This is a genomic window from Mycobacterium sp. E2238 (assembly GCF_001672665.1).
GTDB lineage: Bacteria > Actinomycetota > Actinomycetes > Mycobacteriales > Mycobacteriaceae > Mycobacterium.
In genome coordinates this window covers 1-53,031 of record NZ_LZKF01000120.1, presented here as the reverse complement: position 1 = coordinate 53,031, position 53,031 = coordinate 1, and the positions used below count along the sequence as shown (strand labels likewise).

Here is a 53,031-nt window from a genome sequence, read left to right as displayed (position 1 = left end):
CGCTCGGGTTCCTCGTACAGGTGCACATGCGCGCCGAGCAGCGGATGGACGGCATGCACCGACGCCCCGTGCGCCTGCTCTTTGCCCTCGCGACTGAGCATGAGCCTGCGGTGCGTCCACGTCGGGAGCGGGGCGTCCACCAGGCGCCCGGTCGGGTACTGCACCGAGAAATCCACCGCGGCACCGGCGCTGTGCACGTCGGCGACGAAGCCCCGCAAGCCAATTGGCAGCTCTTGGTCGCGGCGCATCGCCGCGAGCGCGGCGATGGGCATGTCCAGGCTGGCGGCGTTCTGCTCGACCGCGTGGGTGAGCAGCGGGTGGGGTGCGAGTTCGCCGAACACGCGGAAGCCGTCCTTGAGGGCGGCCTGCACGGCCGCCGCGAATCGCACCGTGTAGCGCAGGTTTTCGACCCAGTACTCGCCGGTGAACGACGGCCGTTCGCGGGGGTTCCACAGCGTCGCCGAATAGTAGGGAACTTCCGGCTCCCGCGGGTCGAGGCCGGCGAGGGCCTCGAGGAGTTCGTCGAGGATCGGCTCCACCTGCGGCGAATGCGAGGCCACGTCCACCGCCACCTCGCGCGCCATCACGTCCTGCTCCTGCCAGGCCGCGACCAGATCGCGGATCGTCTGCGTATCGCCGCCGATCACCGTCGACGTCGGCGAGGCGACCACCGAGAGGACGACGTCAGAGGTCCCCCGGATGGACAGTTCCGACAACACTTGTTGGCCGGGCAGTTCCACCGCGGCCATGGCGCCGCTGCCGGCGATCCCCGCCATCAGCCTCGAGCGGCGGCAGATGACGCGCACCCCGTCCGCCGGCGAAAGCCCGCCGGAGACGACCGCCGCGGCGGATTCACCGAGCGAATGCCCGATGACGGCGCCGGGACGCACGCCGTAGGACCTCATCGTCTCGGCCAGCGCGACCTGCATCGCGAAGATCGTCGGCTGCACCCGGTCGATGCCGGTCAACAGTTCGGGCGTCGACAGGGCCTCGGTGACCGAGAACCCCGATTCCTCGGCGATCAGCGGCTCCAGCTCGGCGATCGTCGCCGCGAACACCGGCTCCTTCGCCAGCAGCTCGGCGCCCATCTTCGGCCACTGCGACCCTTGCCCCGAGAACACCCATACCGGCCCGAGGTCGTCCTGCCCGACGGCCGGCTCGTACGGGATGTCGCTGCCGGCGACCCCGCGCAGGGCCGCGCTCAGCTCGCCGAAGTTGCTCGCCGACAGCACCGTTCGCACCGGCCGGTGCGCGCGTCGTCGGGCCAGGGTGTAACCGAGATCCCACACGCCCGAGCCGCCGGCGTGCTCGTCGACCCAGGCCGCGAGCCGGGCCGCCGTGTCGCGCAGTTGCTCCGCGGACGTGGCCGACACCGGAAACAACAACGCCCCGTTGGTGGTCGGTGTGCCCGTCGGCTCTTCGGGCGTCGCGACCGGAGCCTGCTCCAGCACCGCGTGCACGTTGGTACCCGACATTCCATAGGACGACACGGCGGCGCGCCGCGGCTGCCGGCCGGCGGTGGGCCAGGGTGTGTTGGCCTGCGGCACGAACAGTTCCGTCTTGACCGTGGCCAGCTCGCCCGGCAGGCGGGTGAAGTGCAGATTCTGCGGCACCGTGCCGTGCTGCAGCGCGAGGACCGTCTTCATCAACCCCAACGGTCCGGAGGCCGACTGCAGGTGGCCGAAATTCGTTTTCACCGAGCCCAGCGCGCACGGTCCCGCGGTTCCGTACACCGCGGCCAGGCTCGAGTATTCGATCGGGTCCCCCACGGGGGTGCCCGTGCCGTGCGCCTCGACGAAGCCGACCGTTGCGGCGTCGACGCCGGCGACTTGGAGGGCCTTTTGGTAGACGGCCACCTGGGCGGTTTCCGAAGGGGCCGCGATGTTGACGGTGCGGCCGTCCTGATTGGCCGCGGTTCCGCGCAGCACCGCCAAGATGCGGTCGCCGTCGCGTTGCGCGTCGCCCAGCCGTTTGAGCAAGAGCATGACGCAGCCCTCGCCGGACACGAAGCCGTCGGCCTTCTCGTCGAAGGCGTGGCAGCGGCCGGTCGGCGACAGCATGCCCTGCAGCGACCCCGAGACGGACTTCCGCGGTTCCAGCGTCACGACGACACCGCCGGCAAGCGCCAAGTCGCTTTCACCGCTGTTCAGGCTGCCGCAGGCCTGGTGGACGGCCATCAGGCCCGACGAGCACGCCGTGTCCACGGTGACCGCCGGGCCGTGCAGGCCCAGGGTGTAGGCGACCCGCCCCGACGCGAAGCTGTTGCTGGTGCCGGTGAACCCGTACGGCCCCTCGGCGGCGCCGCAGTCGGCGGACAACAGTTCGTAGTCGCCGTGGGTCAGTCCGACGAAGACCCCGGTCTGCGAGCGGGACAACCGGGCGGGATCGAGGCCGGCGTGCTCGATGGCATCCCAGGACGTTTCCAGCAGCAAGCGGTGCTGCGGGTCGATCGCGGTGGCCTCGCGCTCGGTCATGCCGAAGAAGTCGCAGTCGAAACCGCCGACGTCGTCCAGGAAGGCCCCCCACCTGGTTACCGAGCGGCCGGGCACGCCCGGTTCGGGGTCGTAGTACAGGTCCGCGTCCCACCGATCGGCGGGAATCTCGCCTACCAAGTCGTCGCCGCGCAGCAATGCCTCCCACAACTGTTGCGGAGAATCGATCCCGCCGGGAAGCCGGCAGGCCATACCGATGACAGCAACGGGTGTGGCGGTTGCGGCACGCAAAGTGCAGTCCCCTGTTCTCCCCCAACGGCGTTGGGCAGTCATGCGGGTGTCAGCTTACCGTCACGGCTCGACTCATCGCCTCCGAAGCCGTGTCCGGCTCCATCAGCCGTCCGGGACGTCGGTAGCGGCCCATTGGAGAACGACGAATAGTCTTGCTTGGCAAAGAGTTCCGCACATCAGCGTTTGCCCATGCGGGACAATCCCGCGATCGCCCGGACGTTACGCTTTGCTGGTTTCGCCGGATTCGCCGGATTCGACGGCCTTCGCGGGGTCTTCGATCACGCAATACGTCGGATCGATCATCGAGATGGGCCGGTTGCCGGTCTGGCGCGCCTTCCCGGTGATCCGCAACAGCTGGCCGGGCTGAATGTCGGCGCCGCCATGGCTTGGCCGGAACGTGATTGTCATTTCCCCGCTGTTGTCCCCGACGACCACCTGCCGGAAGGTACGCCCGCGGTCGGTGACGTCCTCGACCTGGTTGACCCGCCCTTCGACGGTGGCCCGTTGCCCCGAGATGAGCCCGGCCACCAGGATGACGGAGGCCGGCCGCTCGGGGTGCTCGTAGGCGTCCACCTTCTCGTCCTCGCCCTTGGACACCCAGGCCTCGAGCTTGTCGATCTCCTGGGCGATGCGTTGCTCGAAGGTGTCGGGGTAGGCCTCTTTGATGCGCGATTCCACGTCGTAGGGCACGATCGTCGCCGCCGCGTCGGGGATCAGGCTCACCGCGCGGGAGATCTTGTCCGCGGTGCGGTCGTGCAGCAGCCTCCCCAACAGCCGCGCGAACGTTCGCCGGGGCAGCAGCACCGTCACGTTGGTGTGCGGTTGTTCTTCGCGCGCCTTGGCGACCAGCAGCTGCGCGGCCCGGCTGATCCGGCGGTCCGGGCAGTCCACCACGCGCAGCGGAGTGTCGAGATCGAAGTGATCCCAGCGCTTTCGCAGTTGCGCGGCGTGCGCCGGGTCGACCATGAAGTGCACCGCGGTCAGCTCGTCGGCCCGTAACCCCCTGCCGTAGCGCAGCGCTTCGATCACCGCCAAATCCACCGAGTCGACCAGAACGAACACCCGGTGCCGCGCATACTTCACCAACTCCGGGCGGTCGGTGCGGAACATCTCGAGAATGGCCGCCTCGGCGCGGTATTCGCGGTTGAGCCGCATCAGCATGAACACCAGCAGCGGGAAGACGACGACCACCAACCATGCGCCCTCGGTGAATTTCGCCACCGCGAAGATGCCCACCACGATCGTCGACAGGACCGCCGCGGATAGGTTGATCGCCAGGCGACGTCGCCACCCCGGTTCCCGGTGCGTCAGATGGTGTTTGGTCATCCCGTAGCCGGCCATCGAGAACCCGGTGAACACGCCGATCGCATAGAACGGGACGAGCGCGTTGACCGACCCGCCGGTCACCACCAGCAACACCACCGACAACGCCGTCAGGGTGATGATGCCGTTCGAAAAGACCAGCCGGTGACCGCGTTTGGTCAGTTGGCGCGGCAGGAAGCGGTCCTCGGCGACGAAACTGGCCAGCGCCGGGAAACCGTTGAAACTGGTATTCGCACCGGTGAACAAGATGGCCGCGGTCGCGGCCTGGACCAGAATGTAGAAGATGTCGCCGATCACGCCGTTGCCGAAGACGGCACGGCCGATCTGGGACAGCACCGATGGGTATTCCGTGAGATACGGCGTGGCGTGGGTAACATGCGCCAGGTAGGCGACACCGGCCAGCAGGAGGCCGAGGATGGTGGCCATCGCGGTGAGTACGCGGCGCGCGTTGCGGCCCTGCGGCTTTCGAAAATAGTCGACCGTGTTGGAGATGGCCTCGACCCCGGTCAGCGACGAGCCTCCGTTGGCGAACGCGCGCAGCAAGACCAAAATCGTTGCGCCCAGCACCAACCCGTTGCCCTGGTGGACCGGCACGGTTCCGGTCATGTGCGCGGGATCGTAAGTCGGTAGGTTCCCGGCGAATGCGCGGATCACGCCCACGACGATCGTCAGGCCGACCATGACGATGAACGAATAGGTCGCCACCGCGAACGGCAGCCCCGCTTCCTTGAGCCCACGCAGGTTCGCGTAGCAGATGGCAAGCACCACACCGACCGTGAGTTCGAGGCTGTACGGGCCCAGCGCGGGGACCGCCGACACCACCGCAACCGTCCCGGCCGCCGATTGCACCGCAACGGTCACGACGTAGTCGATCAGCAGCGCCGCGGCGGCGATTTGGGCCACCCGCGGACCGAAGTTGTCCCGCGCGACGATGTAGGAGCCGCCGGCCCGGGTGTAAGCCATCACCACCTGCCGGTACGAGGCGGCCACCAGCACCAGGATGAGCAGGATGACGCCGGTGATGGGAAGCAACAGCAGGAAGGCGGCCAGCCCGGCATGCGGCAGCAGTTCGATCAGGATCTGCTCCGGGCCATACGCGACGGACGACACCGCGTCCGGCGAAAGCGCGCCCAGGGCAACCGGATTCGACAACTTCTCGGAGGCGATGTCCTCGGTGATCAGGGGCTTTCCCAGGAACACCCGCTTGACGATGTCCCCGACCGAAAGGGGGATGCGCAGCTTGTCGGCCGAAGTCGTCACGACCACCGTCCTTAACCTGAGCGGGCGAAACACCTTCGATGCATTGTGCACGCTGGCGGCCGCCGTGGTGGCAGCTGGTCGGATTCGGCTTGAAGTTCGGCTAGGCGAGCCGCCGCACGGCGGCGGAGATCCGCTCGTCGGTCGCCGTCAGCGCGACGCGCACGTGCTGCGCACCGCGCGGGCCGTAGAAGTGGCCGGGCGCCACCAAAATGCCGCGTTCGGCCAGCCAGGTGACGCTGTCCGCGCACGGCTCGCCGCGGGTAGCCCACAGATACAGGCCCGCCTCGGAATGGTCCACGGCGAACCCGGCCGAGCGCAGCGCCGGCAGCAACGCTTCCCGCCGCCGTTCGTACCGTTCCCGCTGCGCCAGCTCGTGGGCGTCGTCGTCCAGGGCGGCGACCATGGCCGCCTGCACCGGCGTCGGCACCATCATCCCGGCGTGCTTGCGCACCGCCAGCAGCTCGGCCACCAAATCGGGATCCCCGGCGACGAACCCGGCCCGGTAACCGGCCAGCGACGAGCTCTTCGACAGCGAGTGGATCGCGAGCAGCCCCTTGTGGTCGCCGTCGCACACCGACGGATGCAGGATCGACAGCGGTTGCGCCTCCCAGCCCAGCCCCAGGTAACACTCGTCGGAAGCCACCACGCTGCCCCGCTCGCGGGCCCAGCCGACCACCTTGCGCAGGTGGTCGACGCCCAGCACGCGTCCGGTCGGGTTGCTCGGGGAGTTGAGGTAGACCAGCGCCGGCGACTGCGGGCCCAACTGGGTCAACGAATCCGCCCGCAGCACCGTCGCTCCGGCCAGCCGCGCCCCGACGTCATAGGTCGGATACGCCAGCTCGGGCACCACGATCAGGTCCGCGGACCCCAGCCCCAGCAGGGTCGGCAGCCAGGCGATGAGCTCCTTGCTGCCGATCACCGGCAGCACAGCCGCCTCGGTGAGGCCGGTGATGCCGAAGCGGCGGGCCAGCGCGGCGACCGCCGAGTCCCGCAATCGCGGGGTGCCGGCGGTGGCGGGGTATCCGGACGCGGAACCGGCGGCGGCCAGCGCGTCGGAGATGATCGGCGCGACGGGGTCGACCGGGGTGCCGACGGACAGGTCGACGATGCCGTCGGGATGGGAACCGGCCAGCGCTTTCGCGTCAGCCAGCGTGTCCCAGGGAAATTCCGGCAGGGAAGCCGAGACTCGCCCGCGTGCGGCGCGTTGCCTCACCCCAGGCCTATCCAGCACCGGCCCGCTCAGTCGCCCTCGCCCTGGGGCGGCAGGTCCTTGACGACCTGCGGGTCGTTCTCGGTCATGCCGACCTTGGCGGCGCCGCCCGGCGATCCGAGCTCGGTGAAGAAGTCGGCGTTGATCTGCGTGTACTGGCTCCACTGCTCGGGCACGTCGTCTTCGTAGTAAATCGCTTCGACGGGGCAGACGGGCTCACACGCCCCGCAGTCGACGCACTCGTCGGGGTGGATGTACAGCATCCGCGCGCCCTCGTAGATGCAGTCGACCGGGCATTCCTCGATACATGCCTTGTCTTTGATGTCGACACAGGGCTCGGCGATCGTGTAGGTCACAGACGTCTCCTCCATGTACTGCTTCGGTGTGGGCTGCTCTTCGGCTCGCGCCCGGTGCTTCCGGCCGCTCCAGGACAAAGCTTTCGGTTACTGATACTAGACGTTGCACATACACGTCAACCACTTGGCGCGCCCGTTAAGTTGACGATTTAAGACTGTCAGTCTCGGACGCCGCGACCGGGGTCGGTTTCGCCGAGGGCGAACAGGCCGCCCAGCCTGCTGACCTGCGAAGAGTCGCACTCCAGCGGGTCTCTGCGATAACCATCGATATGGAAGCACGGTCGTGGTGCCTGGTAGCCTCGACCGGAAGACGGCAACCGCTGGGCAGATGTCGTCGCCTTGATAGCGGTGCATAAACGGGGAAGGTGTCCACACATGAGGCTGTCGTTGACCAAATTGACCGTTGCGCTCGGTGGCGCGGCCGTGGCGTTGACCGCCGGGGCCGGAATCGCGTCCGCGGACCCGACGGACGCGATCATCAACACCACTTGCAACTACGGGCAGGTGATCGCCGCGCTCAACGCCACCGATCCGGCGGCCGCGACGCAGCTGAACAGCTCGCCGATCGCGCAGTCCTACATCCGCAACTTCTTGGCCGCGCCGCCGCCGAAGCGCCAGCAGATGGCTCAGCAGATCCAGGCGATGCCGTCGGCGATGAAGTACTACGACGACATCAACCAGGTCGCGGTCACCTGTAACAACTTCTGAGCCCAGCACGCGGTTCAGTAACCGCTGAGCAGGCCGCGGACGCGGCCCAGGGTTTCCGGTCCGACGCGGCTGCATATTCGCGATGGGTCTGCGGGCTTACGCCCCCAGAGCAGCAGCACACGCGCGGCGGGGTCGGTTTCCAGGGTGGCCGGGCCTTCGGGTTCGGTGAGTCCGATGGTGCTGCGGTCGGCTTCCGCGCTGATCACGACATCGTCGGTGCCGGCGGCTCGCAGCCTGGCCTCGACGCGTTCGCCGGGCCGTAATTGCTTGGCCCCCTTGGCCAGCAACGGTTTTCCGACCGCGATGACGCTGTGGGTGGTCATCCAGGGATCGGCCAGCCCGGTTTTCAGCGCGGCCGGCATGTCGGCGTCCCCGGTGATGTCCCAACCGTGCAGCACGAGCTCTTCGCGCATGTGTTCGGCGAACCAGGGCACCTTCATGGTGCGGCCCGTCCACGCGACGTCGGTGTCCTGGGGCACGTCGTCGGCCGCCTCCGCGATCCGGTTGAGGGTGGCCATCCGGTCGAACAGCGCGTCCCACAGGTCCGCGTCGTTCAGCGCGCGCAGTGGTCCCTCACGTTCCTCGAAGCCGCGCGTGCCAACCGGTTCGCCGTCCAGATGGGCGGCCAGCACCCGGGCGATCTCCTCGGCGTTTCCGGCCTGATGGACGACGATGTCGCGCACCGTCCAGGCCTCGCACCAGGTGCCGGCGTCCGGCCGGCGCCGCTGTACCGCGTCTACGAACGGCCGCCACTCGGGGAACCGGTCGTCGTCGATCTGTCGGTTCACGGCGTCGGGTATACCCGCCGCCGCAGCCTGCTAAGCGGCCCGCGGGGCGTAGGTTGTGGTGCGTTGGCGGGCGGGGCGCCCGATCCCCTCGGCGATCGCGGTCAGCTCTTCGACGCTCTTGGCCGACCCGTGCTCCGAACCGGCCATCCGCGAGATGGTCTCCTCCATCAGCGTGCCGCCCAAATCGTTGGCACCGCCGTTGAGCATCACCTGTGTCCGCTCGATCCCGAGCTTGACCCAGCTGGTCTGGATCTGGGATATGCGGCCGTGCAACATGATTCGTGCCAAGGCGTGAACGGCGCGGTTGTCGCGGTGAGTGGGCCCGGGCCGGGCGGCGCCGGCCAGGTACAACGGCGAGCTCTGGTGTACGAACGGCAACGGGACGAACTCGGTGAAGCCGCCGGTGCGGTCCTGGATCCCGCGCAGCACGTTGAGGTGACCCACCCAGTGCCGCGGGCTGTCGACGTGCCCGTACATCATCGTCGACGACGACCGAAGGCCCACCTCGTGCGCGGTGGTCACGATGTCGATCCATTCCGAAGTCGGCAGTTTGCCCTTGGTCAGCACCCAGCGCACCTCGTCGTCCAGGATCTCGGCCGCCGTGCCCGGGATCGTGTCCAGCCCGGCCTCGCGCAGGCTGATCAGCCACTCGCGGACGCTCAGCCCGCTCTTGGTCACGCCGTTGGCGATCTCCATCGGCGAGAAGGCATGCACGTGCATCGACGGCACCCGCGCCTTGACGGCGCGGACCAGGTCGGCGTAGCCGGTGACCGGCAACTCGGGGTCGATCCCGCCCTGCATGCACACCTCGGTGGCGCCTTCGACGTGCGCCTCCCACGCACGGTCGGCCACCTCTTCGGTGGACAGCGAATACGCATCGGCGTCGCCCTTGCGCTGCGCGAAGGCGCAGAACCGGCAACCGGTGTAGCAGATATTGGTGAAGTTGATGTTGCGGTTCACCACGAATGTCACGTCGTCACCCACCGTGTCGCGCCGTAGCGAATTGGCGAGGGCGGCAACGGCTTCCAGTGCGGGTCCGTCGGCGGTCGCCAGCGCCAGGTACTCGCTGTCGGTGCAGCCGGCGGGGTCGCGCTCCGCGGCGCGGAGCGCGGCGAGCACATCGGTGTCGATGCGTTCGGGTGCCCGGGCGGCCAGCTCGTGCACCTGCGCGCGAATCGATTCCCAGTCGCCGAAGGCGCTGTCCAGATCGCTGCGCGCTTCGGTGGCGCGGCCCTCGGTGTCGATCGCCGCGTTGAGGTCGACCCGCCCGGCCGAGGCGACGTCGTCGGGCTCCTGCCAGGGCAGCCCCACCGGATTGACGTCGCGGGCCAGGCCGGTCGCCGGGTCGGCCAGCGCCACCACGTGGCCGCGCACCCGCGGGTCGATCCACGCCGCCCCGGCCTGCACGTACTTGGGCTGAGCGGTAAGTCGCTGAACCAGTTCGTATCCGGCCTCGGCGGTGATGTCGGCCAGCTCGTCGAGAGCCGGCCACGGCCGCTCGGGGTTGACGTGATCGGGTGTCAGCGGTGACACGCCGCCCCAGTCGTCGACCCCGGCGCCCACCAGCGCCAGGCACTCGTCGCGCGACACCAGGTTGGGCGGCGCCTGGATGCGCATGCCGGGGCCGAGCACCAGCCGGGCGACCGCGACCGTCGCCAGGTAATCGTCGATCCCCGCGTCGGGGACGGCGGCCATCGCGGTGTGTTCCTTGGCCCGGAAGTTCTGCACGATCACTTCTTGTACGTGCCCGAACTCCTTGTGCGACTTGCGAATCGCGTGCAGAGTTTCGGCACGTTCGGTCAGCGTCTCGCCGATGCCGACCAGCAGGCCGGTGGTGAACGGAATGGACAGCCGGCCCGCATCGGTGAGCGTGCGCAACCGGACCACGGGATCTTTGTCCGGGCTGCCGTAGTGGGCAAGCCCTTTCGTCTCGAACAGCCGTCGCGACGTGGTCTCGAGCATCATGCCCATCGACGGCGCCACGGGCTTCAGCCGCGCCATCTCCGACCAACTCATCACACCGGGGTTCAGGTGCGGCAGCAGGCCGGTCTCTTCGAGCACCCGGATCGCCATGGCCCGCACGTAGGACAGCGTGGAGTCATAACCGCGTTCGCTGAGCCACTGCCCCGCCTCCGGCCACCGGTCCTCGGGCCTGTCACCAAGGGTGAAAAGGGCTTCTTTGCAACCCAATTCGGCTCCGCGGGCAGCGATGTCGAGGATCTCGTCGGGCTCGAGATACATGCCGGCGCCCTGCGCGCGCAGCTTGCCCGGCACGGTGACGAAGGTGCAGTAATGGCAGGTGTCGCGGCACAGATGGGTGATCGGAATGAACACCTTGCGCGAATAGGTGACGGGTAACCCGCCGCCGGGGCCGCGCCGGCCGGCGGATGCCAGGCCCGCGTGGCGCACCCGCGCCGCGCTGGCGCACAGGTCCGCGAGGTCTTCACCGCGCGCGGTCATCGCGACGGCGGCCTCATCGACGTTGAGCGCGACACCGTCTCGGGCGCGACGTAACACCCGTCGCAACGCCGAGGCGCTGGTCTTTGGCAAAACCACAGGATTAGGAAGAGCGATAGGCTCTTCGCCCGGAGTCAGCGGCACCTTCGTGTAACTTCCCCACGATCGAATTTCATCCGCGTGTCCCAACATGTGAAATTTTCTTCCGACCCGTGCGGGCCCGTCTGCGCAACAGTCAACAGTAGCGGCAGTGCCACACGCGCAAGCGGGGACATCCCGCCCCGCGCGACGGCACAAACGTCAGGCCCGGCGCCCGCGCCGCCACAGCATCCAGAACGGCGGCACCACCCCCAGCACGATCAGCAGCAAGGCCCCGTAGGCCATCACGCCGCGACCGCCCAGGATCACGTCGTCGGCCGGGCCGCCCATGCTGATCACCGCCACGGTGAGCAGCCACGTCCACAACGGCAGCGCGGCCAGCCGCGACGACGCGGTCCACCGTCCGGCGGCCCACACGAGTGCGGCGTTGACCAGTCCAGAAATCAAGCCGCTGATGGGAAACGGGATCGACCCGATATAGGAAGGCAGCAACAGGGCCCCGGCCAGTGCGGAGAGGACCCCGTCGACGGCCAACAGCGCCAAGACAACGAAACGTATCGCGGGGTCTGTCGCGCCGATGTCTTCGAGAGATGCGGCGCGCGGCTTGGTTTCGGTCAGGTCGGGACGCTGTCGATGTTGGAGAGTATCGAGCCGATAACCCACTGCAGGCTGTCGAGCCGGTCCTGCCAATGCTGCTGATTAGGGTCCAGGTCGGGGTCCATGCGAAATCCTTCCGTGGCTGCCTGATTGGCAAGCCTACCCCGTGCCGGCCGCGGTGAAATCAAGCCCGGCAAGCAGATCTGTTTCCCACCCGCGCTCGTCGCGCTCCCCCGCCGTGCCGGCCGCCAGCACGTAGTGCTCCTCGGCGAGGATCGGTAGCGCCATGTTGTTCGACAGGGCGCAGGCCCGGCCGGTCGGTCCGATGACAACCTGGGTGGCGTGCGCGGCGAGCGCCGCCCGCTTTGCCGCCCAGGCCTGAAGGTCGGGCTCGACGACGGCGTCGATGTCGGAGTCCGCATACCCGAAGCCGAACTCTTCCTCCGGGGGGATCGCCCACTCGGGCAGCAGGTCCTCGCCATCGAGGGCACGCAGGCCCGCCAGGAAGGCGCGGGTGGCGAACACCGACCAGTAGAACTTCGGCACGGTCCACGGTTCGCCGGGAAAGTCGCCGGAGCCGGCAGCCGCCACGGCGGCCGTTGTGACGGTGTGGGTGTGGACGTGGTCGGGGTGGCCGTAGCCGCCGCCCGGGTCGTAGGTCACCACGACGTGCGGACGGTGCTCGCGAATGACGGCAACCAACTCGTCGACGGCCTCTTGCTCGTCGGCGTCGATGAACCGCTGCCGCGCCCGCCCCGGTGTTCCCCGCATGCCCGAGTCGCGCCAGCGTCCGGCCCCGCCGAGATAGTGCGGGCCGCCGACGCCGAGCGCACGCAGCGCCGCGGTGAGCTCGCCGATCCGGTAGCCCCCCAACTGATCCGCGTGATCGACGGCCAGCCCGGCCCAGCGGTCACCGATGACCTCGCCCTCTTCGCCAAGCGTGCAAGTGACGACGCGCACGTCGGCCCCGCGGGCGGTGTAGTGGGCGATGGTGGCGCCGTTGCTGAGGCTCTCGTCGTCGGGATGCGCGTGGACGAACAGCAGCCGTGGCGTCTCGGGCATGGACGCACCCTACCCGCACCGCAGGTCCGGTGGCGGTCTCGTCGCCACCGATAGGAACGCATACGGCTACTATCGAGGGATGCCGCAGCTCACCCAGACCGCCCCGACCGGTGGCCGGAGCCGCCGACGGGGCGAGGTCCTCGAGCGGGCGCTCTACGAGGCCACCCTGGCCGAATTGGCCGAGGTCGGCTACGGCGGGCTGACGATGGAGGGGATCGCGGCGCGCGCCCACACCGGCAAGGCGGCCCTGTACCGGCGCTGGACCACCAAGTGCGAGCTCGTGCACGCCGCACTGGTCCATACCTTGCCGCCGTTGCCCGAGGCGCGGCCCGGCCGGTCGGCGCGGGAGAACCTGCTGACGGTGTTCAGCGCCCACCGCGACGTCTGCGCCGGAAAGACCGCCTTCCCCGGCATGGCCACCGTCAACCAGCTCCTGCACGAACCCGAGATGCGCGCCATCTTCGCCGACGCCGTGGTGGCGCCGCGCCTGCAGATCGTCGAATCGATCCTGCAGGCCGCCGTCGCGGAGGGCGAGCTCGATGCGGAGCTGATCACCCCGCTGACCGCCCGCATCGGCCCGGCCCTGATCAATCAGCACTTCCTGCTGACCGGATCGCCGCCGAACCGCCGGGAGCTGGCGCTCATCGTCGACACCGTGATCCCGCCGCGACGGCCGCGGGCGGCCGACTGACGACGCGGGCTATGGCCCGGTCTTGATCCATTGGCCGGCGTCGCCGACGATGCCGACCGGCACCGCGCCCGACAGGCTGACGTTCTGCACGCTCGGTCCGGCGGCGACGATCGTGGTGTCCTGCAGGATCGGCAACACGGTCGACATGTTCCACAGCCTCGGCTCGACCGCCGTGATCACGTCGTTGATGCTCTTGGTGCCGTTCAGCGCGGCGTCGATGTTCGACTGAACGCTGCGATCGCAGATGCCGGTGAGGTTCGACGGCGCCTGCACCAAGGCGTTGGGGTCAGCCGGGCGGCTGGGCGGCGGTGTCGACGTCGGTGTGGTGGCGGAGGTGCCGGGCCCGGTGGTCGTCGGCCCGCCGGTCGCCGCAGGACTGGTGGTCAGCCCCGTCGATGCCGGTACCTGCGTCGCCTGCAGGGCCGGGCAGCCGTACCGCGACGCCAACCGCGTCGCCAGGTTTCCGCCCGCCTGGTGCCAGCCGACGATCGCGTCCACCTGGTTGTTGTTCAGCGCGTCGCGATACAGCGTCACCGGGTCCAGCGCCAGCACGCTGGCGGCGATGCCGACGTTGCGCAACTGGTCGGCCGCAGTGTTGGCCACCGCGACGGACGTCGGGTCGTTGACCGCGACGCCGATGACCAGCGCCAGCTGCTGACCGTCCTTGCTGATCCGGCCGCGGATGACCTCGGGCGGCGCGGTGTTCGTCGGCGTCGGCGCCGGAGACCCCGACGAGTTGCCCTCGACCTTGTATCCGGATCCCTCCAGCAACGCCAGCGCCGCCGGCGTCGTCATCGCGGGGGGTGCGGTCGGTTCGTAGCCGGGGTCGCTGGGGGCCCGGATCTGGGCCTGATCCAGCGTCACGGTGTTGTCGCTGCCCGCGCCCACCGCTGCCAGCAGGTCGACGTCGAGCAGGCCGAGGATCGCCCTGCGCACCTGCGCGTCGGACAACTTCGGCTCGTTGGCGCGCAGGGTCAGCTGCATGACCCGTGGCGTCACGATCCGGGCGGTGCGCACGTCGGGGATGGCGGACAGCTGCGCGAAGGCCGCCGATCCACCGTGCACCTGGGCCACCTGGGTGTCACCATTGCGCACGGAATCGGCCAGCGCGGCCGGCGCCCCGGCACGGCGGAACAGGATGAGCGCGGGTTTGGCCGGTGATCCCCAGTAGCGATCGTTGCGGGCCACCAGGATCTCGTCGCGCTGCGGATCGATGCTCTCCACCCGGAACTGGCCGCCGGTCACCGGGAGCGCCCGGGCGAGCCCGGCCGCGAAACCGCCCGGCACGTCCTTGACGATGTGCGCCGGAAGGATGTTGCTGAACAGCTCCTTCCACGACGGATAGGGCTGGGCGAAGGTGACCACCGCCTGCTTGCCGCCTTCGAGCGACTGCACGCCGGTGATGAGGTCGTATCCGGCGGGATCGACGACGCCGGGCTGGCTGACCATCTGCCGCCACAGGTACCAGAAGTCGTCGGCGGCGATCGGGGCGTTGTCGGTCCACTGCGCCTCGGGCCGGATCTTGTAGGTCACGGTGAACGGGTTCTGGCTGGTGACTTCGGCCGACTCCAGCAGGGTCGGGTCCATCTCCCAGCGTGAGCCCGTCGGACTGCCGGGGTCGGGCACCGGCCGGAACGCGCTGGGCAGCACCAGCGCGCTGATCGCCGCGTTCACCGGGGACAGGTCGGACAGCAGGTGTGGGTTGAACCCGGCGCCGATCGAGTCGATGCCCATGATGATCTGGGTCGGCCGCGGCGGCGGCGGTGGCGAGTTGTGCGGGGTATCGGTGCTCTGCGGCGCCGGCGGGGGGTTGACCGTGCACGCCGCGAGCGCCAATCCGGCCAGCGAGACGACCACACCCACCGTCACGAAGAAACGGCGGACTCGTCTCGGCATGCCGATCAGGGTATCGAGCAGCTGCCCAGCAGCCCGCCCACGCACGCGCGATTAACCCCGGGCCTTGGCCCGCGCCCGGCTGCGGCCCCGGGTCGTGGCGTCCAGCTCCACCTTGCGGACGCGGACGATCTCCGGAGTCACCTCGACACATTCGTCTTGCGCACAGAACTCCATCGCCTGTTCCAGGTCGAGCTCGAGCGGCTTGGCCAGCGTCTCGATGACGTCCGCCGTCGACGACCGCATGTTGGTGAGCTTCTTCTCCCGGGTGACGTTGATGTCGAGATCCTCTGCGCGCGGGTTGATTCCGACGACCATGCCCTCGTAGGTGTCCTGACCGGGTTCGACGAAGAACTGGCCCCGGTCGGCGAGCTGAATCAGCGCGAACGGCGTGATGGTGCCGCTGCGGTCGGAGACCAGGGACCCGGTGTGGCGGGCCCGGATCTCCCCCGCCCACGGCCGGTAGCCGTCGAACACGGCGTTGGCGATCCCGGTGCCGCGCGTGATGGTCAGGAAATCGGTGCGGAACCCGATCAGGCCGCGGCTCGGCACGATGAAGTCCATCCGGACCCAGCCCGCGGCGTGGTTGGTCATCTCCTCCATGCGGCCCTTGCGGGCGGCCATCAGCTGGGTGATCGCGCCGACGAACTCTTCGGGGCAGTCGATCGTCATCGCCTCGAACGGCTCGTGCAGCTTGCCGTCGATCGTGCGGGTCACCACCTGCGGCTTGCCGACGGTGAGCTCGAAACCCTCGCGGCGCATCTGTTCCACCAGCACCGCCAGGGCGAGCTCACCGCGGCCCTGCACCTCCCACGCGTCGGGCCGGCCGATGTCGACGACCCGGATGCTGACGTTGCCGACCAGCTCCTGGTCAAGGCGGTTGCGGACCATGCGCGCGGTCAGCTTGTGGCCCGACACCTTGCCCGCCAGCGGCGAGGTGTTGGTGCCGATCGTCACCGAGATCGCCGGCTCGTCGACGGTGATCCGGGGCAGCGCGTGCGCGTGGTCGGGATCGGCCAGCGTGTCGCCGATCATGATCTCGGGCAGGCCGGCGACGGCCACGATGTCGCCGGCGATCGCCTCGTCGGTGGCGCTGCGCTCGACGCCCTCGGTCGCGAGCAACTCGGTGATCTTGGCGCCGGTGATGACGGGCAGCCCGTCGACCTCGCGCATCCACGCCACCTGCTGGCCCTTGCGCAGCTTGCCGTTGTAAATGCGGATCAGCGCGAGCCGCCCGAGGAAGGCCGACGCGTCGAGGTTGGTCACCAGCGCCTGCAGCGGCGCCTCGGGGTCCCCCGACGGCGGCGGAATGTGCTCCATCAGCACGTCGAACAGCGGGTCCAGGTTGTCGCCGGCGGGCACCTCGCCGTCGGCCGGCTGGGTGGTGCTGGCGACGCCGGCCCGGCCGGACGCGTACAGCGTCGGCAGGCCCAGCGCGTGCTCGGCCGCCTTGGCGGCCTCGTCGTCGAGGTCCGAGGCGACGTCCAGCAGCAGGTCGTGGCTGGCCTCCACCACCTCGGCGATGCGCGCGTCGGGCCGGTCGGTCTTGTTGACGACGAGGATCACCGGCAGGTGCGCGGCCAGCGCCTTGCGCAGCACGAACCGCGTCTGCGGCAACGGGCCCTCGGACGCGTCGACCAGCAGCAGCACGCCGTCCACCATCGACAGCCCGCGCTCCACCTCGCCGCCGAAGTCGGCGTGCCCCGGGGTGTCGATCACATTGATGACCGTCACCGTCCCGTCCGGGTTGTGGCGATGCACGGCGGTGTTCTTGGCCAGGATGGTGATGCCCTTTTCCTTCTCGAGGTCACCGCTGTCCATGATGCGTTCCTGGGTGTCGTCACCGCGGTGGTGCAGCGCCCCCGACTGCCGCAGCATCGCGTCCACCAGGGTCGTTTTGCCGTGGTCGACGTGGGCGACGATGGCGACGTTACGGAATGGCACGTCGGTGATTGTGGCAGCGCGGGGGTATCAAAGGCGAACTGGCAGGTGTGGCCCGCGCGCTGTCCGGTGTGCGTCCAGGGCGGCCCGCCGCGGCGGGTCGGCACCCTGGCGGCACACCGAAAACCCTGGACGCACGCTCAACGGGCGACCGGGCGCCGGTCACCAACCCCGGCGGCGCGGCGCCGTACCGACCAATTCGCCCTTGGCCACCTCGTCGCGGCTGCGGTAGACGATGTAGGGCCGGAACAGGTAGGCGACGGGCGCGCTGAAGATGTGCACCAGCCGGGTGAAGGGCAACAGCGTGAACAACACCATGCCGATCAAGGAGTGCAGCTGGTAGTCCAGCGGGGCGTTGATCATCACCTCGCCGTGCGGCTGGAAGATCCAGATCCGGCGGAACCACAGCCCGACCGTGTAGCGATAGTGGAACTCGCCGCCGTGCGGCCCGGTGCCGATCAGGTCGCAGTACAGCCCCACCACGATGGCCAGCACCAGCACCACATACATCACCTTGTCGCTGCGGGTGGTGGCCATGGACACCGCGGGGCGGGTGAACCGCCGATAGATCAGCAGCCCGATCCCGGCCAACGTCGCGAGGCCGGCGATCGACCCGGCGATGACCGCCTGCAGATGGTAGGCGTGATCGCTCAACTTCAGCATGTGCGTCACCCGCGGCGGGACGAACAGGCCCATCACGTGTCCGGCGAAAACCGCCAGGATGCCGAAGTGGAACATCGGACTGGCCACCCGCAACAGCCGCGACTCGTAGATCTGCGAGGAACGGGAGGTCCAGCCGAATTTGTCGTAGCGGTACCGCCACCAGGTGCCGACGATCAAGACCGTCAGCGTGACGTAGGGCGCGATGTCCCAAAACAATACGTTGCTAAACACCTGGCGCTCCTTCGCGTCGGGGCGGCACGGTCAAGTTAAAGGGTTGCAGCCCAACGGCTTCCGCGGGTGGCCCGGCTTGCGCCAGGCGTTCGGCACGGCGCACGTCCTGGTCGGTCGCGGGGGGCAGTGTCGCGCATACCGCCGCCACGGTCGGCTCGTAGGGCGAGTTCGCGTCGGCGAGGGCGCCCCGCAAGACGTCGATGGGGACGCGGTGCTCGCTGAGCAGCCTCCGCCCCACCTCGGGATCGACGGTGGCGGCGAACTCGAGCACGACGGGCAGGTGATCGGGCGCCTCGGCGCGCGGCGGCGGCACGCCCGCTTCCCGGTAGGCGGTGGCGAATTCGACCATTTCCCGGCCGCGGTTGCGGGTATCCCCGGCGGTCCAGTACGTCAGGTACATCGTGCAGTGGCGCCGCATGTCGAACGTCGCGACGTAGTCCATCGCGGCGGCCATCGGCTCGCGGGCGCGCAGCGCGGCCGCCGTCTGTCCGAGCAGCGTCGCCTCGGGCCCGTCGATGTGGCTGAGCAGCTCGTCGACGGTGTCCAGCCGCGCCGCCAGCTCGTCGTCCGGGTAGGCCAGCAGCAGCGATGCCGCCTGCCACACCAGTCGGTCCTGCAGGGTGTTGGTGCGTCCGCGGCGCCCGGCCAGCAGCCTCATCGCTTCTGCTCTTCGGGAAACATTCCGGCGGGCACCTGGCGCCCGTCCCAGTTCAGCAGGTTCACCCGCGCCCGGCCGTTTCCGGCCGCCTCCCCGTCCGTGTGCTTGAGCGCGTGGAACGTCTCCACGGAAACGGGCACCGGGTCGCCCGACTCGTACATGCCCGGGCCGCCGTCGCCCGTCAACGAGCAACCCATCTGTTCGAGATCGCGGGCCTGCGGGCTGAACGCGGTCGGAATGACGTAGCGCTCTTCGTATTTGGCGATGGCCAGCAGCCGGTACATCTCGTAGATCTGCTCTTCGGTCATCCCGACGGATTGCGGTATGTGCGGCTGGGTTTCGCGCCCGAGATTGATGTCGCGCATGTAGGAGCGCATCGCCGCCAGCCGCCGCAACACGCCCTCGACCACGGCGGTGTCACCGGCGGTGAACAGTTCGGCCAGGTACTGCATCGGGATGCGCAGGGCGTCCAGCGCGCCGAACAGGTTGCCGAGGTCCTCCCCGTCGTGACCGTCGCGGCTGACCGCGTCGACCACCGGCGACAGGGGCGGGATGTACCAGACCATCGGCATGGTGCGGTATTCAGGGTGCAGGGGTAGCGCGACCTTGTAGTCGTTGATCAGCGCGTGCACCGGGGAGCGTTGGGCCGCCTCGATCCACTCGTCGGAGATGCCCTCCGCGCGCGCGGCCGTGATCACCTCGGGATCGTTCGGGTCCAACAGGATTCGGCGCTGCGCCTCGTAGAGGTCGGTTTCGTTCTCCACCGACGCCGCCTCGAGCACCCGATCCACGTCGTAGAGGACCAGGCCCAGATACCGCAGCCGCCCCACGCAGGTCTCCGAACAGATGGTCGGCAGCCCGACCTCCATCCGCGGATAGCACAGCGTGCACTTCTCGGCCTTGCCCGTCTTGTGGTTGAAATAGACCTTCTTGTAAGGACACCCGGAGACGCACATCCGCCAGCCCCGGCAGCGGTCCTGGTCGACCAGCACGATGCCGTCCTCGCTGCGCTTGTACATCGCACCCGACGGGCATGACGCCACGCAGGAGGGGTTGAGGCAGTGCTCGCAGATCCGGGGCAGATAGAACATGAAAGTCTCTTCGAGCGCGAGTTTGACCTCCTCGCCGACCTTCTTCAAAATCGGGTCGCCCGCCAGGATCTCCGGCGACCCGGCCAGGTTGTCGTCCCAGTTCGGGCCCCAGGAGATCTTCATCCGTTCGCCGCTGATCTGACTCTTGGGCGCGGCGGTCGGGAAGGTGTCACCCGCGGGTGCGGTGGTCAGGTTCTCGTAGTCGTAGGTCCAGGGCTCGTAGTAGTCGTCGATGAGCGGTAGCCGCGGGTTGGCGAAGATGCGCAGCAACTTGTGGAAGCGGCCGCCGTCGCGCAACCGCAGCCGGCCCTTCTTGTCGCGTATCCAGCCGCCGCGCCACCGCTCCTGGTCCTCGTAGGTGCGCGGATAGCCTTGCCCCGGACGGGTTTCGACGTTGTTGAACCACACGTACTCGGTGCCGGAACGGTTGGTCCATGCCTGCTTGCAGGTGACCGAGCAGGTGTGGCAGCCGATGCACTTGTCGAGGTTCATCACCATCGCCAGTTGGGCCATGACCTTCATCTAGTACGTCACCTCCTGGCTGCGGCGGCGCACCACGGTGACCTCGTCGCGCTGGTTTCCGGTCGGTCCCATGTAGTTGAACGCGAACGCATGCTGGCCGTAGCCCCCGGCGAGGTGACTGGGCTTGATCCGAACGCGGGTCAGCGCGTTGTGGTTGCCGCCGCGCTTGTTGTTGGTTTCGGTGCGGGGTGTGTCCACCGTGCGTTCCTGCACGTGGTAGACGAACACGACACCGTCGGGCATGCGGTGGCTGACGATGGCCCGGCACACGTAGATGCCGTTGGCATTGACGGCCTCGACCCAATCGTTGTCGCGGACTTCGAGCTTGGCCGCGTCGCCGGGGCTCATCCACATCGTCGGCCCGCCCCGGGACAACGACAGCATGTAAAGGTTGTCCTGGTAGGTGGAGTGGAACGACCACTTCGAGTGCGGTGTCAAATACCTTACCGTGAGGCCGATTCCGTCTTCGGTCGGGCCGAGCTCGGGCTGACCGAACAGCCGCGTCATGTCCAGCGGCGGACGGAACACGGGCAGGTGCTCGCCGAGTTCCTCGACCCAGTCGTGGGCCAGGTAGAAGTGCATCCGGCCGGTCAACGTGTGGAACGGTTTCAGGTTTTCGATGTTGATGGTGAACGGCGCGTAGCGACGCCCACCGGTTTCGCTGCCCGACCATTCCGGGCTGGTGATCACCGGGACCGGGCGCGCCTGGGTGTCGGCATAGCTGATGCGCCGCTCCTCGCTGCCCTCGGCCAGGTGCGCCAGCCGTTGACCCGTTCGCTTCTCCAGTTCACGGAAGCCCTCGACCGCGAGCCGGCCGTTGGTGGTCCCGGACAGCAGCAGCAGCACGTCGGCCATCCGGGCGGCGGTGGTGATGGCCGGACGCCCCGCCGCCGCACCGGAATTCATCACGCCGAACTTGGCCGCCAGTTCCTCGACCTCCCGGAACGGGTGCACGGTGATGCCCTTGGTGGTCAGGCCGAACGTCTCCACGAGCGGGCCGAGGGTCTGCCACTTGTCATAGATTGCGCCGTAGTCGCGTTCCACCACGGTGAGCCTGGGCATGCTGCGCCCGGGCACCGGCGTCGCTCCGGTGTGCAGCCAGTCTTCTTCGGTGCCATCGGGATAGGCCATCGCGTCGGGGGTGTCGTGCTGCAGCGCCGTGAGGACCACGTCGCTGCGGGTGCCCAGGTGACGCTTGGCCAGCGCGCTGAAGGCGCGGGCGATCGCGCCGAAAGCCTCGAAATCCGAACGGGTTTCCCAGGGCGGATCGGTCGCGGCGCTGAACGCGTGCACGTACGGGTGCATATCCGTGCTGGAGATGTCGGCCTTCTCGTACCAGGTCGCCGCCGGGAGCACGATGTCCGAGACCAATGTCGTCGAGGTCATTCGAAAATCGATCGACATCATCAGGTCGAGCTTGCCCTCGGGGATGTCCCCCTCGCACACCACGTCAGCGGGCGGCATCCCGTCGGCCGGCGGCTCGGCCTGCACGTTGGAGTCGGTGCCCAGCAGGTGGCGCAGGAAGTACTCGCCGCCCTTGCCCGACGATCCGATCAGGTTGGCCCGCCACACCGTAAGCACCCGCGGCCAGTTGACCGGATTGTCGGGATCGGTGACCGAGAGCTTGAGCTTGCGGTCGCGAAGCTGCTCGGCGACGTAGTCGGCGACGTCGCGGCCGGCGTCGCGCGCCTCGTCGGCGACGTCCAGGCTGGACCGGTCGAACTGGGGGTAGAAGGGGCTCCAGCCCATCGCCGTAGCGGAGGCCAGCAGATCCATCGTGTGCTTGCCGGCGAACCGGCCGCGACCCAGTGGGCTGGCAAGCTTGTCGGCCGCGTAGCCGTCGTAGCGCCACTGGTCGGTGTGCGCGTACCAGTAGGACGCACCCGGCACCTGCCGGGGCGGGCGCACCCAGTCCGTCGCCATCGCCATCGTCTGAAATCCGGTGAGCGGACGCACCTTTTCCTGGCCGACGTAATGGGCCCAGCCGCCGCCGTTGCGCCCCATCGACCCGGTCAGCATCAGCAGCGCGAGCACCGCCCGGTAGATGGCGTCGCCGTGGAACCACTGGCAGATCCCGCTGCCCATGATGATCATGGACCGGCCACCGGATTCCTCTGCGTTGCGGGCGAATTCCTTCGCGACGCGGATGGCCTGCGCGGCCGACACGCCGGTGATGGTCTCCTGCCACGCGGGGGTGTTCTGCTGGGTCGGGTCGTCGTAACCGGTGGGCCATTCGCCGGGCAATCCCGGCCGGGCCACGCCGTACTGGGCGAGCATCAGGTCGAAAACGGTGCACACCAAGTGCTTGCCGACGCGGCGCACCGGGACACCGCGCGCCACGGTGGCGCCCTCGCCGTTGATCGTGTCGAAGCTGGCCAGGTGCACCAGCGCGGTGTCGTCCTCGCCGTTGCCGTGCGCATCCCGCACGCTGAGCGCCGGCACCAGCGCGCCGAGGTCGAGGTTCCACTTACCGACGCCGTCCTCGCCGTAACGGAATCCCAGTGAACCGTGCGGCACCACCACCGAGTCGGTGGCCTCGTCCCACACCGCCGGTTTGAGCGCCGCGTTCTCGACCGCCTCACCGAGATCTGCCGCCGTGAGGTTCTTCCCCGGCACCAGCATGTCGCCGCGCTCTTCCAGCTTGATCAGGAACGGCAGGTCGGTGTAGCGGCGCGCGAAGTCGGCGAAGAACGGAACCTGCTTCTGCACATAGCATTCCGAAAGAATGACGTGCCCCATCGCCATCGCCAACGCCCCATCGGCGCCGGCCGCGCACGGCATCCACTCGTCGGCGAACTTGGTGTTGTCGGCGTAGTCGGGGCTGACCGTCACCACCTTGGTGCCGCGGTAGCGGGCCTCGGCCATCCAGTGCGCGTCGGGGGTTCGGGTGATCGGCACGTTGGAGCCCCACATCATCAAATACGAAGCGTCCCACCAGTCTCCGGATTCGGGGACGTCGGTCTGATCGCCGAACACCTGCGGCGAGGCCACCGGCAGGTCGGCGTACCAGTCGTAGAACGACGTCATCGGGGCGCCGATCAGTTCGAAGAACCGCGACCCCGCGGCGTAGGACACCATGGACATCGCCGGGATGGGTGAGAAGCCGGCGACCCGGTCGGGACCGTAGGTCTTGATGGTGTGCACGTGGGCGGCGGCGATCAGCTCGGTGGCCTCGGCCCAGGTGATCCGGATCAGTCCGCCCTTGCCGCGGGCGCGCTGATAGCGCCGTCGACGTTCGGGGTCCGCCTGAATGTCGGCCCAGGCGAGCACGGGATCGCCGAGGCGCGCCTTGGCTTCCCGGTACATCTCGACCAGCACGCCCCGGGCGTACGGGTACCGCACCCGGGTGGGCGAGTAGCTGTACCAGGAGAACGATGCCCCGCGCGGGCATCCGCGCGGCTCGTATTCCGGCCGGTCCGGGCCCACCGATGGGTAGTCGGTTTGCTGCGTTTCCCAGGTGATGATCCCGTCCTTGACGTAGATCTTCCAGGAGCAGGAACCGGTGCAGTTGACCCCGTGGGTGGAGCGCACCACCTTGTCGTGGCTCCACCTGTCGCGGTAGAACACGTCGGCCTCGCGGCCGCCCCGCCGCGTCACCGTGCGCAGGTCGGCCGAGAACTCGCCGGGTGTGAAGAACCGCCCGCTGCGTTCCAGCAACTCCTCGAGCGCTCCACCAACGTGTGGTGTGAGAGTCAACAGGTACCCCTTCTACTCCGTATCACTGCGTCGTAGCCGGGCCGTCGCTTCGACCCCAGATGCGTCGTGTTGGGCGCCGGCCCGTCGCTGCATCCGCCCGCGCCATGCCGCGTCGGGGGCGCCATCGATGTCGGGGGCCCGGAGCACGCACCCGCATCGGGTGCGGGAGAAGGGCCTATCACCTCCGCCGTACGCGGCCTGTTAACGAAAATCCGTCTGCTCAGCATGGGTTTTGCGGACCAGATGCGTCCGGCGCGGATGACGGGTCGCCGCCGGCACGCACTCCAGGTCAAGTCGTTTACTACAAGTTCACGTTGGGTTTATATCTCCAAGTTCACCCTCGTGACCTTCTGCGGCGCTGAATGTCAGCTGCCGAAAGGCTGTGGACTTGTTATGAGACCCCGCCGGCCAGCGTCCGTACCAGGTCAGCGACCCAGGCGCGGTCGGCGGGCACCCAGTCGACATCGGCCAGCTCGGCCGCCGTCACCCAGCGCACCGCCCGGTGGTCACGGGCGTGCGGTTGGCCGCCGAGCAGGTCCACACGGTAGGCGCGCAGCGTCATGCCGTCCAGCGCGATGTCGTCGCCCAGGCGGTCGCCCACCGCGACGTCGCCGGCGGTCACACCCAGCTCCTCGGCCAACTCCCGGGCCAGCGCCTCGGGCTCGGTCTCACCCGGCGCGACCTTGCCGCCGGGCAGCTCCCAGCGTCCGGCCAGCTCGGGCGGCCGGACGCGCTGCGCCACCAAGACACTGGCGCCGCGGATGACCGCCCCGGCGACGACGATCTGGGTCGGCATGGCCAGACGGTATACGGTCGAGACATGGCTGTGTTAACGGATGAGCAGGTGGACGCCGCACTGCCCGATCTCAACGGATGGGAGCGTGTCGACGGCGCGCTGCGCCGGTCGATCAAGTTCCCGAGTTTCCTGGCCGGCATCGACGCGGTGCGCCGGGTCGGCGAGCACGCGGAGAGCAAGGACCATCACCCGGATATCGATATCCGTTGGCGGACAGTTACTTTCGCTCTGGTCACGCACTCCGAGGGGGGCATAACCGAGAAGGACGTGGCCATGGCCCACGACATCGACGGGATCGTCGGGAGCTAGCCCTCCGACGTCGCCCGGTCTTCGACCGTCACGCCAGCGCGACCTTCGGGAGAGCGGTGACCGGCGGCGGCGATCCAGGCCAACGTCGCCACGGCCGCCACGATGTAGATCAGGCCGGCCCACGCCAAGTACCACGGCCGGCTGATCTGCCAGATGGTCGGCTGAGCGAAGAGCAGCAGCCACGGCACGCCGACGATGGTCAGCGCAAGCCAGCCCCACCCCACGATCCGGGCGCCGCGCCGCTCGCGCAGCGGCCCGTGAATCGCCCAGATCATCAGCGGTACCAGCCATACCCAGTGGTGAGTCCAGGAAATCGGCGACAGCAGCAGCCCGAACAACTCCACCACCAGCAACTTGCCCAGCCGATCGGTCGGGTCCAGCACCCGCCAGGCCAGGACGGCCAGCACCGCGGTGACGGCAATGGCGGCCAGGACCGGCGGGCCGAAGCCGGCGTCGTGGCCAAGGATCCGGGAGATGCCGCCGCGCCAGGATTGATTGATCGACGTTGCGATGGGGCCCACGCGATGCGCGTCGCCCAGCAGTTTCGTGAAGTAGTAGCGCGTCTGGTCCCCGGCCACCATTGCCGACACGCCGATGGTGGCCACGAAGACCACGAAGGAGAACGCCGCCGCGGCCCACCGCCGGACGCCGAGCAGGTAGACACCGGCGATCGCGGGCGTCAGCTTGATTCCGGCCGCCACGCCGACCAGCAGCCCCGACAGCCACCACCGCGTCGTCAACACGGCCAGCAGCACCCCGAGCATCAGCAACACGTTGACCTGCCCGTAGTCGAACGTGCTGCGCAGCGGCTCGATCCAGATCGTGACGGCCGTCCACGCCATGGCCATGCGTCGCCCGTCGGCCCCGGCCGCCACGCCGATCAACCGCTGGCTGATCCGGATCGCGGCGTACAGCGCGGCCATCGTCGCGACCTGCCACGCGAAGGCGACCACGCGGAAGGGCAGCAGGCTCAGTGGGTAGAACACCACCGCCGCGAAGGGCGGATAGGTGAACGGCAGCGGGAAGTTCGGCGTCTGATCGGCGTAGACGTAGCTGTACAGCGTGCCGGGATGGTCGAGCGCGGCGGCACCGCCGAGGTAAACGTGCAGGTCGACGAAGTTCGCACCGTGGGGCGACAGATATGTCCAGCCGAGCCGCGCGGCGACACTGGCGACTAGCAGCGCGGGTGCCGCCGCCCGAAGCAGACTCGCGAATCGCCGGCGCGGGGGTGCCGCCGGGGTGGCCGAAGTGGTGTCTATGCGCCCGACTTTAGCGATCCGGGGGGCGTGAGCGGCACCGGTTGCCCTCGTCACCGCCAACGGTCCTGGTCGACGGGCGTTCGGTCACCGCCGTCACTCGTATCAATAACGATCAAATAAATGCCACACGTGTCACTTGAGTCCCATCAGTATCAACGTAACTTCGGCGGCGGACCCGTTTTCCACAACCAGGGAGAGTCATGCCAACCATCTGGACTTACATGCGTGCAGCGGCCGTCGTCGTCGGTTCGTCCGCAGCCCTACTCACGGGCGGTATCGCCCACGCCGACCCCGTGCCGGCTCCGCCGATTCCGAACATTCCGCAGCAGCTGATCAGTTCGGCGGCCAACGCGCCCCAAATCCTGCAGAACCTCGCTACCGCCCTGGGCGCCACCCCGCCGTCCGCGCCGGCCGCTCCGGGCATCACCTTCCCGGGAGTTCCGTCGGCCGCGGCGACGTCGCCGGCGAATCCCGCGTCGAGCATCCCCTCGATTCCCGGTCTGCCGCAGGCGGCTACGCCCTCGGCGCCGTCCGCCCCGTCGGCCACGCAGGGCCTGCAGGGGTTGATCCCGGGCCTGGGACAGACGGCACCCGCGGCGCCCGCCGCACCGGCCACGTCGTCCATCCCCGGACTGCCGGCCATCCCGGGGCTGTCGACGCCGACCGCCCCCGCCACCCCGCCGGCCCCGCAGATTCCGCAGGCGAAGGTCGACATGCCGGCGTTCCTGCCCAATCTGCCGGTCAACATGCCCGCGCAGATGACCCTGCCGCAGGACCTGCCGGCACTGGCCGGGGCTCCGGCGGCGCCTGCCGCACCCGCGGCCGCACCGGCAACCGGGGCCAACCCGGTAGCGCCGCTGCTCGCGGCCCTGCCCTGATTAGTTAACCCCGACAGCAAAGCCACCCCCTACTGACCGGAGGACACACCGTGGCAACCACTTGGAATCTGTCCAAAGGATTGGCCGCTGTCGTGACGGCATCGGCTGCCGCGTTCGGGTTCTGCCCGAGCGCGGCAGCCGAACCGGCGACACCGCAACCCAACTCGACTCAAGAACTTCCGGGCCTGCCGGCGTTATCGCAGCTGAGCCCGATCATTCAGCAGGCGGCTACCAACCCCGGGCAGGCGACACAGCTGCTCATGGCCGCAGCGCAGGCCTTCAGCCACAACCAGGGCGCGCCCACCGAGTCCCGGAATGTCGCCCAGTCGGTGAATCAATTCCTGTCCCAGCCGGGCTCCCCCGAACCCGGCACCGCCCTCCCGGACGGCGCGCCGGTGCCGCATGTACCCGCGGCGGGCGTCGAACCGGGCGCCCAGTCACACCTGCCGACCGGCATCGACCCGGCCCACGCCGCCGGCCCGGGACCGGCCGCGGCCCCGTCGGCCGCGGGCGTCGAACCGGGCGCCCAGTCACACCTGCCGACCGGCATCGACCCGGCCCATGCCGCCGGCCCGGGCCCGGTGGCGGCTCCACCGGTGACCGCGCCGCCGGCTTCGGCGCCGGCCGCGGGCACCGTCGCACCCGTTGCGGCTCCCGTGCCGGCGCCTCCCGCTCCGGCCGAGGCTCCACCGGCCGCGGCTCCCGCACCCGCCGCGGCGCCGGCGGCGGCTCCGGGGTTCGGCCCGGACGCTCCGCCCACGCAGGACTTCATGTATCCCTCGATCGGCACCAACTGCCTGGCCGACGGCACCAGCGCGATCGCCACCGCGCTGTCGGTGGCGGGCCCGGCGAAGATTCCGACTCCCGGGCCGGGCCCCGGGCAGACCGCTTATGTGTTCACCGCCGTCGGCACCCCCGGGCCGGCCGAGGTACAGAAGCTGCCGTTGAACGTCACGTGGGTGAACCTGACCACGGGCAAGTCCGGGACGGTCGCGCTCAAGCCGCGCACCGATATCAACGGCGACGGGCCGACAACGCTGACCGCGATCGCCGACACCGGGTCGGGCAGCATCATGTCGACCATTTTCGGGCAGGTCACCACCAAGGAAAAGCAGTGCCAGTTCATGCCCACGATCGGCTCCACGGTGGTGCCGTAGGGCCAGCACTGTTCCCCGCCCCGAGCGCGCGTGTCCCCATCCGGGCACGCGCGCTCGGCGTTTGGTCGGATCGTCAGTACGCCATGAACAGGATGGCGTCGCGATCGTATTCGAGACCCGGATGATCGCTGGCGAGATGAGCCTGGGTCAGCTCGACCAGCTCGTCTTCGTCCTTGCCGACGATGGCTTCCCCGCACGGACACGTCAGGTGTGTCTTCACGTTGCCGCCCTTCCCTTCTGGTGACCTACTACTTGGCCGCCTTGGCCGCGGCCTTCATCTGCTTCTTGTAGGAACGCACTTTGCCCATCGATTGTGCGTCGACGATATCGGCGACGGAGATGTGCGTGCCGGCCTTGCCGAACTGCCCGGCCGCCTCACGCCAGCCCTTGACCGTGACGCCGTACTGCTTGCCCAGCAAAGCCAGGAAGATCTGCGCCTTGACTTCGCCGAACCCGGGCAGCCCCTTGATTCGCCGCAGCAGCTCCTCGCCGTCGGGGTCCCCGGCGGTCCACAAGCCGGCGGCATCGCCGTCGTAACGGTCCACGATGATCTGGGCCAGGGTCTGGATGCGTTTGGCCATCGACCCCGGAAAGCGGTGTATCGCAGGCTTTTCCGAACACAGCGCGGCGAACTTGTCGGGGTCGTACTCGGCGATCTCGTGAGCACCGAAGCTGCCCATCCGGTCCGCGATCTTCTTGGGCCCCGAGAACGCCGTCTCGAAGGGCACCTGCTGATCGAGCACCATCCCGATGAGCAGGGCCAACGGGTCGTCGTCCAGCAGCGCGTCGGCCTCAGGATCTTGAGCGAGCCAAAGTTTCACCGTCAATGACCAGCCTTTCCGCTGAACACCCTAAAACCCGTCACCTATGTGTTGAGAGACTACCTATCAGAGAGGCGCTTACGGCCGGCGAACAACCAGGGAGTTGGGTGACGTGGTGGTGGACGAGGCCCGCGTGGCGCTGATGCTGGACCGCGACGAACTGCATCAGCTCGTCACCGCCTACTGCCGGGCCGTCGACCGCGCCGACTACGACGCCCTGCGCAGCCTGTACCACCCCGAGGCGACCGACTCGCACGGCTCGTTCTCCTCGGGCGGCGTCGAACAATTCATCGCCCAACTGCAGGCCGCGGAACCGTATGTGCGTGTCTCCCAACACAACATCACCACGACGAACTTCGTGGTCGAGGGCGAACAGGCCCGCGGTGAGATCTATTGCCTGGTGTTTCATACCTTCGCCGGGCCCGACCACGACCTAGACGTGATCATCGGGGGCCGGTACCTGGACACCTACACCAAGCACGACGGCCGCTGGAAGTTCCGTGAACGCACCATCGTGGCGGACTGGGCCTACCAAAACGACCCGTCCCAAGTGAACTTCGGACACCCCAGCACCCGGGGCAGTCTGCGCGGCGAGCCCGGTCAGGCCGACCCTTCGGTCAGCCATTTCACACCGCCGGACGGCTGACCCGCCAAAGTGCTTGGCGCGCAACGGGCGACGGGCGACCGTCAGCCGCTCTTGCGGCGGAATTCGCGGCGGTTCTCCACCGGGCCGTGCGCGCGAGTCTGCTTACCGCCGGCACTCTTGTGGTCGGACCCGCCCGAGGACTTGGCCATCTTGCGGTCGAGGGCTTCCCGGAACTTGCGCTTGTTGTCGTCGTCCGATTCCGGCGCCTCGGAAGACTTCGATTCAGCCATACCGGCAGCCTAGCCGGGAATCCCGTAATCGGGCGGCTACCGCACTCCGGGCGGCATGCCGTACACGTGCGAGATCGGCAGGGTCAGCAGCACTCGCCGATCGGTGACCATCGCCTCGCGGAACTCGTCCCAATCCGGGTGCTCGCCGGCGATGTTGCGGTACAAGGCAATCAACGCTTCGACGGTGTCGTCGCCGGGGGCGGCCGCCGGCGGCGTCAGGATCGCCGTGCCCTCCGCCACCGCGTACGACCACCCGTCGTCCGCATCGACGAGGATGGACGCCCGCGGATCGCGGCGCAGGTTGCGCGTCTTGGCCCGCGGCTCGGTGATCGACACCCGCACCGCCAAGTCGCGCGGGTCGAAGTGGTAACTCACGTTCGACAACTGCGGGCGCCCGTCGCGCTTGATGGTGGCCAGCACTCCGAGAGAGTTTCCACTGATCACGGCCAGCAGCTTGTCGTCGAAGACTTGGCGTCCCATGGAAGAAAGCCTACGTCGCGCGTCCAGCAACCGGTCCCGGATCGCATCGGCGCGGGCGGCCCTGGTGAAATCGGAAGGTGACCAAATACGCGGCGTTCCTGCGTGGCGTCAACGTCGGCGGCGTCAACCTCAAGATGGCCGAGGTGGCGCGCGCTTTGACCGACGCCGGATTCACCAACGTGCGAACCATCCTGGCCAGCGGCAACGTCCTGCTGGAGTCGTCCGCCGGTGCGGCGTCCGTGCGCAAGAAGGCCGAAGCCGCGCTACGCGAGAACTTCGGCTACGACGCCTGGGTGCTGGTCTACGACCTCGAGACGGTGCGCGCCATCGTCGATGCCTACCCGTTCGAGCCCGAGGTCGACGGCTACCAGTCCTACGTCACGTTCGTCGCCGACAAGGCGGCGCTCGACGAGCTCGCCGCCCTCGGCAAGGAGACCGGATCGGACGAGCGGATCGGCCCCGGCGCGGGTGTCATCTATTGGCAGGTGCCCAAGGGCGGCACCCTGGACAGCACGATCGGCAAGACGATGGGCAAGCCGCGCTACAAGTCGTCGACGACCACGCGCAACCTGCGCACGCTGGCCAAGGTGTTGCGCTAGAACTACAACGCTCAGTCGTCAGGCACGTTGGTCAGGTAGCGCATCGCGTCGGACTTCGTCAGCCCCAGCGCCCGGGCCACCTCGACGTACTCCTTGGCGGCGGCCGCCATCGCGGCGTCGGTCGGGTCGAAGCGGGAGATGAAAGTGCCGAAGCGTCCGCGGGTTTCGACGATCGCCGCGGACTCGAGTTCCCGATAGGCGCGGGCCACGGTGTTGGCCGCGACGCCCAGCTGGCCGGCCAGGTCGCGCACCGTCGGGAGCCGGGTCCCGGGCGGCAGCGCGCCGGCCCGAACGCCGTCGATGACTTGGGTCCTGAGCTGGTCGAACAGCGGCCTGCCCGCCTTCATGTCGACCTTCAGCAAATCCCGCAGCTCCACCTCTTCAGTATGTCCCAAGCACCGCTATCTTTGTGGGATGCGAGTAGCGGTGCTGAGCGGCGCGGGGATCTCCGCGGAGAGCGGGGTGCCGACCTTCCGCGACGACAAGAACGGGTTGTGGGCCCGCTTCGATCCCTACGAGCTGTCCAGCACACAAGGGTGGCGCGACAATCCCGAGCGGGTGTGGGGCTGGTACCTATGGCGTCACTATCTGGTGGCCGACGTCCAGCCCAATGCCGGGCACCGCGCGATCGCCGCCTGGCAAGACGGCGCCGAGGTCAGCGTCATCACCCAGAACGTCGACGACTTGCACGAGCGCGCCGGCAGCATGCCGGTTCATCACCTGCATGGCAGCCTGTTCGAATTCCGTTGCGACCGTTGCGGTATGCCCTACACGGGCGCGCTGCCCGCGATGCCCGAACCGATGCTGGAAGTGGAGCCGCCCGTCTGTCACTGCGGCGGCCTGATCCGGCCCGACATCGTGTGGTTCGGTGAGCCGTTGCCGGATGCGCCGTGGCAGTCCGCCGTCGAGGCGACCGAGGCCGCCGACGTGATGGTGGTCGTCGGAACCTCGGCGATCGTCTATCCGGCGGCCGGGCTGGCCGAGCTGGCGCTGTCCCGCGGTACCGCCGTCATCGAGGTCAATCCCGAGGTCACGCCGCTGTCGCGGCACGCCACGATCAGCATCCGCGAAACGGCCGGCCAGGCCTTGCCAGGGCTGTTGCAGCGGCTGCCCGCGCTGTTGAAGTAGCCGCGGGATCTACGGCCTGCGGGCGCGGCCCAGCAGGATTTCCGAAACCGGCATCGGCGCCCACGCCGGCAACGTGAACTCGCGCCGGGAAAAGTCGACTTCGAATCCGGCGTCGATGATCGAGCGCTCGGTGTCGCGGTGGGTGTGGCAGTTGCCGAACAACCGGGGCCACAGCGTCGCGTCGGCGATCCGCTGGAAACGGCCCCGCGCTCCGGCGCTCGCCACGTGCTCGAGGTAGCGCAGCTCTCCACCCGGGCGCAGCAGCGAATAGAGGCGTCGCAGCACGCCGCCGGGATCCTGCACGGAGCACAACACCAGCGAGCACACCACGGCGTCGAACGGCTCGCCGCCGCTGAACCCTTCGGCCGTCTCGCCCGTCACGACGACGCGGGCGGGCACCACGTCCGCCGCGGCACGCGCCTGGGCGGCCAGCCGCGGCTCGGGCTCGACCGCGACCACCTCGTGGACCGACTCCGGGTAGTGCGGAAAGTTCGTCCCAATGCCCGCGCCGACCTCCAGCACCCGCCCCGACAGCCCCGAAAGGTTCTCCCGGCGAAGGGCCCGGATCACCTCGGTTTCATGGGTGGCGACGACGGGCCAGATGCGCGCGAAGAACGGGTTGTCGACCGCCGTTGTCATACACGTCAACCTTCCGACTCGGATGAGCCTCACAATAGGGTCTTGCCGACGAACCGATCCGGGCGTCAGCCGATGTTGGGCACGGGTTCCCCCAGCGGGCCGCCGTCGAGGACCGGCTCGAGGTATCCGTGGGCCCCTCCCTCGCTGATGCCGAACCGATCGTGCAGCCAGGCCAGCGGCCTGGGCGCCCACCAATTCCACCGGCCCATCACATGCATGAACGCCGGCACCACGACCATCCGCACCAGGGTGGCGTCGGCGAACACGGCAAGCGTCAGCCCCAGGCCGAACATCCGCATGAACGAAACGTGGGCGGCGATCAGCGCCGCGAACGACATCGACATCACCAAGGCCGCCGCCGTGATCACCCGGCCGGTCCGGGCGACGCCGAGCGCGACGCTCTCGTCGTTGGCGGCGTGCGCCTCCTTCGGGGTCGGCCGTCCGGGTCGAGCGGCCCCCGACGCGAGCCAGTACTCGCGGATCCGCGAGAGCAGAAACACCTCATAGTCCATCGACAACCCGAAGGCGATGCAGAACAGCAGCACCGGCATGTTGGCGACCAGCGTCCCGCTCGGCGTGGTTCCGAGCGCGCCGAGATGCCCGTCCTGGAAGATCCACACCAGTGCACCGAAGGCCGCGGTCAGCGAGAGGATGTTGCAGGCCAGCGCCTTCGCCGGCAGTACCACGCTGCCGGTGAGCAAGAACAGCAGCGCGAACGTGATGGCGGCCATCAGCCCGAGCACCAGCGGAAGCCGGTCGGTGACCGCGTCCACGCTGTCGCGGTTGACCTGGGCGACACCACCCATCGCGACGGCCCGGCCGGCCGGCCCGGGCACCTCGTGCAACCGCTTGAGCTGGGCGTCGTTGGCCGGCGAGAACAGCGGCGCCGTGCTGCTGACCGTCAGGAAGGCGCTGCCGTCGGCCAGCCCGGTGGCCCCGGCGGGCGGTCCCGTTCGGTTCCCGCCGACGAACGTCCCGCCCGGAGCCGACACGTCCGACACGTCGGGAACTCGCGACAAGTCCGAGGCGTATCGGTCCAGGTCCGCCGGACTCACGCCACGCGCATCGGGAATGACGACCGGCACGGACGTGTCGGAGTCGTCGGCGAAATCGTTGCGGAGTCGGTCACCGACCTGGTGGGACGAGGTCGAACGCGGCAGCACCCGGTCGTCCGGGAAGCCCCATTTCACGCCGAGGAACGGCAGGCCGAGCAGGAGCAGCAATGCGACGACGGTCAGGCCGATCGGCGCCCAGCGGCGCATCACCAGCTTGCTCGACCGGTACCAGAACAGCTGCTCGACGGGTTTGTGCACCGGCTCGGGGCGCCGAAAGACGCGGCGCAGCAGCCGGCGCACGTCCAGCGTGTCCAGCCGGTGGCCCAGTAGAACGATGGCGGCCGGCGTGATCACGATCGAGGCGGTCGCGACGAAGGCCACGGTGGCCACACCGGCGTAGGCGAACGACTTGAGGAAGTACATCGGGAACGCCACGGTCGCCGACATGGACAACGCCACGGTGACCGCGGAGAACAGCACCGTGCGCCCGGAGGTCGCCATGGTCCGGATCAGCGCCTCTTCCCGGTCGCTGCCCTCGGCCAGCTCGTCGCGGTAGCGACTGACGATCAGCAGTGTGTAATCGATCGCCAGCGCCAGGCCCAACGCGGTGCTCAGGTTGAGCGCGAAGATCGACACTTCGGTGCTGAACGTGATCAGCCGCAACACCGTCATCGAACCGACGACGGCCAGGGCGCCCAGCGCCATCGGCAAAGCGGCCGCCAGCAGCCCGCCGAACACCCAGATGAGGACCAGGAAGCTCAGCGGGAGCGCGATCATCTCCATCACCAGCAGATCGGCCTGGTTTTGGGTATTGATCTGGGCGTACTGCATCGCCGCGCCGCCGGCGCTGACGGTCACGCCGTCACGGTCGTGGATGAACTGGTCCGCGATGGTCTGGGCGTTGGTCTGCGCGTAGTTCTCGCCGCCCTTGAGGTTGACGACCAGCAGGCCCGACTTGCCGTCGCGACTGATCAGGTCGGCGGCCGCCGCCGGGGGGACCGTCCACGGCGACGACACGTTGTAGACCAACGGTGACTTCTGCAGCCCGTTGACCAGGTCGGTCCCCACCGTGCGGGCCTGTTCGCTGTTGGTGCCCCCGGGCGCTGTCACCAGGATCAGCATTTGCTGACCGCTCTGCCCGAACTTGTCGGTCAGCACCTGGATCGCGTGGGCGGACTCCGAGCGCGGATCCTGGAAGCCCCCGGGCGACAGGCTCTTGGCGACGGGGATGCCGAAGATCGCGGCGGCGATGAAGACCAGGACACCTATTGCGATGATGCGGCGCGGCGCCGCGATGGCCAACCGGGCGATCCCCTGCAGCATGTCGAGCCCTTCCGCCGCCGGTGCTGATCGCCCTGGCCGCTGGCGTACCCGCGCAACTTAACAAACGCTAATTTTCACGCGTCAAACAGATTCCTCTTTAAGCACGGGCGGCGGCGGCCGCACGGTTCAATGCGGCGTTTTAAACCGCGGCGACAGTAAGAGTCCGGCCAGAAAAATGTGTGGCAACTAAGCAGGTCACGGGGCTAAACGCCGCGGTCGGCCGCGTACAACCTACCGAGCGGTAAATTGCCACGGTTTTCCGAATCGTGACTCAAAGATTCCTTAATGGTGGCCCATACGCTCAGTGTCATGTGGATCGACGACACAAGTGCCGACGTCATCAAGGTTGACTTCGAAGCCCTCTACCACGGCGACGTCCTGGTGGAAGGCGAGACCTCGGAGCAGTTCGACGAACTGCAAGCGGCGAGCTGAGGTCCGACTATGAGCATGCTCGCCCGCCTGTTAATGGCCGAACCCGCCGTCAGTCGATGGTTCCGCCGATAAGTTCTTGCTCCGTTACGAAAGCCCCCCGCTCAACGCGGGGGGCTTTCGTGTTTGGCGGCCTCAGCGAGGAGCCATGCGGATGGCGCCGTCCAGGCGGATGACTTCGCCGTTGAGCATCGGGTTTTCGATGATGTGCACCGCGAGCGCGCCGTACTCGTCGGGGTCCCCCAGCCGGGCCGGGTGTGGAACCTGCTTGCCCAGCGACTTCTGCGCCTCCTCGGGCAGCGAGCCCAGCAGCGGGGTCTTGAACAATCCCGGCGCGATGGTTACCACGCGGATGAGCTCGCGCGACAGGTCGCGCGCGATCGGCAGCGTCATGCCGACCACGCCGCCCTTGGACGCCGAGTAAGCGGCCTGGCCGATCTGGCCTTCGAACGCGGCGACCGACGCGGTGTTGATGATGACGCCGCGCTCCTCACCGACCGGTTCGGTCTTGGCGATGCGCTCGGCGGCCAGCCGCAGCACGTTGAACGTCCCGATCAGGTTGACCCCGACCACCTTCTTGAACGCGTCCAGCGGAAACGGGCCGTCCTTGGACAGCGTCTTGATGGCGTTGCCGATGCCGGCGCAATTGACGTTGATGCGCACCGGGCCCAGCGATTCGGCGGTGTCCAGCGCCTTGCTGACGGCCGCCTCGTCCGTGACGTCGGCCTGCACGAAGCGGGCGCGCTCGCCGAGCTCTTGGACGGCCTCTTCGCCCCGTAGGTCGATCACCACCACCTGCGCCCCGGCGTCCAGCAGCCGCTTGGTGGTGGCCAAGCCGAGGCCCGAGGCGCCCCCGGTGACGACGGCTACGGCGTCCTTGATTTCCATGCGAGTCCTTCCTTGAGTCCAGCCAACCAGTTGGTTGGCGACTATACCCAGTCGTTCAGCACAGCTTCGACGTCGGCCAGGGGGGCGGCCGGAGGCCGAGGCACGTCGGGCGTGGTGCGGGAGAACCGCGGGGCAGGCAACGGCTGCAGGCCGCCGTCCACCTCGTAGAAGGTGTTCCGCTCGGTGATGTGCGGCTCGCTGTCCACCTCGCCGAACGCCAGCACCGGCGTCACGCACGCGTCGGAATCGGCGAACACCTTCGCCCAGTGGTCACGGTCGTGGGCGGCGAAGGCCGCCGTCAGCGCCGCGCGCAGCTCGGGCCAGCGGCTCACGTCGTTCTGCGGCGGCAGGTCGGCGGCATCCAGGCCCAGCCCGGACAGCATGGCCGCGTAGAACTGCGGCTCGATGGCGCCCACCGCGACGTAACGCCCGTCGGCGCACTCGTAGGTGTCGTAGTAGGGCGCGCCGCCGTCGAGCATGTTGGTCCCGCGCACGTCCGACCACATGCCCAATCCCCGCATCGCCCACATCATCTGGATCAACACGCTGGAACCGTCGACCATCGCGGCATCGATCACCTGACCCTTGCCGGAGTTCTGCCGCTCCCACAGGGCGGACAGGATGCCGACCAACAAGAACATCGAGCCGCCGCCGAAGTCGCCGACCAGGTTCAGTGGCGGCACCGGCCGCTCGTTCGCCCGGCCGATGGCGTGCAGGATCCCGTTGAGGGAGATGTAGTTGATGTCGTGGCCCGCCTGCTGACTGCGCGGGCCGGATTGTCCCCAGCCGGTCATCCTGGCGTAGATCAGCCGCTCGTTCACCTCGGCGCACTGCTCGGGCCCGAGGCCGAGCCGCTCTGTGACGCCGGGGCGGAAGCCCTCGATCAACACGTCGGCTTTGGCGACGAGCTTGAGCACGACGGCACGTCCCTCGTCGGACTTGAGGTCGACGGTCACCACACGCCGGTTGCGCAGCATGGCGTCCTTGGCGACACCACCCGGGCCAGTCGATGGCCGATCGATGCGCACCACGTCGGCACCCAGATCCCCCAAGATCATCGCCGCGTGCGGACCCGGCCCGATGCCGGCCAACTCGACGACCCGAAGTCCCTTCAGCGGTCCAGCCACGATCTACCGACCTTTCGTCTGCTCTGACGCCCGTTGTAGTTGGCATCTTCGCAGCCGCCCCGGACCGGCGCGCAGCCCGGTCACTTAGGGTGAGCCCATGGCGCAATCCGCGATCGACACCCTGACCCCCGTCGCAGGCCTTTCCGTCACGTCGTCCGACGGCGTGCTGTCGGTGACCATCGACCGGGCCGACAGCCTCAATTCGCTGACCCTGCCGGTGATTACCGGCATCGCCGACGCGATGGAGCGGGCGGCCACCGACCCGGAGGTCAAGGTGGTGCGCCTCGGCGGTGCGGGCCGGGGATTCTGTTCCGGCGCGGGCATCAGCGCCGACGACGTGTCCAGCACCGGGGTCCCGCCGGACGAGATCGTCGTGGAGATCAACCGCCTGATCCGGGCGATCGCCGCGGTGCCGCACCCGGTGGTCGCGGTGGTCCAGGGCCCCGCGGCCGGCGTCGGGGTTTCCCTGGCCCTGGCTTGCGACGTCGTATTGGCTTCGGAGAGCGCCTTTTTCATGCTCGCGTTCACCAAGATCGGCCTGATGCCCGACGGCGGTGCGTCCGCACTGATCGCCGCGGCCGTCGGCCGAATCCGGGCGATGCACATGGCGCTGCTGCCCGAACGGCTGCCCGCCGCCGACGCGCTGTCCTGGGGACTGGTCAGCGCGGTCTACCCGGCCGACGAATTCGAGGCCGAGGTGGACGAGGTGATCGCCAGGTTGCTGGCGGGACCGGTCGCGGCGTTCGGCAAGACCAAGCTCGCCATCAACGCGGCCACGCTCCCCCAGTTGGATCCGGCTTTGCAGCGCGAGTACGAGGGGCAGGCCGTGCTGCTGCGATCTCACGACTTCGTCGAGGGCGCAACCGCTTTCCAGCAGCGCCGCACGCCGGACTTCACCGACCGCTGAATTCGTTCGGCCGAGGGCTTTTAGTCCCGCATCGTTCCGGCAATCCTGTCGCGTCAGCCTCCCCTCTCGAGGAACGGAGAACCGATGGTTGAACCGATGCGCTGCCTGGTGACCGGAGCGACCGGCTACATCGGCGGCCGGTTGGTGCCGCGACTGCTCGACGAGGGCCATCAGGTGCGCGCCTTGGCGCGCAACCCGGCGAAGCTGGCGGACGTTCCGTGGCGACAACAGGCGGAGGTCGCACGCGGCGACCTGGGCGACGTCGATTCGCTGGTCGCCGCGTTCGACGGGATCGACGTCGTCTACTACCTGGTCCACTCGATGGGCACGTCGGAGAATTTCGCCGACGAGGAGACGCGCGCGGTCCGCAACGTCGTGACCGCGGCGCGCCGCGCCGGGGTTCGCCGGGTGGTGTATCTCAGCGGGCTGCATCCCGAAGGTCGCAAGCTGTCACCGCACCTGGAATCCCGCAAGGCCGTGGGCGAGGCCCTCATCGAGTCCGGCATCGAGGCCGTCGTGCTGCAGGCCGGGGTCGTCGTCGGTTCCGGCTCGGCATCCTTCGAGATGATCCGCCACCTCACCGACCGGTTGCCGGTGATGACCACTCCGAAGTGGGTGCACAACAAGATCCAGCCGATCGCGGTGAGCGACGTGCTGTACTACCTGGTCGCGGCGGCGACGGCGCCGGTGCCGTCATCGCGGACGTGGGACATCGGTGGGCCCGACGTCCTGGAGTACGGCGACATGATGCGCGTCTACGCCGACGTGGCGGGGTTGGGCAAGCGATATCTGATCGTGCTGCCGTTCCTGACACCGACGATCGCCAGCCTCTGGGTGGGCACGGTGACGCCGATTCCCCCGGGATTGGCGCGGCCGCTGATCGAATCGCTGGAATGCGACGCGATCATGCGCAACCACGACATCGACAGCATCATCGCCCCGCCGCCCGGCGGCCTGACCGCCTACCGCCGGGCCGTCGAACTCGCGCTCAATCGGGCTCAGCGCGGGCTGCCCGACGCCACCTGGTCGTCGTTGCGGACCGAGCCGGCCAACCTGCTGCCCAGCGACCCCGAGTGGGCCGGCGAGATCGTCTACACCGAGGTTCAGATTGCCGCGATCGAGGCCGGGCCCGAGGACGTGTGGAGGGCTCTGGAAAACGCCGTGGGCAGAGCCGCGCGCGGCGGCCGCTGGACGGTACAAGAGGCCGAACCCGGCTCCGGGATGCGGCTGCGAGCGCGAAGGCACAAGCTCGGGCAGCAATGGCTGGAAATCACCGTCGCGCCCCGCAAGGAAGGCGGCAGCCGGCTCACGCAGCGGTCGATCTTCCTCCCCAGCGGCATCCCCGGACGGGCGTACTGGTTACTCGCGCGGCCGCGGCAGGCCGCCGCGATGCGCGCCCTGGCGCGCGACGTCGCGAGTTCGACGACCGGTTAGCTCATACCCCGAACATCGGCGGCAGCACGAGCACCATGATCAGCCCCCACACCAAGTGGGTGAGCACCGGCGCCAAAACACCGCCGGTCGCCCGGCGCTCGAATGCACACACCGTCCCCAGGATGATGGCGGCGAAGCCGAGCATGGGGTTGCCACTGGCCAGCGTCGCGATCGTGTAGAGGATGGTCGAAATCAGGACGGGGTGATACCGGCCCAGGGCCGTGTAGAGCGCGCCGCGAAAGAACACTTCCTCGGCGACGCCGTTGACGAGCGTGATCGCCACGATCACCGGATACCACCCGTGGTGGGCGTATTCCAGCACCCTGGTGATCAGCTCCGCCACGGGCGTGATCTCCCGGGCTATCAGCCCGCCGATCACGAAGACCCCGCCGAGCAGCAGACCGATCGCCGTCCCGGTGATGACCGGCCTCTGGTTGCGTCCGCGCCAACAGATGCCGCCCAGATGCAGCGGGCCCGACGCGAACCCGCCGGCGACCCACACCCCCGCCAGCGCCAAAGTCAGCCAGTAGAAGCTCGAATCCCCCGGGTGGCGCCGCAACGAAAACCCGAGCACCACGGCACCGATGACCACCGTGACGGCCACGATGATCCGGCGACGCCGCACGACGGCAGGCGACTCATGGTGCGGCACAGCGACTTTGGTGAGCGCCCGGCGCCACTCGGACAGCGTGCCGGTGTTGGACGGGGCGGTTGACTGGCTCATGCGAGACGCACCTTCGGGGTCAGCGAGGTCAGGATGTCGATGCCGGTTCGCAGCGCGCCCGCAACGGGCCCGGGGACGCTGTTGACCAGGCGGAGGGCCGGGCGCACGACGGGCGGGGTGAGTCGGCCTGCGACGTGGCGGATGCGCCGCGCGTCGCCGCCGGCCCACACGGGATCGGTGTCGGCCAGATGATGGGGATCGGCCAGAGCGTTCACCGGCCGCGGGCGATTCGACTGATCGGCCAAGGCTAAGGCAATGGCGTCTTTGACGCCGAGCAACCCACCGGGCGGGTCGGCCACCCGGTCGCGTAGGTCGCTGTGGGACGCCACCATCGGATGGTCCAGCGATTCGACCAGGTCGCCGGCCAGCCCCGGCGGCACCGGGAGCGCGACGCCGGTGATCAGCGATGCCAGCCCGGTGTCGACCCGGCCGACAGGAAGCCCGGCGTGCCACCTGCCGGAGATTCGCGCATACGTCTTGAGCAGCTCCCGGTAGGACGTCGTGTCCGGGCCGGAGATGTCGTACGCGCCGGCCGGCAACCGCTCGGCGTCAGCCGCGGCGACGAGGTAATACAGGACATCGCGGATGGAGATCGGGTCGATCGGGTTGTCCATCCAACTCGGGATGGGTATGAGCGGAAAGCGGTCTCCGACGTAACGCATCATTTCGAACGAGGTCGAGCCGGCGCCGACGATCATCGCCGCGCCCAGCCACACCAGCTCCGGGCCGTCCGGGACCGCGAGGGCCTCGGCCACCTCGGCCCGGCTGGTCAGGTGCTCGGACAAGATCTCGTCGGCGGGCACGAATCCGCCCAGGTAGACGATGCGTGGCACCCCGGCAGCCCTGGCCGCCGCGGCCACATTGGCGGCGGAGGCCTTGTCGGCGTCGCGGAAGCCGGGCTGGCCGATGGCGTGCACCAGGTAATAGACCACGTCAATGGGGCCGGAGCTCGCGAAAGCCGCCCGGGTCGACGCGGGATCCGCGGCGTCGAAGGCCACCGGCGTGACGTCGTCGAACCAGCCGAACCGTCTTAGGCGCTCGGGGTTCCGGGTGGCCGTCATGACGTGGTGCCGGTCCGCCAGCAGCGCCGTGACCAGCCGCGATCCGACATAGCCGGTGGCGCCGGTGACGAGGATCCGCATACTGTCCAACCTAGCGGGCGGAGCTCGGCCGGTGGCGCGTACGTGACGCCACCGGGATTCCCGGCCCGGATTTTCGCCGGGTGGTTACGCTCGCGGCGGGTGAACCGGCGCGGCGGCGGCACCGTGGACCCGGTACAAGCAGTCCTCGTCAACGGATAGTGGAGACATGTATTACCTGCTGGTCCTCGCGGTCGGGATCGAACGCGTCGTGGAGCTGGTCGTGTCCAAGCGCAACGCGCAGTGGTCGTTTGCCCAGGGCGCCAAGGAATTTGGCCGACCGCACTATCCGGTGATGGTGCTCATCCACACCGGGCTGCTGGTCGGCTGCGTTCTCGAACCGTGGGCACTGCACCGGCCGTTCATCGCCTGGCTGGGCTGGCCGATGCTGGCGGTGGTGGCGCTCAGCCAGGGCCTGCGCTGGTGGTGCATCGCCACGCTGGGGCGGCGATGGAACACCAGGGTGATCGTGCTGCCGCAGGCCCCGCTGGTGCGTCAGGGTCCCTACCGGTGGCTGCACCATCCGAACTATGTTGCAGTGGTGGCTGAGGGGTTGGCGCTGCCGTTGGTGCACACGGCGTGGCTGACTGCGGGCATCTTCACCCTGGCGAACGCGGCGCTGCTGAGGGTGCGGCTGCAGGTCGAGAACTCGGCGCTGGGTTATACATGACCGACTACGACACCGACCTGTTGATCGTCGGCGGCGGCCCGGGCGGCCTGGCCACGGCGTTACACGCACGCCGCCAAGGACTTTCGGTGATCGTCGCCGACCCGCGCGAGGGCCCCATCGACAAGGCGTGCGGTGAGGGCCTCATGCCGGGCGGGCTTGCCGAGCTGACGGCGCTCGGGGTCGACCCGGTCGGCATGCCCTTTCACGGCATCGCTTACGTCAGCGAACACCGCCGGGCGCAGGCCCGGTTTCGCAACGGGCCGGGCCGGGGGGTGCGGCGCACGACGTTGCACGCGGCAATGGCCGCGCGCGCGAAAGAGCAAGACACCGAATGGCTTCGGACGCGGGTGACCACCGTGCAGCAGGACGCGCACGGGGTGACGGCCGCCGGCGTGCGCGCGAAATGGTTAGTGGCGGCCGACGGACTGCACTCTCAGGTCAGGCGGTCCGTCGGAATCACGGCGACGGCGGGGACGCCGCGGCGCTACGGCGTCCGTTGGCATTACCGGGTGCCGGCATGGTCGGAATTCGTCGAGGTGCACTGGTCACGCTGGGGCGAGGCATACGTCACCCCGGTGGAACCGGACCTCGTTGGCGTGGCGATCTTGTCGCCGGGTCGACCCGACCTCGCCTGGTTCCCAAGGCTGGCCGGGCAATTAGAGGGTGCCGGCCGCGGCGAGGCGCGCGGGTGCGGGCCGTTGCGGCAGGTGGTCTCCCGCCGGGTCGCGGGGCGGGTGCTGCTCGTGGGCGACGCGGCGGGGTACGAAGACGCACTGACGGGCGAAGGCATCAGCCTGGCAGTCAAGCAAGCGGCCGCGGCGGTCGCCGCGATCGCCGACGAGAGTCCGTCGTCGTATGAGCTTGCGTGGCAACGGATTACCCGCAACTACCGGTTACTCACCCGTGGCCTGGTGTTGGCCAGCACCCCACCGCTCGCGCGCCGTGCCATCGTGCCGGCATGCACGCTGCTGCCCGCCGCGTTCCAGCGCGGGGTGAACGTCCTGGCGACCTAGCGCAGCGTCACCGGGCTAGCGCGCCTTCCAGACCGGCTCCCGCTTCTCGGCGAAAGCGAGCGGCCCCTCCTTGGCGTCTTCGGAGCGCAGCAGAGTGCCCATCTCTTTCATGGTGCGCTGCCATCCCGCTTCCTCGTCGGTGACGACCCCGTCGTCGACGCCGTAGGCGATGCGCTTGCTGGCCTGCACGGACAGTGGTGCGTTGACGGTCACCCGGGCGGCCAGGGCCAGTGCGGCTTCCAGCACCGTGCCCGCCTCGACCACCTGGTTGATCAGGCCCCATTCGAAGGCGTCGGAGGCGGTGATCGGCTCACCGGTCAGCAGCAGCTCCATCCCCACCTTGCGCGGCAGCTGCTGCACGATCCGGAACACGCCACCCGCGGCCGCAATCAGCCCGCGTTTGACCTCGGGCAGGCCGAACTTGGCCCGCTCGTCCGCCACCACCAGGTCACTGGCCAGGGCCAGCTCGGTACCCCCACCCAGGGCGGTGCCGTTGACCGCCGCGATGGTGGGCTTGTCGATGAAGTGGTGCACGTAACCCGCGAAGCCCCAGTCGCCGTGCTCGGGGTGATACAGGTTCTCCCGGCGCGAGATCGCCTTGAGGTCGGCGCCGGCGCAAAACGACTTGTCGCCGGCGCCGGTGATCACCACGGCCCGTACGTCAGGGTCGTGTTGCGCCGCGTCGAGCGCGTCCCCGACGCCGATGCTGACGGCGCCGTTGACCGCGTTGCGTGCCTCGGGCCGGTTGATGGTGATCACCATGACGTTGCCGCGTCGTTCGACCAGCACCGCCGGCTGATCGGTGGCGGCGTCCGTCACAACAGCTCCACGATGGTGGCGTTGGCCTGGCCACCACCTTCGCACATCGTCTGCAGGCCGTAGCGAATTCCCTTGTCCCGCATGTGGTACAGCAACGTGGTCATCAGCCGCGCCCCGGAGCCGCCGAGCGGGTGGCCGAGCGCGATCGCGCCGCCATTCGGGTTGAGCTTCTTCTCGTCGGCACCAATGTCTTTCAGCCACGCCAGCGGAACGGGTGCGAACGCCTCGTTGACCTCGTAAGCCCCGATGTCGCCGATGGAGAGTCCCGACTTTTTGAGCACCTTCTGGGTGGCCGGGATGGGCGCGGTCAGCATGATCACCGGGTCGGCCCCAGCCAGCGTCGCGGTGTGCACCTTGGCGATCGGCTTGAGGCCGAGCTCCTTGGCCTTCTCGGCGGACATGAACAGCAGGGCGGCCGCGCCGTCGGAGATCTGCGACGAGTTGCCGGCGTGGATGACGCCGTCTTCCTTGAACGCCGGCTTCAGCGACGCCATCTTCTCCATCGGGGTGCCCCGGCGGATGCCTTCGTCCTTGAGGACCACGTTGCCGTCCTGGTCCTTAATTCCCACGATCTGGTCGTCGTAGGCACCGGAATCCTGTGCGGCCGCTGCCTTTTCGTGCGAGCCCAGGGAGAACTCGTCGAGCGCGGTGCGGTCCAGGCCCCATTGCTCGGCGATCATCTCCGCGCCGAGGCCCTGGTTGGGGATCTGCCCTTCGTAGCGGTCCAGGAATGCCTTGGGGTAGGGCCGCCCACCGTTGGCCAGCGACGAGCCCATCGGCGTGCGCGACATCGACTCCACGCCCCCGGCCACCACGACGTCGTAGTGCCCGGCCACCACGCCGGCCGCCGCGAAGTGGATGGACTGCTGGCTCGAGCCGCACTGGCGGTCGACGGTCACGCCCGGGACGGTCTCCGGCCACCCGGCGGCCAGCAGGGCGGTGCGGCCGATGTCGAGGGCCTGCTCGCCCGCCTGCATGACGCAGCCCCAGATGACGTCGTCGACGATCCCGGGGTCGACGCCCGCCCGCTCCACCAATCCGTTGAGCACCTGCGCTGACAGGTCCGCCGGGTGCACCCCGGACAACCCGCCGTTGCGCTTCCCGATCGGTGAGCGCACTGCCTCGACGATGACGGCTTCAGCCATGCTCGTGTCTCCTTTGACGTGACGTGTGGACTTCAGACGAAGTGGGTGTTGGATCGATTGTCAACCAAGGGGTTGGGAGGTTGAAGGGCGGGGTGGCTCCGGCGGGGCCAAGCACGGTTGGCTCCCACCGGCCTCCGTGCCGACATGCTCGTGAGGCCGTCTGCTGCCACCCCGGTCGTGATCGATCGGGCAACAGTTGCGAACGGTTTGCGCGTGGGTGCGAATCGTTGGCGAATCCTGCAGGCCTTCGAATTTCGCCCTCTTGGTCGGGCGACTCACGAGCCCTTGAGGATGGGTCGTAATGCCCTGGTCGGGGGCGGCATTCGGAGAGACACTGGCCTTGGTCCGGAGCATTCGCGCGTTCGGATCGGAGGAGAGAACCTCGCCAAGGGAGTACAGATGTTAGACAGCCTAACGCTTCACACCAACGGAGCCCCTCAGCAGCGCGTGCGGGATGCCGAGCTATTAAAAGAGTCAGGCGTGCACAAGCTGGTGATCGCCGACCGCGACGGCAACTGCTTGGCCTTCGTATTGGCTTGGGACAGCTTCGACTATGACGCGGAGACGGACACCTATGTCTGCGTTGCCGACAGCGATGGCAGAGACCTCATGACCATGTACGCGGCCGGTGAGATTAAGTCAGCACCCGGCTCGAAGATGTTTGTCGTAACCGCACCGGGTAAGAGCACTGGCCGCAGGGCGTTTTGACGTACGGCATGGTGCCGTTCTTCGCGAGCAGGCGCTATGGGGGCTGATGCCGTCGCAGCCAGAGCCGGCAACGCCGTCAATACCCCGCGCCGGACCAGGCGACCGGTCGCGGCGCAACCGGGGAGGATGCGCGGAACGAGTGATAATTGACCGCTCGTACGGTTAGTTATGCCGAGGGCTGACGCCACACCGCGTGCCCGGTAATCGTAAGATCCTTGAAGCGTTCGTGCGCTAGGTCGCTGAACGTGCCTATGACAGAACAAATCTCGGCGATATCGCCGAGGAGCTTGGGGTGTCCGGGGACACCATCGTTGATCACTTCTGGACCAAAGATCATGTGGTGGGAACTCGGGGAATTTCCTCCGGCTCGCCGGCTCGAGGTCCTGCGGCCGCCATGGGACCACCGGTCGGCGGCGTACAAGCGCATAGCCGCAACCATTTACACGTCCGAAGCCCCACGGATGCTCGCCGGCAACGCGAAGGTGGCACGCCAGCGCAAGGTAGAGCGGTTGAGTGACAACCGGCGACGCGGCAGTACCCATGTGGCGGCTCGCTCGGCGGGCTGCTGCTCGACCACCTGGCGCTGAGCAAGTGGGCGACCCTTCCGCGGACGTCGTCTCGGCCGTGCCGAATCCCTCACCGCCGCAACGGGATGACAGGCCGCGCAGTCGGCAGCGAAATGCACTGCAGGAGCGGGTAATTGACCCGTAGTCGATGCCCCCTAGTCGCGCATCTACGTACAGTCGATTTGTTCGCCGACCAAAACGGGATGGACGTGCCTCTCGTGACGCGCCGAGGGTAGCGCAAGGGCCAAGTCGCCAAAGGGTCGCGATAGTGGAGCAGCCCAAAGACTCCGGCGCGGCCATCCGCCGTTCATTCCGCGCCCGCGTCGTTATTGACTGTCCGTACAGTCGAATGCCATAGTGGCTGCGTGGCACAACCGACGGGGAGTCGGAGCGGGGCGGAGGACGCCGGTCAAGGGGCGCAAGTGACCGGCCCGTGGCTGGAGCCCGGTGACGAGCTATGCGGCGGGTCGCACCTCGCACCGTCGTGCCCGGAGTCGAGGCGATGCCGTCGGATATCGGCGTCTTTCGGCGGATTCCCGAAATGCGCTCTAACGAATCGCTTTTCGCAGCACTGGCGGTATGGCGGCAAGCCTGCGGATCGTGATCGCGACCGCCAACGCCATGTCGGGCTCACGAGACTGCATGACCCGCTTGAGCAGACGATGCGATTCGGTAGTCCGGTCGGCTACCACACGCCGACCCAGATCCGTTCCCTCGGGCGATCAACAGCGCAAGCTCATGCGCCACGTCAGGCCTCGCCCCGATGACTACCTTGACTGTGGCCGTCGGCAAATTCGGAAACCACCTCCGGGCGGGGGCGGAAGTGGCCGGCGGGTTCTTCCGCATGTGCGCGCTCACCGGCAAAGCCCTCGCACGGCCTTTCCAATGGCGTGAGTTCATCGTGGCCGGCTGGTTCCTCATGCGGGTATCGCTGCTGCCCGCTATCGCGCTGTCCATCCCGGAAACCGTGCTGCTCATCTTCACTTTCAATGTCCTACTGGGCGAGTTCGGCGCCGCGGACACCTCTGGTGCTGGTGCCGGGATCGCCGCGGTCACCCAGCTCGGCCCGATCGTGACGGTGATGGTCGTCGCCGGTGCGGGCGGCACCGCGATCTGCGCCGACCTCGGTGCGCGCACGATCCGCGAGGAGATCGATGCCCTTGAAGTGCTCGGCATCGACCCGATCCACCGGCTGGTGGTCCCCCGCGTCGTCGCCTCGACAATCGTCGCGGTGCTGCTCAACGGCCTCGTGGTCGCCGTCGGGCTAGCGGGCGCCTATGTGTTCAGCGTGTACGTGCAGAACGTCTCGAGCGGTGGCTACGTGTCCACGCTGACAGCGCTTACCGGCCTGCCCGAGGTCGTGATCGCGATTATCAAGGCCGCGACGTTCGGGCTGATCGCCGGCCTGGTCGGCTGTTATCGCGGGCTGATCGTGCGCGGCGGATCCAAGGGCCTGGGCACTGCCGTCAACGAGACGGTGGTGCTGTGCTTCATCGCGCTTTTCGCCGTCAACGCGGCACTGACCACGATCGGTGTCCGGTTCGGGACAGGCCGCTGACATGGCAACGGCTACCGCGACCCCCTCGCTGCGCATCCGCTTCCCGCGGGCAGCCACTGCCCTCCGTGAATACGGTGACGCCCCGGCCCGGCTAATGGTCGAAGTCGGGCAGATGGTCTGGTTCGCGATGGCCGCAGTCGGGCAGATCCCCTTCGCCCTACGCCACTACCGCAGAGAGCTGCTGCGCATGATTGCCCAGATGGGGATGGGCACCGGCGCGATGGCCGTGGTCGGTGGCACCGCCACCATCATCGGCCTCATCACCCTGTCCGCGGGCTCACTGGTCGCCATCCAAGGCTTTGCGACGCTGGGCAACGTCGGTGCCGACGCCTTCACCGGCTTTTTGGCCGCACTGGTCAATGTGCGATTTGTCGCGCCGGTCGCCGCCGGTCAAGCACTTGCCGCCACGGTCGGTGCCGGCGCCACCGCCGAACTGGGCGCCATGCGTATCAGCGAGGAGATCGACGCGCTCGAAGTGATGAGCATCCGATCGGTCGCCTATCTGGCCTCCACCCGGGTGGTGGCGGGTCTCGTCGTCATCATCCCGCTCTACGGGCTGGCGATCACCTTGTCCTTCCTCTCGGCACAGGTCACCACCGTGCTTTTCTACGGGCAGTCCACCGGCACCTACAACCACTACTTCCATACATTCCTGCGCCTCGACGACGTGGGCTGGTCGTTCGCACAGGTGCTCCCGGCTGCGGTGGTCGTGATGACCACCCACTGCTACTACGGCTACACCGCCACCGGCGGGCCGGTCGGTGTCGGTGAAGCGGTCGGCCGCTCGATGCGGCTGTCGGTGGTGACAATCGTGATCATCGTCGTCCTGACCGCGACGGCGGTCTACGGCAAAAACCCGAACTTCAACCTCACCGGGTAGCCGCCATGACGACCCCGGTGCAGGAGAACCCGTCACGTATCCCCCCGTACAAGACAACGGCTCTGGTGTTCTCGGCTGTCGCTGCGATGGTGCTTACGTTGGTGTGGTTGCAGTTTCGGGGCCAGTTCACGCCGAAGACGCCCTTGACGCTGGTGGCGCCCCGCGCCGGTTTGGTGATGGATCCGGGGTCGAAGGTCACCTACAACGGCGTGGAAATCGGCCGGGTGGCCAGTATTTCGGTAATCCAGCGTAACGGCGTACCGGCGGCCAAGTTCGTCTTGGACGTAAACCCGAAGTACCTCGAGCTGATCCCAGCCAATGTGGACGCCAAGATCGAAGCGACCACGGTGTTCGGCAACAAGTACGTGTCGTTGACCTCGCCGAAGAACCCTGTGCCGCAGAACATCAGCCCAAAGCAAGTGATTTATGCCGGGTCGGTGGTAACGGAGCTCAACACGTTGTTCGAGACGCTCACCTCGATCGCGGAGAAGGTGGATCCGGTCAAGGTGAACCTGACGCTGGCCGCGGCGGCTGAGGCATTGACCGGCTTGGGCGACCAGCTTGGGCAATCGATCGTCAACGGCAATGCCATCCTCGACGACATCAATCCGCAAATGTCGCGGACCCGGCATGACACCCGGCAGTTGACGGCCCTGGGCGACATCTTCGCCAACGCCGCACCGGATCTGCTCGACTCTCTCAACAACGCGGTCATCACAGCGCGCACGCTGCACCGGCAGGAAGCGGACCTGGATGCCGCGCTGTTGGCCGCCGGCGGCTTAGGCAACGCCGGTGTGGACGTTTTCCGACGTGGAGGGCCCTACCTGCAGCGGGGGATGGCCGATCTGGTGCCCACCGCCCAGCTGCTCGACACCTACAGCCCCGAAATCTTCTGCACCATCCGCAACTACTACGACGAGGAACCCAGGGCCTACGCGGCGACGGGCGGCGGCAACGGCTACGCGATGAAAACCATGACCGAGATGACATCGGGCTTGGGAGGCCTACTGACTCTCCCAGGTTTGACCGGCACCGCGGCCACCATGGGGCTCCTCGGGCTGGCCGGACTGGTCGGCGGGGCTCCGAATCCCTATGTGTATCCGGACAATCTGCCGCGGGTGAACGCCCGCGGCGGGCCCGGAGGTGCGCCGGGGTGCTGGCAGCCCATCACACGCGATCTGTGGCCCGCGCCGGAACTCGTGGTGGACACCGGCGCCAGCCTTGCGCCCTACAACCACTTAGACACCGGCTCGCCGTACGCAATCGAGTACGTGTGGGGCCGTCAAGTCGGAGACAACACGATCAACCCATGAAAGTCACCGGCACCGCTATCAAGCTCGGCATCGTCTCGCTGGTGCTGCTGCTGATCACGCTGGCGGTCGTGGTGGTGTTCGGTCAAATGCGTTTCAACAGCACCGACAGCTATACCGCCGAGTTCAGTAGCGTCAGCGGCCTGCGCGACGGCCAGTTCGTCCGTGCCGCGGGCGTGGAGATCGGCAAGGTCAGAAAAGTGCGGCTGCTCGACGACAGCATGCGAGTACAGGTGGACTTCGACGTGGACCGGTCGATCCGGCTCTACCAGTCGACGACCGCGCAGATCCGCTACCTCGACCTGGTCGGTAATCGCTACCTGGAGCTCAAGCGCGGCGAGGGTGATGGCACCGATCGGGTCCTGCCGGCGGGCGGCTTCATTCCGCTGTCTCGAACTTCACCGGCGCTGGATCTCGACGCCCTGATCGGTGGTTTCAGGCCGCTGTTTCGGGCGCTGAATCCGGAGAAAGCCAACACAATCGCGTCGGCCATCATCACCGTGTTCCAGGGCCAGGGCGGCACGATCAACGACATCCTCGATCAGACCGCGCGGCTGACCGCGCACATCGCCGAACGCGATCAGGCCATCGGTGAGGTGATCAACAACCTGAATCTCGTGCTGGACACCACCGTTCGGCACCGCAAGGAATTCGACCACACCGTCGACAACTTCGAGCGATTGATCACCGGCCTGAAGAACCACGCCGACCCGCTGGCCGCCGCCACCGCTTATATCAGCAACGCCGCCGGCACGGTGGCCGACCTGCTCGCGGACAACCGCGCTCTGCTGCACAAGGAGATCAACTACCTACAGGCCCTTCAGCAGCCACTGGTCGACCAACGCGATCAGCTGGGAGACCTGATCCACACGATGCCGACCGCGCTCAATCTGATCGGCCGCAGCACCGGCCTGTATGGGGACTGGGGCAATTACTACGTCTGCGACCTCACCATCAAGTGGAACGGCCTGCAGCCCGGCGGTCCGGTACGCACGGTTCGGATCTGGCAGCAACCGACCGGTAGGTGCACGCCGCAATGAGAATACTGACGGAATTCAACCGCGGCCGGGTCGGGCTGATGGGCATCACCGTGCTGGTGCTCGTCGTCGCCGTCGCCCAAACCTTCACCAGCATCCCGATGCTGTTCGCCAGTCCGAGCTACTACGGACAGTTCGCCAACACCGGTCAACTCAAAAAGAACGACAAGGTGCGCATCTCCGGCGTGAACGTCGGCAAGGTGCAGGCGCTCGAGATCGACGGCAACCATGTCCTGATCAAGTTTTCCGTCGGCGGCAAAAGGATTGGCACCGAGAGCCGACTCGCCATCAAGACCGACAACATCCTGGGCAGGAAGGTGCTCGAAATCGAGTCGCGGGGAACGCAGACGTTGCGACCAGGGGCTGTGTTACCGCTGGGCCAAAGCACCATCCCCTATGAGATCTACGACGCGAACTTCGACATCACCAAGGCCGCCACGGGCTGGGACCTCGACACCATCAAGCGGTCGCTGAATGTCCTGTCGCAGACCATCAATCAGACTTCCCCACGCCTGACCGCCACGCTCAACAGTTTGACCAAATTCTCCGACAGCATCGGTAAACGCGACGAACAGATCAAGCACCTGCTCGCTCAGGCCCACCAGGTAGCCAGCGTGCTCGGTGACCGAAGCGAGCAGATCAACCGGTTGCTGGTCAACGCGAACACACTGCTGGCCGCCTTCAACGAACGCGGACAAGCCATCGATGCGTTGCTGCACAACATTTCCGCCTTCTCGGCCGACGTGCAGGGGTTCATCAACGACAATCCGAGCCTGAACGCCGTGCTGGAGCAGTTGCATGCCATCAGCGACTTGCTCGTGGCACGCAAAGCCGACCTCGCCCAAAGTCTCACTTCTGTGGGTCAATTCGCCGCATCGCTCGGGGAATCCGTGGCGTCGGGACCGTACTTCAAGATCGTCATAGCCAACCTGCTGCCGTACTGGATTCTGCAGCCGTTCGTCGACGCCGCCTTCAAGAAGCGCGGCATCGACCCGGAGAACTTCTGGCGCAGCGCCGGGCTGCCCGAGTTCCGCTGGCCCGACCCCAACGGCACCCGGTTCCCCAACGGCGCACCACCGCCCGCGCCGCCGGTGCTCGAAGGCACACCCGATCACCCGGGACCGGCCGTCCCACCCGGAACGGCGTGTTCCTACACCCCACCACCCGACGCGCTGCCGCGGCCATGGAACCCGTTGCCGTGCACCGGTGTTGACGTCGGACCGTTCGGTGGCAGTTTCCCGGCGCCGATCGACGTAGCCGCCTCACCACCGAACCCCAACGGCCTGCCACCGTCGCCGGGCATCCCGATCGCCGCACGCCCCGGCGAGGCACCACCCGATGTCCCCGGCACACCGGTACCGCTGCCCATCCAGGCACCGCCGGGCGCG

The 53,031-nt window shown here is 68.1% G+C and carries 48 protein-coding genes and 1 pseudogene; 20 read left to right on the top strand and 29 right to left on the bottom strand.

All coding sequences use genetic code 11. The annotated features are described in order from the left end of the window. The 4 genes from A5711_RS10300 to fdxA all read right to left on the bottom strand — a co-directional run. On the bottom strand, positions 1-2,723 hold a 2,723-nt coding region (locus A5711_RS10300; RefSeq protein ID WP_156744855.1), incomplete at its 3' end, for a type I polyketide synthase. 219 nt (positions 2,724-2,942) lie between these two features. After that, positions 2,943-5,306, bottom strand: coding sequence for an APC family permease (locus A5711_RS10295; RefSeq protein WP_067946083.1), 2,364 nt, complete (start codon positions 5,304-5,306; stop codon positions 2,943-2,945). Positions 5,307-5,406: 100 nt separating this feature from the next. Beyond that, complete coding sequence (gene dapC, locus A5711_RS10290) at positions 5,407-6,519, bottom strand: succinyldiaminopimelate transaminase (RefSeq protein ID WP_067946077.1); 1,113 nt, start codon at positions 6,517-6,519, stop codon at positions 5,407-5,409. A 26-nt stretch (positions 6,520-6,545) separates the two neighbouring features. Then, positions 6,546-6,872, bottom strand: a complete 327-nt coding sequence (fdxA, locus tag A5711_RS10285; protein WP_055398945.1) for a ferredoxin — start codon at positions 6,870-6,872, stop codon at positions 6,546-6,548. Between the two features lie 375 nt (positions 6,873-7,247). Between fdxA and A5711_RS10280 the strand changes: the two genes are divergently transcribed. Then, positions 7,248-7,580, top strand: coding sequence for a hemophore-related protein (locus tag A5711_RS10280; RefSeq protein ID WP_067946075.1), 333 nt, complete (start codon positions 7,248-7,250; stop codon positions 7,578-7,580). 14 nt (positions 7,581-7,594) lie between these two features. Here the strand turns inward: A5711_RS10280 and A5711_RS10275 are convergent, their stop codons facing one another. From A5711_RS10275 to mshB, 4 genes are all read right to left on the bottom strand, one after another. Beyond that, positions 7,595-8,368 carry a maleylpyruvate isomerase N-terminal domain-containing protein gene (locus A5711_RS10275; RefSeq protein WP_067946073.1) on the bottom strand — a complete coding sequence of 258 codons (774 nt, stop codon included), beginning with the start codon at positions 8,366-8,368 and terminating at the stop codon, positions 7,595-7,597. Between the two features lie 30 nt (positions 8,369-8,398). After that, a complete protein-coding gene (locus tag A5711_RS10270; protein ID WP_082975701.1) occupies positions 8,399-11,017 on the bottom strand; it encodes a bifunctional FO biosynthesis protein CofGH in 2,619 nt (872 codons plus the stop codon). A 108-nt stretch (positions 11,018-11,125) separates the two neighbouring features. Beyond that, positions 11,126-11,587: a hypothetical protein gene (locus A5711_RS10265; protein WP_067946069.1), complete on the bottom strand. Its 462-nt coding sequence runs from the start codon at positions 11,585-11,587 to the stop codon at positions 11,126-11,128. Between the two features lie 93 nt (positions 11,588-11,680). Further along, the gene (gene mshB / locus A5711_RS10260; RefSeq protein WP_067946067.1) at positions 11,681-12,583 is read right to left on the bottom strand and encodes an N-acetyl-1-D-myo-inositol-2-amino-2-deoxy-alpha-D-glucopyranoside deacetylase; all 903 of its coding nucleotides are present in this window, start codon (positions 12,581-12,583) and stop codon (positions 11,681-11,683) included. A 79-nt stretch (positions 12,584-12,662) separates the two neighbouring features. Between mshB and A5711_RS10255 the strand changes: the two genes are divergently transcribed. Beyond that, entirely contained in the window at positions 12,663-13,274 is a 612-nt protein-coding gene (locus tag A5711_RS10255) for a TetR/AcrR family transcriptional regulator (protein ID WP_067946065.1), read from the top strand. Between the two features lie 9 nt (positions 13,275-13,283). On the opposite strand, the gene A5711_RS10250 is transcribed toward A5711_RS10255, so the two are convergent. From A5711_RS10250 to A5711_RS10220, 7 genes are all read right to left on the bottom strand, one after another. Then, positions 13,284-15,176: an ABC transporter family substrate-binding protein gene (locus tag A5711_RS10250; RefSeq protein ID WP_197520775.1), complete on the bottom strand. Its 1,893-nt coding sequence runs from the start codon at positions 15,174-15,176 to the stop codon at positions 13,284-13,286. Positions 15,177-15,221: 45 nt separating this feature from the next. Further along, entirely contained in the window at positions 15,222-17,111 is a 1,890-nt protein-coding gene (gene typA, locus A5711_RS10245; RefSeq protein WP_067946062.1) for a translational GTPase TypA, read from the bottom strand. Between the two features lie 159 nt (positions 17,112-17,270). Further along, positions 17,271-18,002 carry a respiratory nitrate reductase subunit gamma gene (gene narI, locus A5711_RS10240; protein ID WP_067946060.1) on the bottom strand — a complete coding sequence of 244 codons (732 nt, stop codon included), beginning with the start codon at positions 18,000-18,002 and terminating at the stop codon, positions 17,271-17,273. Beyond that, entirely contained in the window at positions 17,995-18,660 is a 666-nt protein-coding gene (gene narJ, locus A5711_RS10235; RefSeq protein ID WP_067946058.1) for a nitrate reductase molybdenum cofactor assembly chaperone, read from the bottom strand. Before narJ ends, narI begins: the two co-directional genes overlap by 8 nt. Next, positions 18,657-20,273 (bottom strand): nitrate reductase subunit beta, encoded by a 1,617-nt coding sequence (gene narH / locus A5711_RS10230; RefSeq protein WP_067946056.1) that lies wholly within the window; start codon positions 20,271-20,273, stop codon positions 18,657-18,659. The genes narJ and narH overlap by 4 nt, the downstream gene beginning before the upstream one ends. Beyond that, positions 20,274-23,969, bottom strand: a complete 3,696-nt coding sequence (locus tag A5711_RS10225; RefSeq protein WP_067946054.1) for a nitrate reductase subunit alpha — start codon at positions 23,967-23,969, stop codon at positions 20,274-20,276. A 391-nt stretch (positions 23,970-24,360) separates the two neighbouring features. After that, positions 24,361-24,765 (bottom strand): (deoxy)nucleoside triphosphate pyrophosphohydrolase, encoded by a 405-nt coding sequence (locus A5711_RS10220; protein WP_067946052.1) that lies wholly within the window; start codon positions 24,763-24,765, stop codon positions 24,361-24,363. 24 nt (positions 24,766-24,789) lie between these two features. Here A5711_RS10220 and A5711_RS10215 point away from each other — a divergent pair, with 24 nt between their 5' ends. Further along, complete coding sequence (locus A5711_RS10215; RefSeq protein WP_067203848.1) at positions 24,790-25,074, top strand: 4a-hydroxytetrahydrobiopterin dehydratase; 285 nt, start codon at positions 24,790-24,792, stop codon at positions 25,072-25,074. On the opposite strand, the gene A5711_RS10210 is transcribed toward A5711_RS10215, so the two are convergent. After that, positions 25,071-26,387, bottom strand: coding sequence for a mannosyltransferase (locus A5711_RS10210; protein ID WP_067946050.1), 1,317 nt, complete (start codon positions 26,385-26,387; stop codon positions 25,071-25,073). The two genes, A5711_RS10215 and A5711_RS10210, sit on opposite strands and share 4 nt — an antisense overlap. Positions 26,388-26,533: 146 nt before the next feature. Here A5711_RS10210 and A5711_RS10205 point away from each other — a divergent pair, with 146 nt between their 5' ends. Together A5711_RS10205 and A5711_RS10200 are read left to right on the top strand one after the other, a co-directional pair. Continuing rightward, positions 26,534-27,211: a hypothetical protein gene (locus A5711_RS10205; RefSeq protein ID WP_067946049.1), complete on the top strand. Its 678-nt coding sequence runs from the start codon at positions 26,534-26,536 to the stop codon at positions 27,209-27,211. Positions 27,212-27,243: 32 nt separating this feature from the next. Next, complete coding sequence (locus A5711_RS10200; protein ID WP_197520142.1) at positions 27,244-28,368, top strand: hypothetical protein; 1,125 nt, start codon at positions 27,244-27,246, stop codon at positions 28,366-28,368. A 73-nt stretch (positions 28,369-28,441) separates the two neighbouring features. Here A5711_RS10200 and A5711_RS10195 read toward each other — a convergent pair whose 3' ends face one another. Together A5711_RS10195 and A5711_RS10190 are read right to left on the bottom strand one after the other, a co-directional pair. Then, entirely contained in the window at positions 28,442-28,588 is a 147-nt protein-coding gene (locus A5711_RS10195) for a DUF1059 domain-containing protein (protein ID WP_067277197.1), read from the bottom strand. Between the two features lie 28 nt (positions 28,589-28,616). Then, positions 28,617-29,189 carry an HhH-GPD-type base excision DNA repair protein gene (locus A5711_RS10190; protein WP_067946045.1) on the bottom strand — a complete coding sequence of 191 codons (573 nt, stop codon included), beginning with the start codon at positions 29,187-29,189 and terminating at the stop codon, positions 28,617-28,619. Between the two features lie 112 nt (positions 29,190-29,301). Between A5711_RS10190 and A5711_RS10185 the strand changes: the two genes are divergently transcribed. Next, entirely contained in the window at positions 29,302-29,835 is a 534-nt protein-coding gene (locus A5711_RS10185) for a nuclear transport factor 2 family protein (protein ID WP_067946081.1), read from the top strand. Positions 29,836-29,876: 41 nt separating this feature from the next. Here the strand turns inward: A5711_RS10185 and A5711_RS10180 are convergent, their stop codons facing one another. After that, on the bottom strand, positions 29,877-30,065 hold the full coding sequence (locus A5711_RS10180) for a DUF5302 domain-containing protein (RefSeq protein WP_067946043.1): 189 nt from the start codon (positions 30,063-30,065) through the stop codon (positions 29,877-29,879). Positions 30,066-30,101: 36 nt separating this feature from the next. Further along, positions 30,102-30,545, bottom strand: a complete 444-nt coding sequence (locus tag A5711_RS10175) for a PPOX class F420-dependent oxidoreductase (RefSeq protein ID WP_067946041.1) — start codon at positions 30,543-30,545, stop codon at positions 30,102-30,104. A gap of 77 nt (positions 30,546-30,622) precedes the next feature. Between A5711_RS10175 and A5711_RS10170 the strand changes: the two genes are divergently transcribed. Next, positions 30,623-31,144 (top strand): DUF1697 domain-containing protein, encoded by a 522-nt coding sequence (locus tag A5711_RS10170; protein ID WP_067946039.1) that lies wholly within the window; start codon positions 30,623-30,625, stop codon positions 31,142-31,144. Positions 31,145-31,155: 11 nt separating this feature from the next. On the opposite strand, the gene A5711_RS10165 is transcribed toward A5711_RS10170, so the two are convergent. Then, positions 31,156-31,521, bottom strand: a complete 366-nt coding sequence (locus A5711_RS10165) for a GntR family transcriptional regulator (RefSeq protein WP_066951550.1) — start codon at positions 31,519-31,521, stop codon at positions 31,156-31,158. A 37-nt stretch (positions 31,522-31,558) separates the two neighbouring features. Here A5711_RS10165 and A5711_RS10160 point away from each other — a divergent pair, with 37 nt between their 5' ends. Next, positions 31,559-32,272, top strand: a complete 714-nt coding sequence (locus A5711_RS10160; protein ID WP_067946037.1) for an NAD-dependent deacylase — start codon at positions 31,559-31,561, stop codon at positions 32,270-32,272. A gap of 9 nt (positions 32,273-32,281) precedes the next feature. Here the strand turns inward: A5711_RS10160 and A5711_RS10155 are convergent, their stop codons facing one another. Further along, complete coding sequence (locus A5711_RS10155; RefSeq protein ID WP_067946035.1) at positions 32,282-32,911, bottom strand: class I SAM-dependent methyltransferase; 630 nt, start codon at positions 32,909-32,911, stop codon at positions 32,282-32,284. Positions 32,912-32,976: 65 nt separating this feature from the next. Continuing rightward, complete coding sequence (locus A5711_RS10150) at positions 32,977-35,289, bottom strand: MMPL family transporter (protein WP_067946033.1); 2,313 nt, start codon at positions 35,287-35,289, stop codon at positions 32,977-32,979. Positions 35,290-35,598: 309 nt separating this feature from the next. Between A5711_RS10150 and A5711_RS27900 the strand changes: the two genes are divergently transcribed. Then, positions 35,599-35,721: a hypothetical protein gene (locus A5711_RS27900; protein WP_003878506.1), complete on the top strand. Its 123-nt coding sequence runs from the start codon at positions 35,599-35,601 to the stop codon at positions 35,719-35,721. A gap of 132 nt (positions 35,722-35,853) precedes the next feature. Here A5711_RS27900 and A5711_RS10145 read toward each other — a convergent pair whose 3' ends face one another. After that, the gene (locus tag A5711_RS10145) at positions 35,854-36,606 is read right to left on the bottom strand and encodes a 3-hydroxyacyl-CoA dehydrogenase (protein ID WP_066951567.1); all 753 of its coding nucleotides are present in this window, start codon (positions 36,604-36,606) and stop codon (positions 35,854-35,856) included. Between the two features lie 41 nt (positions 36,607-36,647). Then, entirely contained in the window at positions 36,648-37,733 is a 1,086-nt protein-coding gene (locus tag A5711_RS10140; RefSeq protein WP_067946031.1) for a CaiB/BaiF CoA-transferase family protein, read from the bottom strand. 97 nt (positions 37,734-37,830) lie between these two features. On the opposite strand from A5711_RS10140, the gene A5711_RS10135 reads away from it, so the two are divergent. Together A5711_RS10135 and A5711_RS10130 are read left to right on the top strand one after the other, a co-directional pair. Then, the gene (locus tag A5711_RS10135; RefSeq protein WP_067946029.1) at positions 37,831-38,640 is read left to right on the top strand and encodes an enoyl-CoA hydratase; all 810 of its coding nucleotides are present in this window, start codon (positions 37,831-37,833) and stop codon (positions 38,638-38,640) included. An 84-nt stretch (positions 38,641-38,724) separates the two neighbouring features. Next, positions 38,725-40,074, top strand: coding sequence for a DUF2867 domain-containing protein (locus A5711_RS10130; RefSeq protein WP_067946027.1), 1,350 nt, complete (start codon positions 38,725-38,727; stop codon positions 40,072-40,074). A 1-nt stretch (position 40,075) separates the two neighbouring features. Here the strand turns inward: A5711_RS10130 and A5711_RS10125 are convergent, their stop codons facing one another. Both A5711_RS10125 and A5711_RS10120 read right to left on the bottom strand, forming a co-directional pair. Further along, the gene (locus A5711_RS10125; RefSeq protein WP_067946025.1) at positions 40,076-40,798 is read right to left on the bottom strand and encodes a CPBP family intramembrane glutamic endopeptidase; all 723 of its coding nucleotides are present in this window, start codon (positions 40,796-40,798) and stop codon (positions 40,076-40,078) included. Further along, entirely contained in the window at positions 40,795-41,940 is a 1,146-nt protein-coding gene (locus A5711_RS10120; protein ID WP_067946023.1) for an NAD(P)H-binding protein, read from the bottom strand. Before A5711_RS10120 ends, A5711_RS10125 begins: the two co-directional genes overlap by 4 nt. 166 nt (positions 41,941-42,106) lie before the next feature. On the opposite strand from A5711_RS10120, the gene A5711_RS10115 reads away from it, so the two are divergent. Both A5711_RS10115 and A5711_RS10110 read left to right on the top strand, forming a co-directional pair. Then, entirely contained in the window at positions 42,107-42,607 is a 501-nt protein-coding gene (locus A5711_RS10115; RefSeq protein ID WP_067946021.1) for an isoprenylcysteine carboxyl methyltransferase family protein, read from the top strand. Further along, entirely contained in the window at positions 42,604-43,620 is a 1,017-nt protein-coding gene (locus tag A5711_RS10110; protein ID WP_067946019.1) for an NAD(P)/FAD-dependent oxidoreductase, read from the top strand. Before A5711_RS10115 ends, A5711_RS10110 begins: the two co-directional genes overlap by 4 nt. Before the next feature lie 15 nt (positions 43,621-43,635). Here the strand turns inward: A5711_RS10110 and A5711_RS10105 are convergent, their stop codons facing one another. Together A5711_RS10105 and A5711_RS10100 are read right to left on the bottom strand one after the other, a co-directional pair. Then, positions 43,636-44,439, bottom strand: coding sequence for a crotonase/enoyl-CoA hydratase family protein (locus A5711_RS10105; protein WP_082975700.1), 804 nt, complete (start codon positions 44,437-44,439; stop codon positions 43,636-43,638). Beyond that, a complete protein-coding gene (locus tag A5711_RS10100) occupies positions 44,436-45,584 on the bottom strand; it encodes a thiolase family protein (protein ID WP_067946017.1) in 1,149 nt (382 codons plus the stop codon). Before A5711_RS10100 ends, A5711_RS10105 begins: the two co-directional genes overlap by 4 nt. 480 nt (positions 45,585-46,064) lie before the next feature. On the opposite strand from A5711_RS10100, the gene A5711_RS10095 reads away from it, so the two are divergent. The 7 genes and pseudogenes from A5711_RS10095 to A5711_RS10070 all read left to right on the top strand — a co-directional run. Continuing rightward, positions 46,065-46,292, top strand: coding sequence for a hypothetical protein (locus A5711_RS10095; protein WP_231987454.1), 228 nt, complete (start codon positions 46,065-46,067; stop codon positions 46,290-46,292). 250 nt (positions 46,293-46,542) lie between these two features. Further along, a pseudogene (locus tag A5711_RS28015) lies at positions 46,543-46,809 on the top strand (hypothetical protein); the annotation flags it as partial. An 893-nt stretch (positions 46,810-47,702) separates the two neighbouring features. Then, positions 47,703-48,416, top strand: coding sequence for an MlaE family ABC transporter permease (locus A5711_RS10090; protein WP_369806034.1), 714 nt, complete (start codon positions 47,703-47,705; stop codon positions 48,414-48,416). Position 48,417: 1 nt separating this feature from the next. Continuing rightward, entirely contained in the window at positions 48,418-49,296 is an 879-nt protein-coding gene (locus A5711_RS10085; protein WP_067946010.1) for an ABC transporter permease, read from the top strand. A gap of 5 nt (positions 49,297-49,301) precedes the next feature. Further along, positions 49,302-50,609 carry an MCE family protein gene (locus A5711_RS10080; protein ID WP_067946008.1) on the top strand — a complete coding sequence of 436 codons (1,308 nt, stop codon included), beginning with the start codon at positions 49,302-49,304 and terminating at the stop codon, positions 50,607-50,609. Continuing rightward, positions 50,606-51,646 carry a virulence factor Mce family protein gene (locus tag A5711_RS10075; RefSeq protein WP_067946006.1) on the top strand — a complete coding sequence of 347 codons (1,041 nt, stop codon included), beginning with the start codon at positions 50,606-50,608 and terminating at the stop codon, positions 51,644-51,646. Before A5711_RS10080 ends, A5711_RS10075 begins: the two co-directional genes overlap by 4 nt. Then, positions 51,643-53,031: virulence factor Mce family protein (locus tag A5711_RS10070; RefSeq protein WP_067946003.1), on the top strand; the 1,389-nt coding region annotated here is incomplete at its 3' end. The genes A5711_RS10075 and A5711_RS10070, both read left to right, overlap by 4 nt.

Coding starts and splice junctions, on each gene's coding strand:
- A5711_RS10280 (WP_067946075.1), top strand. CDS start 7,248: ATGAGGCTGTCGTTGACCAAATTGACCGTTGCGCTCGGTGGCGCGGCC.
- A5711_RS10270 (WP_082975701.1), bottom strand. CDS start 11,017: ATGTTGGGACACGCGGATGAAATTCGATCGTGGGGAAGTTACACGAAG.
- mshB (WP_067946067.1), bottom strand. CDS start 12,583: ATGCCCGAGACGCCACGGCTGCTGTTCGTCCACGCGCATCCCGACGAC.
- A5711_RS10255 (WP_067946065.1), top strand. CDS start 12,663: ATGCCGCAGCTCACCCAGACCGCCCCGACCGGTGGCCGGAGCCGCCGA.
- narJ (WP_067946058.1), bottom strand. CDS start 18,660: ATGAGGCTGCTGGCCGGGCGCCGCGGACGCACCAACACCCTGCAGGAC.
- narH (WP_067946056.1), bottom strand. CDS start 20,273: ATGAAGGTCATGGCCCAACTGGCGATGGTGATGAACCTCGACAAGTGC.
- A5711_RS10220 (WP_067946052.1), bottom strand. CDS start 24,765: ATGCCGACCCAGATCGTCGTCGCCGGGGCGGTCATCCGCGGCGCCAGT.
- A5711_RS10215 (WP_067203848.1), top strand. CDS start 24,790: ATGGCTGTGTTAACGGATGAGCAGGTGGACGCCGCACTGCCCGATCTC.
- A5711_RS10205 (WP_067946049.1), top strand. CDS start 26,534: ATGCCAACCATCTGGACTTACATGCGTGCAGCGGCCGTCGTCGTCGGT.
- A5711_RS10180 (WP_067946043.1), bottom strand. CDS start 30,065: ATGGCTGAATCGAAGTCTTCCGAGGCGCCGGAATCGGACGACGACAAC.
- A5711_RS10175 (WP_067946041.1), bottom strand. CDS start 30,545: ATGGGACGCCAAGTCTTCGACGACAAGCTGCTGGCCGTGATCAGTGGA.
- A5711_RS10160 (WP_067946037.1), top strand. CDS start 31,559: ATGCGAGTAGCGGTGCTGAGCGGCGCGGGGATCTCCGCGGAGAGCGGG.
- A5711_RS10155 (WP_067946035.1), bottom strand. CDS start 32,911: ATGACAACGGCGGTCGACAACCCGTTCTTCGCGCGCATCTGGCCCGTC.
- A5711_RS10150 (WP_067946033.1), bottom strand. CDS start 35,289: ATGCTGCAGGGGATCGCCCGGTTGGCCATCGCGGCGCCGCGCCGCATC.
- A5711_RS27900 (WP_003878506.1), top strand. CDS start 35,599: ATGTGGATCGACGACACAAGTGCCGACGTCATCAAGGTTGACTTCGAA.
- A5711_RS10145 (WP_066951567.1), bottom strand. CDS start 36,606: ATGGAAATCAAGGACGCCGTAGCCGTCGTCACCGGGGGCGCCTCGGGC.
- A5711_RS10135 (WP_067946029.1), top strand. CDS start 37,831: ATGGCGCAATCCGCGATCGACACCCTGACCCCCGTCGCAGGCCTTTCC.
- A5711_RS10130 (WP_067946027.1), top strand. CDS start 38,725: ATGGTTGAACCGATGCGCTGCCTGGTGACCGGAGCGACCGGCTACATC.
- A5711_RS10125 (WP_067946025.1), bottom strand. CDS start 40,798: ATGAGCCAGTCAACCGCCCCGTCCAACACCGGCACGCTGTCCGAGTGG.
- A5711_RS10120 (WP_067946023.1), bottom strand. CDS start 41,940: ATGCGGATCCTCGTCACCGGCGCCACCGGCTATGTCGGATCGCGGCTG.
- A5711_RS10115 (WP_067946021.1), top strand. CDS start 42,107: ATGTATTACCTGCTGGTCCTCGCGGTCGGGATCGAACGCGTCGTGGAG.
- A5711_RS10110 (WP_067946019.1), top strand. CDS start 42,604: ATGACCGACTACGACACCGACCTGTTGATCGTCGGCGGCGGCCCGGGC.
- A5711_RS10100 (WP_067946017.1), bottom strand. CDS start 45,584: ATGGCTGAAGCCGTCATCGTCGAGGCAGTGCGCTCACCGATCGGGAAG.
- A5711_RS10090 (WP_369806034.1), top strand. CDS start 47,703: ATGTGCGCGCTCACCGGCAAAGCCCTCGCACGGCCTTTCCAATGGCGT.
- A5711_RS10085 (WP_067946010.1), top strand. CDS start 48,418: ATGGCAACGGCTACCGCGACCCCCTCGCTGCGCATCCGCTTCCCGCGG.
- A5711_RS10080 (WP_067946008.1), top strand. CDS start 49,302: ATGACGACCCCGGTGCAGGAGAACCCGTCACGTATCCCCCCGTACAAG.
- A5711_RS10075 (WP_067946006.1), top strand. CDS start 50,606: ATGAAAGTCACCGGCACCGCTATCAAGCTCGGCATCGTCTCGCTGGTG.